Origin of the sequence: Pseudocoprococcus catus (assembly GCF_019734885.1) — a bacterium.
In the GTDB taxonomy this organism is placed as follows: Bacteria; Bacillota; Clostridia; order Lachnospirales; family Lachnospiraceae; genus Coprococcus_A; species Coprococcus_A catus.
On the sequence record NZ_JAAXCM010000065.1, the window covers coordinates 1 to 57,671 of the forward strand.

At 40.6% G+C, this 57,671-nt stretch carries 59 protein-coding genes and 2 riboswitches (1 of these 61 running past the window's edge); of the genes, 16 read left to right on the plus strand and 43 right to left on the minus strand.

Going from position 1 to position 57,671, the window contains the following annotated elements; genetic code table 11:
- Positions 1–274 precede the first annotated feature (274 nt).
- From HED67_RS16555 to HED67_RS16570, 4 genes are all read right to left on the minus strand, one after another.
- Positions 275–1,036 carry a DUF4160 domain-containing protein gene (locus HED67_RS16555; protein ID WP_221718939.1) on the minus strand — a complete coding sequence of 254 codons (762 nt, stop codon included), beginning with the start codon at positions 1,034–1,036 and terminating at the stop codon, positions 275–277.
- Positions 1,037–1,058: 22 nt separating this feature from the next.
- Positions 1,059–2,183, minus strand: a complete 1,125-nt coding sequence (locus HED67_RS16560; RefSeq protein WP_155205084.1) for an AAA family ATPase — start codon at positions 2,181–2,183, stop codon at positions 1,059–1,061.
- Positions 2,176–3,315, minus strand: coding sequence for a DUF262 domain-containing protein (locus HED67_RS16565; RefSeq protein WP_221718940.1), 1,140 nt, complete (start codon positions 3,313–3,315; stop codon positions 2,176–2,178). Before HED67_RS16565 ends, HED67_RS16560 begins: the two co-directional genes overlap by 8 nt.
- A 611-nt stretch (positions 3,316–3,926) precedes the next feature.
- The gene (locus HED67_RS16570) at positions 3,927–4,112 is read right to left on the minus strand and encodes a helix-turn-helix domain-containing protein (RefSeq protein WP_221718941.1); all 186 of its coding nucleotides are present in this window, start codon (positions 4,110–4,112) and stop codon (positions 3,927–3,929) included.
- A 299-nt stretch (positions 4,113–4,411) separates the two neighbouring features.
- Between HED67_RS16570 and HED67_RS16575 the strand changes: the two genes are divergently transcribed.
- Positions 4,412–4,912 carry a relaxase/mobilization nuclease domain-containing protein gene (locus HED67_RS16575; protein ID WP_221718942.1) on the plus strand — a complete coding sequence of 167 codons (501 nt, stop codon included), beginning with the start codon at positions 4,412–4,414 and terminating at the stop codon, positions 4,910–4,912.
- Between the two features lie 301 nt (positions 4,913–5,213).
- Here HED67_RS16575 and HED67_RS16580 read toward each other — a convergent pair whose 3' ends face one another.
- From HED67_RS16580 to HED67_RS16635, 12 genes are all read right to left on the minus strand, one after another.
- A complete protein-coding gene (locus tag HED67_RS16580) occupies positions 5,214–5,576 on the minus strand; it encodes a type II toxin-antitoxin system HicB family antitoxin (protein WP_221718984.1) in 363 nt (120 codons plus the stop codon).
- Positions 5,560–5,817: a type II toxin-antitoxin system HicA family toxin gene (locus tag HED67_RS16585; protein ID WP_221718943.1), complete on the minus strand. Its 258-nt coding sequence runs from the start codon at positions 5,815–5,817 to the stop codon at positions 5,560–5,562. The genes HED67_RS16580 and HED67_RS16585 overlap by 17 nt, the downstream gene beginning before the upstream one ends.
- 45 nt (positions 5,818–5,862) lie before the next feature.
- Positions 5,863–8,025, minus strand: a complete 2,163-nt coding sequence (locus HED67_RS16590) for a DUF2357 domain-containing protein (protein WP_221718944.1) — start codon at positions 8,023–8,025, stop codon at positions 5,863–5,865.
- 18 nt (positions 8,026–8,043) lie between these two features.
- On the minus strand, positions 8,044–10,497 hold the full coding sequence (locus tag HED67_RS16595; protein WP_221718945.1) for an AAA family ATPase: 2,454 nt from the start codon (positions 10,495–10,497) through the stop codon (positions 8,044–8,046).
- 198 nt (positions 10,498–10,695) lie between these two features.
- Complete coding sequence (locus HED67_RS16600) at positions 10,696–11,073, minus strand: TnpV protein (RefSeq protein ID WP_221718946.1); 378 nt, start codon at positions 11,071–11,073, stop codon at positions 10,696–10,698.
- 10 nt (positions 11,074–11,083) lie between these two features.
- On the minus strand, positions 11,084–12,580 hold the full coding sequence (locus HED67_RS16605) for a coiled-coil domain-containing protein (protein ID WP_221718985.1): 1,497 nt from the start codon (positions 12,578–12,580) through the stop codon (positions 11,084–11,086).
- A 341-nt stretch (positions 12,581–12,921) separates the two neighbouring features.
- Positions 12,922–13,149: a DUF5348 domain-containing protein gene (locus HED67_RS16610; protein WP_221718947.1), complete on the minus strand. Its 228-nt coding sequence runs from the start codon at positions 13,147–13,149 to the stop codon at positions 12,922–12,924.
- 174 nt (positions 13,150–13,323) lie between these two features.
- Positions 13,324–13,566 (minus strand): complexin-2, encoded by a 243-nt coding sequence (locus HED67_RS16615; RefSeq protein WP_117887968.1) that lies wholly within the window; start codon positions 13,564–13,566, stop codon positions 13,324–13,326.
- 91 nt (positions 13,567–13,657) lie between these two features.
- The gene (locus HED67_RS16620; RefSeq protein ID WP_221718948.1) at positions 13,658–14,812 is read right to left on the minus strand and encodes an AAA family ATPase; all 1,155 of its coding nucleotides are present in this window, start codon (positions 14,810–14,812) and stop codon (positions 13,658–13,660) included.
- Positions 14,809–15,132 carry a plasmid mobilization protein gene (locus HED67_RS16625; RefSeq protein ID WP_022250154.1) on the minus strand — a complete coding sequence of 108 codons (324 nt, stop codon included), beginning with the start codon at positions 15,130–15,132 and terminating at the stop codon, positions 14,809–14,811. Before HED67_RS16625 ends, HED67_RS16620 begins: the two co-directional genes overlap by 4 nt.
- Positions 15,110–16,210, minus strand: coding sequence for a site-specific integrase (locus HED67_RS16630; RefSeq protein ID WP_221718949.1), 1,101 nt, complete (start codon positions 16,208–16,210; stop codon positions 15,110–15,112). Before HED67_RS16630 ends, HED67_RS16625 begins: the two co-directional genes overlap by 23 nt.
- A gap of 21 nt (positions 16,211–16,231) precedes the next feature.
- Positions 16,232–16,414, minus strand: a complete 183-nt coding sequence (locus tag HED67_RS16635; protein ID WP_022250156.1) for a helix-turn-helix domain-containing protein — start codon at positions 16,412–16,414, stop codon at positions 16,232–16,234.
- Positions 16,415–16,647: 233 nt separating this feature from the next.
- Here HED67_RS16635 and HED67_RS16640 point away from each other — a divergent pair, with 233 nt between their 5' ends.
- On the plus strand, positions 16,648–17,169 hold the full coding sequence (locus HED67_RS16640; protein ID WP_221718950.1) for a helix-turn-helix domain-containing protein: 522 nt from the start codon (positions 16,648–16,650) through the stop codon (positions 17,167–17,169).
- A 194-nt stretch (positions 17,170–17,363) separates the two neighbouring features.
- On the opposite strand, the gene guaA is transcribed toward HED67_RS16640, so the two are convergent.
- The 3 genes from guaA to HED67_RS16655 form a co-directional block, all read right to left on the minus strand.
- Positions 17,364–18,905, minus strand: coding sequence for a glutamine-hydrolyzing GMP synthase (gene guaA / locus HED67_RS16645; protein ID WP_221718951.1), 1,542 nt, complete (start codon positions 18,903–18,905; stop codon positions 17,364–17,366).
- A 421-nt stretch (positions 18,906–19,326) separates the two neighbouring features.
- Entirely contained in the window at positions 19,327–19,689 is a 363-nt protein-coding gene (locus HED67_RS16650; RefSeq protein ID WP_221718952.1) for a hypothetical protein, read from the minus strand.
- Positions 19,690–19,806: 117 nt separating this feature from the next.
- Complete coding sequence (locus tag HED67_RS16655; RefSeq protein ID WP_221718953.1) at positions 19,807–21,540, minus strand: class I adenylate-forming enzyme family protein; 1,734 nt, start codon at positions 21,538–21,540, stop codon at positions 19,807–19,809.
- A gap of 205 nt (positions 21,541–21,745) precedes the next feature.
- Between HED67_RS16655 and HED67_RS16660 the strand changes: the two genes are divergently transcribed.
- Positions 21,746–21,919 (plus strand): hypothetical protein, encoded by a 174-nt coding sequence (locus HED67_RS16660; protein WP_221718954.1) that lies wholly within the window; start codon positions 21,746–21,748, stop codon positions 21,917–21,919.
- Positions 21,920–22,228: 309 nt separating this feature from the next.
- Here HED67_RS16660 and HED67_RS16665 read toward each other — a convergent pair whose 3' ends face one another.
- The 4 genes from HED67_RS16665 to HED67_RS16680 all read right to left on the minus strand — a co-directional run bounded on the left by HED67_RS16665 (position 22,229) and on the right by HED67_RS16680 (position 25,737).
- Positions 22,229–22,708: a flavodoxin gene (locus tag HED67_RS16665; protein WP_221718955.1), complete on the minus strand. Its 480-nt coding sequence runs from the start codon at positions 22,706–22,708 to the stop codon at positions 22,229–22,231.
- 127 nt (positions 22,709–22,835) lie between these two features.
- Complete coding sequence (locus HED67_RS16670; RefSeq protein WP_221718956.1) at positions 22,836–24,239, minus strand: hypothetical protein; 1,404 nt, start codon at positions 24,237–24,239, stop codon at positions 22,836–22,838.
- On the minus strand, positions 24,236–24,631 hold the full coding sequence (locus tag HED67_RS16675; protein ID WP_221718957.1) for a GntR family transcriptional regulator: 396 nt from the start codon (positions 24,629–24,631) through the stop codon (positions 24,236–24,238). The genes HED67_RS16670 and HED67_RS16675 overlap by 4 nt, the downstream gene beginning before the upstream one ends.
- A 110-nt stretch (positions 24,632–24,741) precedes the next feature.
- Positions 24,742–25,737, minus strand: coding sequence for a quinone oxidoreductase family protein (locus HED67_RS16680; protein WP_221718958.1), 996 nt, complete (start codon positions 25,735–25,737; stop codon positions 24,742–24,744).
- Between the two features lie 194 nt (positions 25,738–25,931).
- On the opposite strand from HED67_RS16680, the gene HED67_RS16685 reads away from it, so the two are divergent.
- Together HED67_RS16685 and HED67_RS16690 are read left to right on the plus strand one after the other, a co-directional pair.
- A complete protein-coding gene (locus HED67_RS16685) occupies positions 25,932–27,416 on the plus strand; it encodes a C69 family dipeptidase (RefSeq protein ID WP_221718959.1) in 1,485 nt (494 codons plus the stop codon).
- 72 nt (positions 27,417–27,488) lie between these two features.
- Positions 27,489–27,734, plus strand: coding sequence for a type II toxin-antitoxin system Phd/YefM family antitoxin (locus tag HED67_RS16690; RefSeq protein ID WP_221718960.1), 246 nt, complete (start codon positions 27,489–27,491; stop codon positions 27,732–27,734).
- A gap of 231 nt (positions 27,735–27,965) precedes the next feature.
- On the opposite strand, the gene HED67_RS16695 is transcribed toward HED67_RS16690, so the two are convergent.
- Positions 27,966–28,613: an SdpI family protein gene (locus HED67_RS16695; RefSeq protein WP_246612281.1), complete on the minus strand. Its 648-nt coding sequence runs from the start codon at positions 28,611–28,613 to the stop codon at positions 27,966–27,968.
- Positions 28,597–28,881 carry an autorepressor SdpR family transcription factor gene (locus HED67_RS16700; RefSeq protein ID WP_147322537.1) on the minus strand — a complete coding sequence of 95 codons (285 nt, stop codon included), beginning with the start codon at positions 28,879–28,881 and terminating at the stop codon, positions 28,597–28,599. The genes HED67_RS16695 and HED67_RS16700 overlap by 17 nt, the downstream gene beginning before the upstream one ends.
- A 267-nt stretch (positions 28,882–29,148) precedes the next feature.
- On the opposite strand from HED67_RS16700, the gene HED67_RS16705 reads away from it, so the two are divergent.
- Both HED67_RS16705 and HED67_RS16710 read left to right on the plus strand, forming a co-directional pair.
- Positions 29,149–29,904, plus strand: coding sequence for a nitroreductase family protein (locus tag HED67_RS16705; RefSeq protein ID WP_178441681.1), 756 nt, complete (start codon positions 29,149–29,151; stop codon positions 29,902–29,904).
- Between the two features lie 16 nt (positions 29,905–29,920).
- Positions 29,921–31,261 (plus strand): MATE family efflux transporter, encoded by a 1,341-nt coding sequence (locus tag HED67_RS16710; protein WP_221718987.1) that lies wholly within the window; start codon positions 29,921–29,923, stop codon positions 31,259–31,261.
- Positions 31,262–31,585: 324 nt separating this feature from the next.
- Here HED67_RS16710 and bsh read toward each other — a convergent pair whose 3' ends face one another.
- The 4 genes from bsh to HED67_RS16730 all read right to left on the minus strand — a co-directional run bounded on the left by bsh (position 31,586) and on the right by HED67_RS16730 (position 35,722).
- Positions 31,586–32,560, minus strand: coding sequence for a choloylglycine hydrolase (bsh, locus tag HED67_RS16715; protein WP_221718961.1), 975 nt, complete (start codon positions 32,558–32,560; stop codon positions 31,586–31,588).
- A gap of 13 nt (positions 32,561–32,573) precedes the next feature.
- Positions 32,574–33,209: a thiamine phosphate synthase gene (gene thiE, locus HED67_RS16720; RefSeq protein ID WP_221718962.1), complete on the minus strand. Its 636-nt coding sequence runs from the start codon at positions 33,207–33,209 to the stop codon at positions 32,574–32,576.
- The gene (gene thiM, locus HED67_RS16725) at positions 33,196–34,017 is read right to left on the minus strand and encodes a hydroxyethylthiazole kinase (protein ID WP_221718963.1); all 822 of its coding nucleotides are present in this window, start codon (positions 34,015–34,017) and stop codon (positions 33,196–33,198) included. The genes thiE and thiM overlap by 14 nt, the downstream gene beginning before the upstream one ends.
- Positions 34,018–34,150: 133 nt before the next feature.
- Positions 34,151–34,259: riboswitch (TPP riboswitch) on the minus strand.
- A 77-nt stretch (positions 34,260–34,336) separates the two neighbouring features.
- On the minus strand, positions 34,337–35,722 hold the full coding sequence (locus tag HED67_RS16730; RefSeq protein ID WP_221718964.1) for a sodium-dependent transporter: 1,386 nt from the start codon (positions 35,720–35,722) through the stop codon (positions 34,337–34,339).
- Positions 35,723–35,871: 149 nt separating this feature from the next.
- On the opposite strand from HED67_RS16730, the gene HED67_RS16735 reads away from it, so the two are divergent.
- Positions 35,872–36,852 (plus strand): D-2-hydroxyacid dehydrogenase, encoded by a 981-nt coding sequence (locus HED67_RS16735; protein WP_221718965.1) that lies wholly within the window; start codon positions 35,872–35,874, stop codon positions 36,850–36,852.
- 3 nt (positions 36,853–36,855) lie between these two features.
- Here HED67_RS16735 and HED67_RS16740 read toward each other — a convergent pair whose 3' ends face one another.
- On the minus strand, positions 36,856–38,238 hold the full coding sequence (locus HED67_RS16740; protein WP_221718966.1) for a transglutaminase-like domain-containing protein: 1,383 nt from the start codon (positions 38,236–38,238) through the stop codon (positions 36,856–36,858).
- Positions 38,239–38,257: 19 nt separating this feature from the next.
- Positions 38,258–38,539, minus strand: a complete 282-nt coding sequence (locus tag HED67_RS16745; RefSeq protein ID WP_117538781.1) for an enolase C-terminal domain-like protein — start codon at positions 38,537–38,539, stop codon at positions 38,258–38,260.
- A gap of 334 nt (positions 38,540–38,873) precedes the next feature.
- Between HED67_RS16745 and HED67_RS16750 the strand changes: the two genes are divergently transcribed.
- From HED67_RS16750 to HED67_RS16765, 4 genes are all read left to right on the plus strand, one after another.
- The gene (locus HED67_RS16750; RefSeq protein ID WP_246612282.1) at positions 38,874–39,767 is read left to right on the plus strand and encodes an FAD binding domain-containing protein; all 894 of its coding nucleotides are present in this window, start codon (positions 38,874–38,876) and stop codon (positions 39,765–39,767) included.
- Between the two features lie 36 nt (positions 39,768–39,803).
- Positions 39,804–40,277 carry a (2Fe-2S)-binding protein gene (locus HED67_RS16755; RefSeq protein ID WP_117538783.1) on the plus strand — a complete coding sequence of 158 codons (474 nt, stop codon included), beginning with the start codon at positions 39,804–39,806 and terminating at the stop codon, positions 40,275–40,277.
- A 5-nt stretch (positions 40,278–40,282) separates the two neighbouring features.
- Positions 40,283–42,586 (plus strand): xanthine dehydrogenase family protein molybdopterin-binding subunit, encoded by a 2,304-nt coding sequence (locus HED67_RS16760; protein ID WP_221718967.1) that lies wholly within the window; start codon positions 40,283–40,285, stop codon positions 42,584–42,586.
- Positions 42,587–42,815: 229 nt separating this feature from the next.
- Entirely contained in the window at positions 42,816–43,664 is an 849-nt protein-coding gene (locus tag HED67_RS16765; protein ID WP_221718968.1) for a hypothetical protein, read from the plus strand.
- A gap of 45 nt (positions 43,665–43,709) precedes the next feature.
- Here the strand turns inward: HED67_RS16765 and HED67_RS16770 are convergent, their stop codons facing one another.
- Together HED67_RS16770 and HED67_RS16775 are read right to left on the minus strand one after the other, a co-directional pair.
- Positions 43,710–44,888 carry a sensor histidine kinase gene (locus tag HED67_RS16770; protein ID WP_221718969.1) on the minus strand — a complete coding sequence of 393 codons (1,179 nt, stop codon included), beginning with the start codon at positions 44,886–44,888 and terminating at the stop codon, positions 43,710–43,712.
- Positions 44,885–45,625, minus strand: coding sequence for a response regulator transcription factor (locus tag HED67_RS16775; RefSeq protein ID WP_015515155.1), 741 nt, complete (start codon positions 45,623–45,625; stop codon positions 44,885–44,887). The genes HED67_RS16770 and HED67_RS16775 overlap by 4 nt, the downstream gene beginning before the upstream one ends.
- A 78-nt stretch (positions 45,626–45,703) precedes the next feature.
- Here HED67_RS16775 and HED67_RS16780 point away from each other — a divergent pair, with 78 nt between their 5' ends.
- The 3 genes from HED67_RS16780 to HED67_RS16790 are packed head-to-tail and all read left to right on the plus strand — an operon-like array spanning position 45,704 to position 47,699.
- A complete protein-coding gene (locus HED67_RS16780) occupies positions 45,704–45,844 on the plus strand; it encodes a CD1871A family CXXC motif-containing protein (RefSeq protein WP_015515154.1) in 141 nt (46 codons plus the stop codon).
- Entirely contained in the window at positions 45,837–46,727 is an 891-nt protein-coding gene (locus tag HED67_RS16785; RefSeq protein ID WP_221718970.1) for a 4Fe-4S binding protein, read from the plus strand. The genes HED67_RS16780 and HED67_RS16785 overlap by 8 nt, the downstream gene beginning before the upstream one ends.
- 30 nt (positions 46,728–46,757) lie before the next feature.
- Positions 46,758–47,699 carry a TlpA disulfide reductase family protein gene (locus HED67_RS16790; RefSeq protein WP_015515153.1) on the plus strand — a complete coding sequence of 314 codons (942 nt, stop codon included), beginning with the start codon at positions 46,758–46,760 and terminating at the stop codon, positions 47,697–47,699.
- Between the two features lie 72 nt (positions 47,700–47,771).
- Here the strand turns inward: HED67_RS16790 and HED67_RS16795 are convergent, their stop codons facing one another.
- The 7 genes from HED67_RS16795 to HED67_RS16815 form a co-directional block, all read right to left on the minus strand.
- Positions 47,772–47,906, minus strand: a complete 135-nt coding sequence (locus tag HED67_RS16795) for a response regulator (protein WP_181967395.1) — start codon at positions 47,904–47,906, stop codon at positions 47,772–47,774.
- A riboswitch (cyclic di-GMP riboswitch) is annotated at positions 47,889–47,963 on the minus strand. It overlaps the preceding gene by 18 nt.
- Positions 47,964–48,005: 42 nt before the next feature.
- Positions 48,006–48,977 (minus strand): hybrid sensor histidine kinase/response regulator, encoded by a 972-nt coding sequence (locus HED67_RS17160; protein ID WP_246612283.1) that lies wholly within the window; start codon positions 48,975–48,977, stop codon positions 48,006–48,008.
- A 39-nt stretch (positions 48,978–49,016) separates the two neighbouring features.
- On the minus strand, positions 49,017–49,424 hold the full coding sequence (locus HED67_RS17470; protein WP_330656622.1) for a sensor histidine kinase: 408 nt from the start codon (positions 49,422–49,424) through the stop codon (positions 49,017–49,019).
- Between the two features lie 15 nt (positions 49,425–49,439).
- On the minus strand, positions 49,440–50,024 hold the full coding sequence (locus HED67_RS17170) for a nuclear transport factor 2 family protein (RefSeq protein ID WP_246612284.1): 585 nt from the start codon (positions 50,022–50,024) through the stop codon (positions 49,440–49,442).
- 823 nt (positions 50,025–50,847) lie between these two features.
- On the minus strand, positions 50,848–51,858 hold the full coding sequence (locus tag HED67_RS16805; RefSeq protein WP_221718971.1) for a helix-turn-helix domain-containing protein: 1,011 nt from the start codon (positions 51,856–51,858) through the stop codon (positions 50,848–50,850).
- A 149-nt stretch (positions 51,859–52,007) separates the two neighbouring features.
- Positions 52,008–52,352 (minus strand): DUF3848 domain-containing protein, encoded by a 345-nt coding sequence (locus HED67_RS16810; protein WP_117528088.1) that lies wholly within the window; start codon positions 52,350–52,352, stop codon positions 52,008–52,010.
- A 65-nt stretch (positions 52,353–52,417) separates the two neighbouring features.
- Positions 52,418–53,833: an ATP-binding protein gene (locus HED67_RS16815; RefSeq protein WP_221718972.1), complete on the minus strand. Its 1,416-nt coding sequence runs from the start codon at positions 53,831–53,833 to the stop codon at positions 52,418–52,420.
- A gap of 194 nt (positions 53,834–54,027) precedes the next feature.
- Between HED67_RS16815 and HED67_RS16820 the strand changes: the two genes are divergently transcribed.
- Positions 54,028–54,276: a DUF6061 family protein gene (locus HED67_RS16820; RefSeq protein WP_221718973.1), complete on the plus strand. Its 249-nt coding sequence runs from the start codon at positions 54,028–54,030 to the stop codon at positions 54,274–54,276.
- 49 nt (positions 54,277–54,325) lie between these two features.
- On the opposite strand, the gene HED67_RS16825 is transcribed toward HED67_RS16820, so the two are convergent.
- The 3 genes in view from HED67_RS16825 to HED67_RS16835 are tightly spaced (at most 19 nt apart) and all read right to left on the minus strand, a layout consistent with a single transcriptional unit that may run on beyond the window.
- On the minus strand, positions 54,326–55,351 hold the full coding sequence (locus tag HED67_RS16825) for a sensor histidine kinase (protein ID WP_221718974.1): 1,026 nt from the start codon (positions 55,349–55,351) through the stop codon (positions 54,326–54,328).
- Positions 55,348–56,025: a response regulator transcription factor gene (locus HED67_RS16830; RefSeq protein ID WP_221718975.1), complete on the minus strand. Its 678-nt coding sequence runs from the start codon at positions 56,023–56,025 to the stop codon at positions 55,348–55,350. Before HED67_RS16830 ends, HED67_RS16825 begins: the two co-directional genes overlap by 4 nt.
- Positions 56,026–56,044: 19 nt before the next feature.
- Positions 56,045–57,671: the 3' portion of an ABC transporter permease gene (locus HED67_RS16835; RefSeq protein ID WP_221718976.1), read on the minus strand. Its footprint extends 446 nt past the window's final position; only the last 1,627 of its 2,073 coding nucleotides appear in the window; its start codon lies off the right edge, out of view — the gene reads right to left on this strand; its stop codon occupies positions 56,045–56,047.

Consider the following 57,671-nt stretch of genomic DNA (forward strand, 5'->3'; position numbering starts at 1 on the left):
ATATCAAAAGTAAAAAAGCAGGAATCATAATTTATAATAATTACGATTTCTGCTTTTTGCTAAAGTTAATGACATTGTTTATTTATGGGCTTTTCCGCAATTTTTCATGCTACTCAAACTCGGCAAATTCGAAGATGTTACTAAATTTATTTGTTTAGTTTCTATTCCTTTTCTGCTGTTATTTTATCTCAATTACACATATTATTCTGGCTTACTGATTTTCTGTTGCCAATGTGTTGCCACGGACATATTATAATAAAACTTGCTCTTAAAATCAACTATTATGTAAATTGTTCCAAGTTTCCTGCAACTCACACTTATTTTCTTCATACCACTCTTTTATTTCATTAATCATATGCAATGTCCATTTTTTCTTGCCTTCCCTATACAATTCGCCATTATTCAACTTAAATACTGCCGCAAACTCATTTTTACTTACATGGAAATGCGGTGGATGATAATCAAATTCTTTCGCTCTTACTTCGATTAAATATTTTTGACATGTTCTCCATGTTTTAATCTCCGGTTCACAATTCCACCACTCCGGAGTATATATATTCTCTATACAATACTCATACTCCGAATTTTCAAAATTAACATTAACAGGAAGTTGCGTACATTCATACGCAGGATGTAGAAAAGATATTACCCTTCCTTCATTTTCTATGGCATTGGTAAAACAATTTCTTGTATCAAATTTCTCTCTATACTCCGTGTCGAATTTATATTCTTTTATTTCTATATTTGATACTCCTTCATTACTATAAAAAGGAGGTTCATAAGTTAATTTTATTAATTGTATTTTTAACCTTACCAGCTCTCCAGATCTTTCATTCTTCTTTTGTGGTATTTTAGTTAATGAAACTCCTTTACATATCTCTGATTGCCAAAGTGTATCTTTTTTCCAAATAATATTTTCTTTTCTTTCGTTCACTTTCTTCAAAACTGGAAACGTATAAGACCTAAGTGACTCAAAAAAATCTTCCACACTTTCAAATTGACCCCTTAGTGAATATTCATTTAAATAATAATCCATTTTCTTTTGTAGGCTCCATTTCCTATAATCCTAACATTCTATCTAAATCAATTTCAAATTGATCAAATAAATCATTTATATCCATGTCATCATTAGTTCCTATAATTTTCCCATATTCTTTAAAAATAATAGGATTACATTGTGTTTCATACTGTTCGTTCATCGCTAAAAAATTAACGGTAATATCTTCTTGTTTCATCTTTCCTGTCGCTATCCCCACACGTAATCCATTAAAGATATGATCACTATGAGTTTCCACAAATAACTGACGTCTTGATTTACTAACAAAATATAAAAATTCACATAATCTCGATTGTGCCTTAGGATGTAAATGAATTTCAGGATTTTCTATAATAACAATCGAGCCTTCTTCTGCACCTAAACATGAAATTATCACACTTATCAAGTAACTAATTCCAGAACCAACATTTACGGGTCTACAGTACAATGCCTCTGAAGCCATATTAGCTGGATTATTGTTATATTTTACCTGCAAATAATTTGTTTTTTTTAAATCTTTAATAGATAAAGTAGTACCCACGATATAATTCAACCAGTAATTTACTTGATCCAATAAACTATTAGTACAATCTACATCTTGTACAACGAGGTCCTCACTCACTGCTTTACTTTCATTTTGTAATAAATACGCCAAAGCATATTCTCCATCTATTCCAAAATCACTTTCATTTAACATGTTTTTGGCATAAATATCATTTGCCCCCATACGATGACATGATAAATAATGAAAACCATACTCTTCCATTATTAAAGTAGATTGCTCTATATCTTCATGTTCTTCATCCATCATAACATCAGCAACAGTTAGTTCCTCCAATGAGGTATGAATATTATATGTCTCATTTTCCTTATCTTCATCAAATTCTATCCATGCTGGTTTTCTTTTTCCTTTTTCTAATATTTCTATTCTAATAGGGGAATTTGACATATAATAATTTCTAACTTCACGAAAATCACCTATAGAAATATACTTCCCATTAAGTCCTCTTTGTGCCAATAATAACAAAGCATGCAGAAGTGTTGATTTACCTGATGAATTTGTTCCTACTAGTAAATTTAGATTTGAACATTCAACATTCAAATCTTTAATAGATTTTAATGCCAACACACGAATTTTATTAATCATTTTTTATCTCCTCAAATACCTTTTCCATTAATTGAAATCTTCCATATACTTTTACAGTATTGTCTCTACTATTTCCAATATAATCTAAAAATTCATCGCTATTTATTGTTCTTTTTAACGCTTCATATACCACTTTCTGTGGTACTACGACATTATTCTTCTGCATTAATGCCATAAAATATAAAGTAGTTTCAAAAATATTCATATTAATTGGTTTTGATTCATTTACTTCTTTCCGAAATGCACCTTTCCCCAAAATATCATTTGCCCTTTCTAAGCATTTTATTGTAAATTTCCCAATCTGTTCTAATTCTTCAAGCAATGTTTGATTCAATTTTGTCAAAGTAACTTCAATCAAATCATCTAAATCACCTGTGTATTCATATTGTTTCCCATCTTTATCTAATAAACCGTTAAACAACAAATAAAATGCTAAAAATCTTGTTACCAAATAGGAACCTTTCATTCTACTATCTTTTTTATGTTCAATACGTGTAGCTTTCACAAATTCTTCTGATTTAGTCACAGTAGTTATCATTTTTAGTCCCCTGCCATGATACAATGCATTTCTAATCTCTTGTTTGTTTAATTTTGTTCCACCTCGATTAACCCTATCAAATATATCAAATAATATTTTATCTGGTGTTGGTGGCAGAATGACATGCGAATACACTTGGTAATCCTCTAATTGAGATTGATATATTCCTAATTCATCTGTTAAATCTTTAAACTTCTTTCCATTTAAAAATTTTAATATTTTCAAAGATTTCAATGTAAAACCATTATTCAAAAATTCAAACAATGTTGACAGTCGCTGCTTCCCATCAACTACTACATACGTAGAATTATTTTGTTGTTTGAAATAGAATATAGGTAATGGTAATCCCATTAAAATACTTTCAATTAATTCACATTTTTGTTTGGGTCCCCAAACTGTATTCCTCTGAAAATCGACTTCTAATACTAATTGTTGTTTCTTATATTTTCTATAGAGCTCGTATATAGAAAAATCTTTTTTAGTAACCCTTACAGATGCAAAAAGAGGTTTTTCTTCGCTTCCAGAATATTCTAAATTATTTAATTCTTCTTCATTTTCCAATGAAATTTCATTTTCTAACAATATCTCATCCATTTTAGCCTCCTACTTTATTGGCAAACAATATCTATATCCATTTTATCATACATTTTTTGTATTGTCATTTCACATAATTGTAACATGTATACCTTTTAATAATTATATGTCTTATACACATATAAAGCAATTTTTTTACAAATATCCTTTCTTTCATCAAAAAAACACCGGATTTCTCCGATGGTCTTGTCTGAATTACTTTTATTTTCTATTTTATCAATATCATATTTATCTGCTAAGCACAGCTTGCAAAGAGCCAGATAGACTATTATATTCATCAGATTCAAAGAAAGCATCAGAAAAAAGCCGGACACATGGTACTTTATATTGCACTGTTGTTTTATCTGCTTTTTATTCTGTACCGAACTTATCTGTACTTGCATCCAGAGACTTACACAATTACATCTATTCTTGGTACAACAGCGGAACAATCTGTATATGGTATCTTTCTTTTTCCTGTAATTCTCTTGAGTTATTATGTACTGAGCTTTTTGTTAAGAAAGCGAAAATAGCAAAAACTCTCCAAGTAATAAGCATGGCTGAACCCCTCCGGATTCAGCCTTTATTGTCTGCTATCTCATATGCAATTACATCTCTATGTATTTTCTCTTCTAATCAGCACACTTTCTTTTAATATAATCATTTACACTTTTAACAGGTATCTTCCATGTTCCAACTTTAAAGGCTTTTATCTCTCCTGACTGTAATAATTTATAAGCTGTTGTTGCTGATATAAATAAACGGTCACAAAGCTGCTCGATTGACAGCAATTCATTTTCATCTACAAGTGTATTCATATGCTCGTCTCCTTTATCTGTATTTTTTTATACCTTTATGTTCCATCAGAAATATTTTTATCAGTAAAAAATAAAAGAAACAGATAAAAGACAACAAAAATCAATCTTTGCCAGTCATAAATAACGTTTGTAAAAAATAACCAACGAACACTATGGTAAAGGTCTGGAGAGATTCCTACCTTGCAGGGTTTTTCATTATATATACTATATATTCTATTACATTATTTATTATATGCTATATATAGATATTATTACTATATATACCTAATATTATGATAAACATAAGGAGAACTACCATTATGAAAAAAGGAACTTTACTTGTAGTCCGTAAACCATATCAGAGAGACACTGTTATTCAGAACACTTTAAATTATGCCATTGGATCACTGTTTGCAGACGAAGAAGATATATTGACATCACATATTGATAATGAAGATGACTCCGATCAGATTATTCAAGAATATTACCGCCTACAGGCACCTTATAATATGACAGACCATAGAAGAATGTTTCATTTCATTCTCACAACCCGAACCTCCAAATCCATGTGTACGATACTGGAAGAAGCCGCATATGCTTTGCAGGACTATTTTACTGCCATTGGATATCAGGCTGTCATGGTTCTTCATTCCGGCAGTTATAATGATGTATTAAACTATCACTATCATATATTGCTTAACCCCATTTCTGTCTCAGGACTTCGCATACCGGATAAATACCAGACATATCAAGACATTGTGAATTATCTGAATCAATATACTCATACATTATGGAATTGGAAATATCGTTCAGCTCACTAATATTTATATTCAAAAACACGAAAACTCATTATTCCCGCTGATAACAGAACCAGAATAGAACCAGAACATAAGTAAAGAGACCGGAAATGCCCTGTTTTCAAGGCTTTCCAGTCTCTTAATGTACCGAATTTTTTATTCGAACTCGGCAAATCCGAAGATGGTTTTAAACATATTTGTTTAGTTTTTATCTCTTTTCTGCCGTTATTTTATTTCTGTTACATATATTATTTTGGCTCGCTGATTTTCTGTTGCCAATTTGTTGCCACTTCATTATAACCATAGCATAAATGTTTCGCAATCGTTATTTTGAAAAGACTGCATCATTTCTGGAAAGAAGGTATACGCAATATTGGTTCATGCTGATTCCCTCTCTTTGCGAATGTTCTGCCAGTGATCTATGCAGACTCCGAGGAATTCTCAGCTTAAACTGACCAGAATAGTCTTCCAGACTGTCTGGTTCATGAATCTCCACACCATCTTCCAATGCAGCTGCCAACCATGCCTTTTTCGCATCCAGTGCATTCGCTACTGCACTTTCCACAGTCTCTCCACAAGTAATACAACCAGGCAAATCCGGATAAGAAACCACAAATCCGCCTTCATCTTTGTCTTCTACAATTTCCATACGATAGGACATTGCCATGTAATCATTCAGCGTCTTCATCATTCTTCGCCTCGCTTTCTACAATCTGCCTTACCATTTCCACATATACTTTCTTAATCGATTCGTGCTTTGGTATAGTAATCGGCATGCATCCCTGCTTTCTGAATGTATAATGACTGCTTCCACTTCTCGGTGCATTCATTTCATATCCATAGCTTTCCAATACTTTCCGCAGCTCATCAAACCGGAGGTCTTTCGATAAATTGCATATACGTGTTATCAGTTTATCCCATTTTGACATCTGTTATACCTCCTACTTATATTATATGTGGTATCGTATTTGGTGTCAATCGTTTTGTTTTTGTATGTTCTTTTTTAAATAAAATTTACATTGTTCAGCACCAATGCACCCCGGAAGACCTGAAATTGAACATTCTACCTTACCACTTAATTTGTTCCGTTTCACATATTGAATTAAATTTCTACAGCTATCTTCTTTTAGCAACTCTCTAGATCTTTTAGGAATAAATCGTTCACAAGAAGCGTTAATGATTGTACACGGCTTCTTTTGACAGAGACAAATATTTTTAGCATAATAAAAACAATTTTTTCCACTCACCTTAATATTAGAGCTATCATTTTTTCTGTCTTCCTCGTTTGTCTCTACAAGTATCTTCGGCTCACGCTCCATCTTCTCCGAACCACTTTCAAAATCTTCTTTTAAATATTCGATATTTTCACGTTCTTCCTCAAGTATATCAACAACTTTAAACAATTTTTCTATCTGTTCTTTAAGGATTTGTGTTCCCATATCTCCATCAACAATTGTCAAAGAAAAGTATTGTGGTAATGCATGTTTTTGTGAGTTAATCGCATTTCTCTTAAAATAATATATTTTATCTTCCTTACTAGGATATATTGCTTCAATTCCTATTACATCTGAAAAGAACTTGTCTTTAGATGCTATTTGTGCTCCATATTTCAAGACTAATGCCGGAATATATCTTTTTTTTACGTTATAAAAATTTGAATACTTAGCATCTAATATATAATAGTAATCTTTATAATTACCCGATATTTTCAATACAAAATCTGGTGTCCATCTATCGCTCCACTTACTTTTTATAAAATTGTAACCTGTTGAGTACAAATTAGTATAGGTATTACTTCTATCTGTCCATATAGATGGTTCATATAGTAATGTTATTTCATACCCGTTACCTTCAAATATATATTGATTATTGATATTTTCAGAGTCATCCTCTACATCGTATATGACTCTGTCCGAATCTTGTAAAATAAATCCACACAAAGCGATTGCATTCTGAATCTTTATCAAACAATAATATTCAAAAATACGGCTTAATGTTTTGAGTTTAAATAAATAATTCAAATGATCAAACGTATAGTCTCCTGTTTCAAACCACTTCACCATACATTCATAACAAATTCGATAATGATAAATTTGTTTAAATGTATTCGTAAGCTTAGGTAATCCATATATGTCCTCTGGTATGCACTTTAGAATTTTTTCATATCTATAATATATTTCTTCTAGAATATCTTTTCTTTCAGAAAATCTATCCACTACACCTTTATAATAAACATAAACACATTTTCCTGTAAGTGCATGTGTATTTGGCAATTGTGCAACTATTAATTCAGGTACGTTTTCTACCTCTACAATTTCTCTCGTAAATCCTATAATTTGATTTTCTAGATAATCAATAACATTTTTTAAAAATCCTAATATAACTCTATTTTCATACACATTATAGGAATATTTAGAAATATATGTTTTTATTTTTGATGGCATATAATTTTGACCATTAAAATCTATTCCCGTTTTTTTATCAGTTTTCACAAGATTATCTGGATTGCACGCAATCCATCTTAAACTTTCCTGATTTACTACTCTCATTGATCTTACGTCTTCTACACTAGCTACAGGTTCTACAAATGATTTCTTATGATTAAAAAAGGAATCATAATTTTCTTCATAAGTTTTTATAATTTCATCTACCAATTTCAGCGTATTCCAAATAGACCTTGTACTATCATTCTTAAGCCCTGAATTCTTTTTACTACGGCTAAAACACACCTCCAAAAAATTAGGAATATTCTTTTCTATTTCGTCTAACATTTGTTCAACTTGTGTTGATGTTTGTTTCGTAGTAGCAATTCGAAGAAAATCCGAATAAAAATAATCTTCAGTCCCTTCTTTTTCACTTACCCACACACTTATATATGCCAAATCAAAACAGCCACCAAAAACTAAATCTTGATCCGTTTCATACCAATCCATAGATGCTTTATAATGTATAGGTACTGAATAGTCTCCCACAAATATCTCTACATTTTCATACTCTTCTATTTCACGCAAAATAAATTTGTATTGATAATTTTCAAAAAATAGTTGCTCATTATTAAATGCTTCAAAAGATGGTTGGCGATCACGCAACAAGATTTCTGCAACAGTACCATCTGGCTTAACTATGCATAACTTCATGTTGATCTCCCCTTTATTTTATAAACTAAAGAAACTATAAAATTCATGTTCTGATTTTTCTATGATTTTAGAAACAATACTTGCACTTTTATTTAATTGGTTTTCTTTACAAATAGCCATTAACCCATTCAAAAATTCCCTATACTGTTTTCCGTTTCCGTTAATACACGGAAGTATTTTCTGAGATATAGCATAATCAAGTGCAACTTCTTTTGATGACATAAACGTTTCAGCAACTAAATAATAATGGCTCATCAAATGAATGCTTCTTGCACTTATGGTATGTCCGCCCTCTTTCATCTTATCGATGATTCTATCTAATCGATTTTTGGTAATCTGGTTCATCTTTTTATCCTTTACGTTATGCCAATCAAAGATATTATTTAATACTTCTAATGAAATCACTTCGCTATTATTCTTAACAACTGAATCATCTACTAAACCTGAAACAATAGCATCTACAGACACCGGATTCATAGATATAACCCATGCCCGATCAAGAAATCTTGGTGAAAGATCTGCAGTTGTTTGATCATAATTAATAGTTGCAAGAAATTTTAGTTCTGAACCAAATTCATATTTTTCTCCATTTGAATATGAAACAACCTGATGTGCAGGATCATCACAATAATAATTAAAATTAGACCAATAAAATTCTATTGGACTTAAGTTAGCTTCATCAAGCAAAACAAAATAAGGTGCTTCAACTATCTTATTTACATTTTCCTCATTTAATTTCTTCATGCATTCTGAAAATCTAGGTTGAGTACTTTCTATTTCTTTCGTTAGTGGATTGTAATACCCTATTAAATCTTTTGAAGAAGTCCATCCTCTTTCAACAAGAATTTCTGCGAATCTAGAATCATACAAGCCAAGTGCTTTAGCCAACAACTTACATAATGAAGTTTTTCCTGTTCCTGGTTCACCTGCAAAAACGGTTATATAATTTTGCACTATACTTATCAAATAATTGTAAGCATCATCTTTACTAATTATGCGACCTGCTTCTTCAAATTTTTCACAAAGAATAGATACTATTTTATCAGCATCCACATTTTTTTTCAGATTAGATATTCTACCTAAAACATTTTTTTCCACCGTTTCTTCTGGCATTTCTAATTGTGAAACCAGCAATTTAGTTATTTCTGAAGTTCGATTATTTGCTGCCCATTCAATAATCTTAGTATTTAAATCATTTGACACAGTTCTATATTCATCTTTTATAGAATCGCAAGCCCTTTTCCAAGTATCTCTATCTGCTTCAAACTGTTTCGCTTCTTTTTTTGCCTTTTCAATTGCATTTTTTACATCTTCCAATTCTTTTCTATTTTCTAAAACTAAATTTTCTATTTCTTGTTTTTTCTGCTCAACTGCCTGTTCTCCAAGTTTTTCCAATTCCGCCTGCTTATCACTTAATTTTTGATTTCCTGCCGCAATTTCTGTTGCAAGATCTTCCTTTTCCTTTTCTAAAACATTTAACTCATCTAAAATTTCCTTTTTCTTTTCTTCGTAATGAACATCTTCACGAACAACATTGGTCAATAATTCTTCATGAGTCTTTAAATATTCCTCTTTATCTAATTTTGCATTCGGATTGTTTTTAAAGTATTCCTCCGTTAAACGTACTTTATAATCACTCAAATCTACAGCAGTTTGCAATAGCTCACATATTCTTTTAATTCTATTATCCGTCAATTGTCCCTCTTCCGAAAAAGAATCCGCCAATTCCAAAAATTGCTCTCGCACACCAGCTAAATTATCAATTTCTTCCGATTTATTCAATAGAGTTTTAAAAAAATCCGCAAGTTCTTCATTATCAATATATTCTATTTTTTCTTCAGGCTCAATAGCTTTTAAATCACTAATATTATAGATGAATTCTATGCGATCATTTCGTCTGATCGAAAAGTATCCATCCATAATAATTTTTTCTATATCCGAATTTTTGTATTTGTTTATAGTTCCACTATTTATAAATACTTTAATAGTATAGTAGGACTCATCACTATATGAATCTTCAATATCAGAAATCATAAATTCAAATGGGCCATAACAATCCTGTGCATATCTCAAAAGAATCTGTTTATTAGGCCGATGTTTAATTCTAATAGTCCGTTTTGTTTTATCATTTATAAAGTCCTCAATTGCATAATCAATATCAATAATTTCTATAACATCATCTTTGTCAAAATCATCAATTGCATTGAAAGAAATTTGATATTTATTACTATTATCAGTATACGGGGCATAGCCTGGATGCAAATCTTTATTAAAATCAATTTTAAATTGTAATAATCTGTTTTTTATACTTTCTGTATCACTATCAGATATACCAGTAAGTGAAACTGTTCCACCATTCGGAAATTCTCCCCACCTATCTTCAATTCCTCTTAATTTGCCATCTTCCATAATCTCGTATTGAGGACGAATAAAACTCTTATTACCAAATGCTCCCAAAAAATATCTATACATCTTTTGTCCCTCCAAATTAATTATCTTATTTTCATTTCAAAACTCACTCAATGAATTTTCACGATTATACAATTCTATTAAATAGGCCTTTATAATAATATGATTTTATCTAAATTTTATCACATTTAGCTTAATTACTCCATCGAATTATTACAAATGCCCAAGAAAAAGAGTGGTAAATATTACCACCCAAATTCTTTATTCATACACGATTTTTTCCAACACAATCTCCTCCGCACAAGCCCGGATATTATTCATTCTCCCAACCCACACCATCTGATCCTGCATCTTCAGTTCTTCCGTCACTCCATGCGCTCCTTTCATCTGCTCCACCAGTCTGTCCATCATCTGATCACACTCCTCGTCAATCTGATGCAGATGCTCATTTAACTTCCCAGCAAGTACCAGCTCCAGATATAATCCCTTCCGATGCTCCTGCAAATATGTCTTTCTCAGCATTCCATACTTTCCAATCGGATACTCTGTCTCTTCCGGGAGATACAGGTCAGGATAGTACAGACCGTCCTCTCCTAAAGTATAACTGATTCCATTTTCTCCCATAATGTGTTTCTTCATGATTGTCCTCCTATCTTGCTCCCCGATCTTTGTTCTGACTACGGATATGCTGTTTATTTTTCTGTTCATTCTGTATTTCTTGTTTCTTTTCTGCCAGCTTCGCCCTAATACCATGTGCTACTGGCTCTTTGCCAGTTTCTTTCTTCCATTTTGCTATTGCAGTTCGATACTGGCTATACTCAGTTTGAGAAGCCTTAAAATCTTTTAAAAATTCCTGTACACTTCTATATCCGATTTTCTGCACAATCCTTGGAAGATAATCTTTCATATCTCTAATCTGACTTTTCAATTCATCAATTTCATTCTGCAATTCTTTTTTCTTTCTTCCTTTAAACCATCCCTTTACCTCTGACAGTTCTTTCTTCTTTGCAGAAAGCTGTTTTTGTTTCTGTTGAATTGCACCGTTTTGATCTTCCAGTTCTTTATTCACTTTAAATAGTTTCGGATACTTTGATGCAAGCCTCGTCATTTTAGGTTGTTCCGGTTCTACCTTTTCTTCTTTTGTTGTCTCGACTGCTGCCGTGCTATTTTCAGCAACATGCTCTGGGTGTTCTGTTTCCGTTTGCTCTGTCTGTTTTGGCACTTCCCTGGGTTTCTTAAACAGCACACTTGCTATCAAAAACTCCAATGCCTCAACAGCCACTGTCACAACTCTGGAAAATAATCGTGGTCTGTTTCCACGCCGGGCAATTGATTTCCTGATCGGCTCCGTGATTTCTTTCCGCTTCACTTCCATTATTTTCGGTTCCGGCACTCCACTAATCAATGCCATATCAACAGCTCTGTTCCATTCCCGGCGTTTTTGGTTATCCGCTTCTATTTCCTGTGCCTTTGGATTATTTTTTCCAATTTTCTTTGTTGCAAGATAAACACTGCCACGTTCAAACACTTGTAACTTCTGATTCTCATCTTTCACGTAAATATTAATTAAGTCTGTATAAGAATGCTTTACCTCATCCAGAAATGAATTACTTTTGAAGCGTTCCTCTTTCACTGTAAACAATTTTTTCTCATATACTTCACCTTTTTTTACGATACTGCAGCCTTCCCGAATCTCGCCATCTTCTCCTAATATCTCTTTCTTGGTTCGGACATGTTTTCCATTTTCATCATAAAACATATTTCTGCTGGCAATCTTAATGATTGGTTCATCCAGTAGTTTCCGTTCTGCAAATATCAAATGAATGTGATAATTGGTCTTTCTTTTATTGTGGTGCAAAGCAGCAATACACTCTGTTCCATAATTCTGTTTAAAATGATTTGTTAAAAGTTGCAACAATCTGTCCGGCTGATATTCTGTAAAGCTCTCTGGTAATGCAATGATTAATTCTCTTGCTTCAATACATTTTCCTTCTGTTCCGCTTTTTGCAAATTCTTCCTGATTACATTTTGCAAGTTCCCGCCAGAATTTCCGTTCTGTGGTTTCATAAACTGCATAGAGGTTTTCCTGTTTTGCATGACTGGATATATAAGTGATCCTGCCTTTTACATTGCTTAGTTTTGTCATTTGAATAAATGAATTTCTTCCGATAGGCACTCCCTCCTTGTCTTCGGCAAAATAAATTCTGCCATATCATTTGTGAGTGGATGCATCGGCATCCGTTTACGAACTATCCGCCTGTCGGCGGAACAGCTCCCGGCAGGGCGAAATATCCTGAGTACAAATCTTTAATTTGTGCGATGGGTGTATTTCGCTCTCAAACGCCGAGGGCTTTGTGAGATGCTTCTTACATCTACCACAACTTGGCTTTCGCTTTTCATTTTGGGCGTATTCGCCCTCTTTTTCTGCCCGTATCCGGGCTTATTTTTTCACTAACAACAAACCGACTATTACTCTTCCTGTCTGCTTTATTCCGGTATCCTTGCCCGTACATACTCCAGATCTCCACAATATGGTGTTCCAACCAAATACCATTCTCTCGCCAGATTCATTTCCATTCGTGTCTTTACCCACTGATCATCAACTAGAACTTCCAGACATTCTCCGCAATGAAATCTCGTATCAATCCATAAGTCTGATGATAATAAGCCATATCTCTTGTTATAACTGTTGTAACCTAATCTTCCTTCTCTCATGGTGTCATTCTCCCTTCATTTATCATTTCCTCAGGGACGCCCTGAATCAGGGCCCCCTTTTAAAAAGTTTTTTCTTCGCCAATCAACTACCAGCTACACCTTACAGACCTTCTCTTTGTCTGCTATCTACAGGTGCGTGCCACGCTCCTGTCATAAGGTAATCAAACAGAATCTTTACCAACGAAAGTCCTCATGCATTCCACACTTATCCAAATACTCTTGTCTTGCCTTTTCCCGTTCTTCCTCAGTTGGTGCTGTTTTAAATGTTGTATATAACTGATGTTTTACCACACTATCTAATTTTTCCATCAATGCTTTTTCTATCTCTGGCTGATATTCCTCGTTCCCGGCAAGATGATACTGGAACAATGCCAGCAATAAATCTTTTGGTATCTGTACCTGTGATTTTCTTTCCATGTTTCTCCTTTCCGTGACGGTCGTGACGATAGTGACGATATTTTCACTACCGTCACGCTATATAAAATACCGTCACAACCGTCACATATCGTCACGCTTGTTTTCCGACAAAGGTTAATCTAATTTTTCTTCCATCGTGTCCTCGTTCTGTTTTATACTGGATTCCATATTCCAGAATCAGACGTTCCAGGCTGACATTTAATTTTCGTGATAATGCGTTCGGCTGCATTTCCACCTGCAATACTTCCACAAGCTCTGTTGCTGTTCCTACCCACTCTGGCATAGTTTCTGTTACAAGTTCTTTGATTTTTTCCAACACTGGATCTTCTAGTTCTTTCCAAAGTTCTGTTTCTGTCTTGGTAAGTTCCCAGACACATCTCTCCCGATTAAAGTTCAACCACAGTTTCTGATCCTGCTGGTCACGCCCTGCCACTTCCAGAACTGCCTTATTATCTGTCCGTTTTTCTTTCTGCATGACGAATGCTCCATCCGCAGCTCCAAGCAATCCATTCGTGCCAGAAATCATATCAAAACTATCGGAAGATTCCATTTTCCTTGTATGATGCACAACCAGAAAACAGATGCTATATTTATCACTGAATGCTTTCAACTTTGTTACAATCTCGTAATCGCTGGCATAACTGAATTTATCTCCACCGACTTCCCGGACTTTCTGAAGCGTATCAATAATAATGAGCCTTGCGTCCTTATGATCTGTTACAAACTGCACAAGCTGTTGTTCCAATCCAGCATTTAATGATTTGGACTTTGTAGCAAAATAAAAGTTTTCACTGCCTTCCATTCCGAACATCTGTGATAATCGTTTCTGCAACCTTGCATAATCGTCTTCCAATGCCAGATACAGAACCGTTCCCTGTCTGACTGAAAAGCCCCACAATGGAAGTCCTTTACTGATGTGATACCCGATCTGTGCCATGAAAAATGATTTTCCAATTTTCGGTGAACCAACAAACAGGTAAGTTCCGTTATACAGAAGTCCATCTATAATCGGCAATTTTGGTGGATATGCAGTATCATATAATTCCATCATGGAAACTGTTTCCAAATCATCTGGATTCTTTTTATTTGCTGATTTTGCTGTATTTTCCGCATTATTTGTGGCTTGCAGATTGCCCTTACCGGGCAAATCTGCTATACTTTGGTTGGTTTTTAAATTTTCTAATGGCTGTTCCACATCTGCGCCAACAGATGCAATCGGAGCAGTCATTTTTTCTTTTGCTGTCATTCATTTTCCCCTTTCAATCCATACAATGTCTCTGCGACCAATCTCAGGGTACTCAACAACTCTTCGTTTTCCTCACTGCATTTTTCCAGATGTTTCAATTCTTCATAAATCTCTGCCATCTGATTTCGCAATGCTTTATACACTCTTGGATTTCCCTGTACCACAATTTCCCGATCAGTTAATCGTTTTGTGATATAGTCCTGCTTGCTAAGTCCTGACAATCGGACACATGCATCAATCTGCTCTGCTTCTTCCGGTGATACCCGGAATGCTACGATTTTGTTTCTCCATCTTCCTTTACTGTCCAGATTCTTCTCCATTTGATTTTTCCATCCTTTCAATATCCAACTGTTCTGCCATCTGTGTCTGCTCACTTGGAAACAGATGCGCATATCGGTAAGTGATATCAATGCTCTCATGTCCCATTCGATCTGCGATTGCCAATACCGTAAATCCCATATTGATCAATAACGATACATGGGAATGTCTCAAATCATGTACACGGATTCGCTTCACCCCAGACACTTTTGATCCTCTGTTCATTTCATGATGCAGATAAGATTTGGAAATCGTGAAAATCCGTTCGTCCTCTTTCGGCTCATACAGCATTTTCAGATAATCCTGCATCTCATCACACAAAAACTGCGGCATCTTAATGGTTCGATTACTTTTTAATGTCTTTGGTGGTGTAATCACATCTTCCCGGTGCAACCTCTGGTAGGACTTGTTAATCCGTAGTGTATGCGTTTCAAAATTGAAATCTACCGGTGTAAGTGCTAATAATTCGCCCATGCGAAGCCCACACCAGTAAAGTATTTCAAACGCATAATAGGAAACAGGCTTGTCCATCATGGCATCTGCAAATTTCAAATATTCTTCTTTTGTCCAGAACAGCATTTCCCGGTGTTCCTCTTTTCCCATATTTCCTGCTTTCTGTGCCGGATTAGATGGAAGATGGTAAAAATTAACTGCATGGTTGAAAATAGCACTTAACTGACTATGAATTTTCTGCAGATAAGAGGCGGAATACGGCTTTCCATTCGGCTGCCGGATCGCAAGCAATTCATTCTGCCATGCAATAATGTCCCTTGGCTCAATTTCTCCTATTTTACGCTTTCCGAAATAAGGAAGAATTTTAGTTCTGGCAATATTTGTCTTCGTTCCCCAGGTATTATCACGAATTCGATTTTGCATATCCTCCACATAAATCTCATAAAAGCTTTCGAAAGTCATATCCAATTTGGCTTCTTTCTTCAGCAATAGCTCTCGTTCCCACATCTGCGCTTCTCGTTTTGTAGGAAATCCTCTTTTGGATGACTGGTGCGTTTCTCCTGTCCAATCGGTATAACGATAGACTACTCGCCACTTTCCAGTGGCATTATCTTTATGAATACTCATACAAATTCTCCTCTCTTTCTCTTACATTTCGCTGTAACATACTTTTTTGCGGAAATAATTGGTGTTTACTCTGCCAGCTACCGTAAGATAACCCAGCTTCTGCAATTCTTCATTTAGCTGTTTGACAATCTTATAAGCATAAGACTTGGAAACTCCCAGTTCCGCTGCAACTTCTTCTACTGTCATAAAAGTTCTGTTCGTCACATCGCATCTCTCCTTTCTATCTTAACGTAATTTGTTTAGGTTTCTACATTTGCATGATACTAAACATTTTAATTTAAGTCAAGTGATTTCATGCGAATATTAAATTCTTTTGTTTAAGTTCTTCTTGCCATCCAAAATTGCTCATGCTATACTGAACCTAAACAGAATTGTTTTATTTTCTATCATAATTAATTATGGCAACACGAATGACCACTATAAGGAGGCAAACAAAAATGGCAATCGGACAACGTATCAAATTTTTTCGCAACCGCAAAGGCATGACACAAAAACAACTCGGAGAACAACTGGGATTCAAAGGAAAAACCTCAGATGTCCGCATGGCTCAGTATGAATCTGAAGCCAGAGTTCCTAAAATCGATCTTGTAAAACAAATGTCTCAGATCTTCGATGTCAATACTCATGCTTTAACAGTGCCGGATATTGATACTCACATAGGTCTGATGCATACACTATTTGCACTGGAAGATATGTATGGGCTGAAGGTAAAAAATGTAGATGGACAGCCTCATCTTTGCCTTGACTCTTCCATATCGGCTCCCGGCTCATCTGTCGATGAAATGCTTCGTGCATGGATGGAACAAGCTGACAAATTGGAAAACGGTGAAATCAGCAAGGAAGAATATGATAAATGGAGATATAAGTACCCGGAACTGGATACTTACCAGAAACATGCCAAGGTACCATCTCAGGAATTGAGTGATTACCTCGTAAAAGAATTGACTAAAAAAGAATAATAAAAGAAGAAAATAGAAAAACCTTACCGATATTCAGTTTTTTACTTCTGAAAATCAGTAAGGTTTCTTTATATACGTTATGAAATAAAATTTTTATTCGCTGAATAACCACAAAATGTTGCCATTTTGTTGCCAGATACTAAGCAAATTTGTTTGAAACCCGCATAAATACTGGCTTTGTAAAATCGTGTGGATTATTCAAACTCAATAGTTGCCGGCGGTTTTCCTGTACAATCGTACATAACTCTGTTAACACCTTTTACTTCATTAACAATACGATTTGTAACCTTTGCAAGTACTTCCCATGGGAGCTGTGTAGCTTCTGCTGTCATGAAGTCACTTGTGTTGACCGCACGAAGTGCAATCGCATAATCATAGGTTCTGAAGTCGCCCATGACACCAACGGAACGCATATTAGTCAGTGCAGCAAAGTACTGGCCAAGGCCCTTGTCTACGCCTGCTTTGGCAATTTCTTCGCGATAGATGTAATCTGCTTCCTGTACGATCTTAACTTTCTCTTCGGTAACTTCGCCGATGATACGGATACCAAGACCAGGGCCAGGGAATGGCTGACGGTATACAAGGTACTCAGGAATACCGAGTTCCAGACCTGCTTTGCGGACTTCATCCTTAAAAAGCATTCTTAATGGTTCAATGATCTCCTTGAAATCGACAACATCTGGAAGACCTCCCACATTGTGGTGGGACTTGATAACAGCAGACTTACCGAGACCACTTTCGATCACGTCCGGATAGATTGTGCCCTGTACAAGGAAATCAACGGAACCGATCTTCTTCGCTTCTTCTTCGAAGACACGGATAAATTCTTCACCGATAATCTTACGTTTCGCTTCCGGTTCTGTAACACCCTTCAGTTTGTCATAATATCTCTGCTGTGCATTGACACGGATAAAGTTCAGTTCATAAGGACCGTCAGGGCCGAAAACGGCTTCTACTTCATCACCTTCGTTCTTACGAAGAAGACCGTGATCAACGAATACACATGTCAGCTGTTTGCCGATCGCTTTGGACAGAAGAACTGCTGCAACGGAGGAATCAACACCGCCGGATAATGCGCAAAGAACCTTGCCATCGCCGATTTTCTCACGGAGAGACTTGATGGTTGTCTCAACGAAAGAATCCATCTTCCAGTCACCAACGCATCCACAGACGTCATAGACGAAATTGTGGAGCATTTTCATACCTTCCTTGGTATGCATAACTTCCGGATGGAACTGGGTAGCGTATAACTTCTTCTCAGCACATTCCATAGCTGCAACAGGGCAGACAGGTGTATGGGCTGTAATATGGAAGCCTTCCGGTACTTCCTTGATATAATCGGTATGACTCATCCAGCAGACGGTTGTATCTGCAACGTCGTGGAAGAGGACAGAAGTTGTATCAACTTCAACATCTGTATGGCCATATTCGCTGACAGGTGCAGTTGCTACTTCACCGCCCAGTGTGTAAGCCATCAGCTGAGAACCATAGCAGATACCCAGGATCGGAATGCCAAGTTCAAAAATAGCCTTTTCATAATGAGGAGAAGTCTCATCATAAACACTGTTCGGACCGCCTGTAAAAATAATGCCCTTTGGATTTAAGGCCTTAATCTCGTCCAGTGTCTTCGTATATGGAAGGACTTCACAATATACATTACATTCTCTGACTCTTCGTGCAATTAACTGATTGTACTGACCGCCAAAATCGAGTACAATAACCATTTCTTTTGCCATGGTGTTCCCCCTGTATCTATAATTGAAATTTTAATAGTTGTGCATGCTTCATAATCATTCGCATAAATAAAAAATAATATAATATGAAGTGCGTTTTGACTAGATTTTACACTATTTAAGGTTAAAATACAAGAGTTCGGCAAGGCTTTTTCCAAAAACGGAAGAATTGACTGCTATATCATGAAAAAGACTGCTGCTCCATAGATGATCACTCATCCATTAGCCTGGTAAGATTCATCATGGCTCCCTTTCCAAAGTCTATTTCCCGCATACTATTTTACATTGAATCTATCTTTCTGGAAAGATAAGGGTTGATATAATTTCTCCTATTATCAAAGTCTGCTACCACCCAATTTATATGTGGGTATTCCGCATTATAGGTGTTGGACTAACTGCCCTGGCATACAGTGCCTTTATTTTCCTAGAAAAGAGTCTTCTCCTGTGGTACTTCATAGGCTGCACGATTGCCTCTTTCTATTCTGATAAAATCATCATCTACCTGTTCTGTATACCCCTTATCAGATTCGTTCTTTTTCCGATAAAGCATATACTGCAAATTCTCCCTGCATACCATACCGTTCAAATCCGCCGCAATCGGCAGAAATGCCCACAATCTAATATCATATTTCTCACCATCTACATCCAAAAAAATATGTTTCTCTTCTTCAATCTTCTCAATCAAAATCTGTTCGCAATCTATTTTAGCATTATCTAACACGTCCTCAACAAAACTTTCTATCCACTGATTTGGATTATCTACCTGTGTATTATTCACAATCTTCATGTGTTTTCCCCTTTTCATATGCTATTTTTTCTCCCCTCTATTATAACTGAATTTTCAAAAAAATAAAACGATTAAACTGCTTTATCTCAGTCTAATCGTTTTATCCGTTATTCTTCATTATTTATTAAATTTTCCTGCTTCAATATCCCGTGTCAGGCCAATACGGTTTGTCTTAAAGTGGAAAAACGGTCTCTCCGGAAGAGCAATAATATCAACAGGCTGCATGTACGCCTCAAGACTTTCCTTTACCTTTTCCCTGATATCATCTACCGTATAACCTTTATTCAAGACCACAAACAGGTACGGAACAAAACATCTGTGATGCTCCGGATCCGGGACGATCACAAAAAATTCATCATCTATCCCCTCTACCTCCGCATCTGCAAGAAGATTCTCCATAGGCAGTGTCGCCAGGGAACCTCCGCCGTATCTCGGTGCTTCACCTCTGGTTAATGCATAAATTGTTCCATCCTCTGTCATATAACCAATATCACCTGTGTGAAGCCAGCGGCTGCCATCTGAATGTATTTTGATTGTTCTTGCCGTCGCTGCCGGATCATCATACCCTACCATTGTTCCCGGTCCGCATTGGCAGATTTCACCCATCGTATTGTATGTCAATTCTTCATCTGTTCCCGGCTTAAAAATAGAAATGGTTGTAAACGGCATCGGTATCCCCACATTGCCGTCTTTGATCGGATGTGCTGTTAAAGGCAATGACATATTCGATCCCGCTTCACTGCATCCGTAGCCAGTCGTAAAACGTGCCTTACATTGATGATCCTCCAGGAATTTCTGTGCACGCTTCAGCTGATTATTGTTATAAGCCTCGCAGCCTGCACCTGCTGAAAATAAATGAGACATATCATAATCATCCGGGACACGGCCATTTCTCATCACAGTTTCAATAAACATCGGAATCAGCGGCCAGCAATTCGGACGATAATGCATCATTTCCAGATCTACATCTTCTGCCGCCACAAAAGGACTAAGTATCAGCAATTTATCTGATGCCAACGGCATCAGCAGCATCGCAACAACTACCGCCACCAAAGAAGGGGGCAGCTGTGTAACCATCCATGTCGGTCGGAATTCCGAAGATGCACCATAAAAATTCATCTGATGCATATTGCCGATCATCGTATGCGCGGAATGAATGACCTGCTTTGACGGACCCGTGGAGCCGCTTGTATAAGCCCTGAATAACGGTCTGTCAATGTCTTTCGGTGCCTCCACTTTCCCTGTAAACTGATCCCCGATTGCCATAAAAGCCTCCCAGGACATCGTATACGGACCGTATGCCGGATAATCTGTATAAAGAGATTCCAGATAATTCCAACAATAGTCCGGAAGCCCCGTTCTCATGGCGCTGCGGATCGAGCTTAACAAAACAGCACCTCTGATGCCGGCTTCCTTTCTGTAACGATTAAGTTCTTCATGAGAAAGGAAGTCGTGGGCAATGATCATCTTTGCACCTGATTTCTTAACAGCCTCTATATTCTCTTCAAGCGTATTGTCTCTGCACAAAACAGAGGCTCCTATTTTCTCCGCAGCAAGTAGCAGGTAAATAAATTCCGGAACTGCCCGCAAAAATATCGGTATCTGATCTCCCTCGACAAATCCGATGGCACGCAGCGATCTGGCAGCCAGATCCACCTGCTCTTTCAATTCTCTCCATCTGATGTCTCTGCCATAATAATGGATGGCCACAACATCATCTCCCGGACACCTTTCCATTAAATACTCATAAACTGTCTGTGCAGGAATTGTAAGTCCCTGAATCAGCTGCGGCGGATAGTACTTCATCCATGGTTTATCAATACTCGGTTTTCCTGTCACTTGTTGATTCATAACATTTTCCCTCATCTTTCTATAAGATGAAGTCAGTTTAACACGAAAATAAATGAATAGGATTGAATCATCTTCAACAAATATTTTTATGCATCTAACTCAGATTTTAATTTCAAAATTATCGAATTAATATGGCAAATACTGATAATATCTGATAGAATACTTAAATGTACGTTAAGATTAATTTAATTTTCGGAGGCCGCAAATGAACCTTATTATTTTGCTCTTGATCATATTTCTCCTGATGATCTTTCTGACCAGTTTTTTCCTGACCATGAAAAAGCGCCTGATCGGATGTCTCATGCTCCTTATTATGATGGCCGGCAGTGCAGCGCTTTCCTATCTTTTGATCATCGGTGGAATTACATTACCGATTTAATAGCTTTTCATATGAACCATACACAACAAGATGAAACACGCTTTGCGAGTTTCACTCGTTATCGCAATATTCGGCTAGGCTTCATGCAAGCATGAGCTTTGCCTCATTATCCGCGTAAACTATGAGAAACACGCTCCGCGAGTTTCTCAAGTTATCGCGGCCTCTACACTCCGTTTGGCTCGTTGCTCGCGTAAATAAAAGGGGGATATCGTATACTTCTGTACGATATCCCCTGCTTTTTATTCACTCTGGCCTTTTCTTATCCCCTACAAAAATTCATGGATAATAATAAGCTTCTCTAAAATTGTTCTACAAATTCAGGCTCTGTACCCAAGCTTTGACATCAGCCTCAGATACCTTGCCGTTGAGCATCCGCCCATTTTCAACCTTTGCTCCAGGTACGATTTTCTTCACCCCTTCAGCTGTCTTACCAAGACCGCTGCCTCCGGATGTTGCGAAGAGAATAATTCTCTTGCCTGTGAAATCATAGCTCTCCAAAAATGTATCAATGATGCTCGGTTCACGATACCACCATACCGGGAACCCGACGAAAATATTCTGATACTGTTCCATATGTTCAACTTTGCCGTTGATGGCCGGTCTTGATGACGGGTCATTCATCTCAACGGTACTTCTGCTTTTCTTGTCCATCCAGTTCAAATCAGCTCTTGTATAAGGAACTTCCGGTTTGATCTCATACAGATCAGCCCCTGCTGCCTGTGCCAGAATCTTTGCCGCATTGGCGGTTACACCACTTGCTGAAAAATAAGCCACTAATGTCTGACTCATATTGATGCCTCCCATTCTTTTCTATTCTTGACTTTAATCAATATTTCTATTCAGTATTATAGTCCTTTTTAACTGCAATATCAATGATCTGACCTTCATTCTATTACAAAAGGCACTTCACTCCCGGCTATTGTTTCAATTCCTGATACCATTTCTCTGCTTTTCCCTCTTCCTGACTGTTAATAAAAACCGTATACTCCGGCATCTTAATCTCAAGTATCGGCGTCACATCCAACGTCACATACATCTGACATTTGCCGGCCTCTTTGCCTTTAAATTTACCCAGATACTGCTTACCGTCGGCTGATCCGTTAACTTTATAGAAATTATCATCCGGCAGGGCATCCAAAAGCTGTACCTCTTCTATCTCATCTCTGTCAAATGAAATATTCGAGTACCCGGATGTAACGGTCACTGTAGTATCCGTCATCTGCATGCGCACAGGTGTAAAATCAATCTTCAAAAGCCACAGACAAAATCCTGCCATCATGACGATCAGCAGCCCATAAGTAATGCCTGTTATGACTTTCCCTGCCGTCCTGCCTAAATTCACGGTATAATTCATACTGCTGTAGCGGTCCTGTATAAACAGCCGTCTGTCATCCGGATTGCTGTACCAGCCATTTCGCCAGTAATAATCGTCATCAATATACATCGGTGCTGTATCCTGCTTCAAAAGTGCCTCTTTCCGGCGCCTGATGATAAAAAAGAGTACAATTATCACGATTCCCGCCGCCGATTCAAAAAGCGCATACAACCCCAGCCAGCTCCAGTCCATCCATTTGCCTGATAGCAGCGTCCCGGCAATTGGCCAGAAAGCCAGTGAATTACAAATACTGCTGGCCAGAAAGCCAACGGACGTCATACGTTTCTCTAAACAATTTACCTGAAAATTGATATCCGAATGTTCACTGTAAATCTTATTGCCCATTTTGTCGTAAAACAAAGCTGCTCCCAACAGGCAGCCACAGACAAGTAAACAGCACACAAAGATAATCCAGCTCTCTGAATTGATAGCCATGGCATGCCAAAGCCCCGGTATCACCAACGGCCCACAGAGCACAATCAACGGCAGCGCATGACAAATCATCGGCACTGCCATTTGGGCTGTTCTGGCGGCTGTCTTTGTATCCACGGCACTTGTCACCTGCTCTTCTTCTGATGTCGCCTCATACCAGCCCTTTTGCATCTTCAATTCATACATATGCCGGTGTGTCTGCCAGACTTTGCCCATAACACCGATGAAAAAGGCCGTCATCCACACAGTCCATGCAATAAAAAAGATGGACATATACCACATTCCCAGAAAACAAATCACCGTTCCAATGGCAAAATGCCAGCGATAAAAAGCCTTCATCCATGACTGATATTTTTCAATCATCGTCTTCACTTCCGGCAGTTCCGCTGCATCACCCGGCACATGAACACCAAATAGCATTCCCTGACGATAGGCCACTTTGCAGCTGTAAACCATCTTCGTAACCCCCACCATCAGCCAATCCGTCAATATCATAATGATCGTTACTATCATTCCGGCACCATCTCCATTTCCTCAAAAATGTGCTGGCAGAACTGTATAAACTGTCCCTTATCCATTCCGCGGATTTTGGCTTCCGCAGTCAGAAGCTCCAACTCATCCTCCAATTTTTCCTCAAAAGCAGCCTGCTGCGTGGGATATTCTTCCTCCGGTATACAGACGACGCTGCCCTTTCTCCGGTCCGTCTCTATAAATCCTTCTGCTTTCAACAGCTGATAGGCTTTGCTCACTGTCATGGCATTCACTCCCAGGTCCGCCGCCATCTGACGCACTGTAGGTAGTATCTCTCCCTGTTCAAGTTCTCCCTTGCCAATGCCTTTAACAATCTGATTGCGCAACTGCAGATAAATCGGTATCTCTGACCTGGAATTTATTTTGATAATCATATTCCTTCTCCTCCTTCTATTTGTATTATACACCGCAATACAAATAATACAAGAAAAAGATTATCAAAATCTTTCCGACTCTGATAATCTTTTCAAATTCTTTATTATTTTCATTCCTCTACATGCAGAATGAGTTTGCCCATAATCTTCAAACCATCCATCAGTTCATGAGCCTTCCTTGCCTCTGACAACGGCAGATCCATATAAAAATGTGGTTTTATTTCACCCGAGATAATCCGATCCATACAGATCTTCCGAATCTTTGCCAGACGTTCCGGCTTATCATCATATATATGGAAAGAGAATGAACGAACGGCCGATGCATGACTGGACTGTTTGATAATTGTATCGAGCTGATCCAGTTCTGGACTGCCATCCAGCCAGTTATAAATGACAATCATACCAAAATCCGCCAGATATTCGAACTGACTTGCAAAACGTCTGCCCACCAGCTGATCAAAAATCAGATCCACCCCACGGTCTCTGGTGTAATCCATAATAACTTCTTTGGCATCCTGTTCCTTATGATTAAACACACACTGTGCTCCCAGAGACTTAATGTAGTCGCATTTTTCCTGGCTGCTGGCAGAAGCAATCACTTCAATTCCCTGCAAAAGAGCTGTCTGGATAACCGCTGTGCCGACACCGCCTGCAGCCCCATAAATATAAATAGACTTGCCATCCGTGCCTTTTCCGATTTCATTCAGCAGCGCATAGGCCACCATATAATTCAGAAATCCCGGTGCATACTTCAACGGAAACTGATCCGGAAATACCGTCACAAACTTCTGCGGTACAGCAATATACTCCGCATAAGCGCCATATCCAAGACCGCTGTTGACACAGACTTGCATGCCGGGTTCAATCCCCTTTACATCTGAACCCACTGCCTCCACAATACCGGCACATTCATTGCCCACAACCAGCTTCGGCGGCTTTGCCTCAAGAAACGGACAGATACCGCTTCTCATAATATAATCCGGCTTTCCCACGCCAATATAAACATTCCTTACAAGAACTTCATCCGGCCCCGGCACCGGCTTCTCAATGTCGGTGTAATAAATCTCCTCCGGTCCTCCGAATCTGTCAATCACTGCTGCTTTCATCAAATTCCTCCTTTGAAAATCCCCATATTCCATCGTGACTACGGGCTTATCACAACTTAATAAAAGTATACATTAAATCTTCCCTGCCATGCAACGCTTTTACTATTCCGATTCCTTATAATGACTGTACGAACCATTCTAAAAGTGGTATCATTCTTATAGTTGCAATAACCTAACACAAGGAGGAATTATAAATGGCTTGTACTACAATTCTTGTCGGCAAAAAAGCGTCCTATGACGGCTCTACCATGATTGCCCGCAACGACGACTCACCATCCGGCAGATTTACCCCAAAGAAATACGTGGTGGTTCACCCTGATGAACAGCCCCGCAAATACATATCTGTCCTTTCCCATGTGGAAATCGACCTTCCGGACAATCCGATGCGTTATACCGCTGTACCCAACGCCCTTGAAGGCGATGGTATCTGGGCGGCCAGCGGCGTCAATGAAGCCAATGTGGCCATGACAGCCACAGAAACTATTACTTCCAATCCGAGAGTTCTGGGTGCTGATCCACTGGTTGTCTATCAGCCGGCCAAAGATGAACAGGAAGAGGTTAAAGGCGGTATCGGCGAGGAAGATATTGTATGCCTGGTTCTGCCTTATATTCGCAGTGCCCGTGAAGGTGTCAAACGCCTCGGCAGCCTGCTTGAACAGTACGGCACTTATGAAATGAACGGCATTGCTTTTCAGGATGCGGAGGAGATCTGGTGGCTTGAGACTATCGGCGGTCATCACTGGATGGCCCGCAAAGTGCCGGATGATGTCTATGTAATCATGCCAAATCAGCTTGGTATTGACCAGTTCAATCTGGAAGATGCTTTTTCCGAGCAGAAAGAATATATGTGTTCTGCCGATTTGAAAGATTTTATTGAAAAATACCATCTGAATCTGGCTATGGACGGCGTTCTCAATCCGAGAGATGCTTTCGGCAGTCATGACGATTCTGATCATGTTTACAATACCCCACGTGCATGGTATATGGGTCGCTGCCTGAATCCGCACACATGGCGCTGGGACGGTCCGGCTGCAGATTTCACACCATATTCCGACAATATTCCATGGTGCATGGTGCCTGAAAAGAAAGTCACCGTTGAGGATGTGAAATATGTCCTCTCCTCCCACTTCCAGGGAACACCATACGACCCTTATGCCGGATACGGGGAAAGCAATATGCGGGGTGCCTACCGTTCCATCGGCATCAACCGCAATGACTTTATGTCCCTGATTCAGATTAACGATAACCGTCCTGATGACATCAAAGCTATTCAGTGGCTTGCATTTGCTTCCAACGCTTTCAACGTGATGGTGCCGTTTTATGCCGATATCGAGACAACTCCGGATTATCTCTCCAACACCACCGGTGAAGTCTCCACAGACAACTTCTACTGGTCCAGCCGAATGATCGCTGCTATGGCCGACGCTTCCTATAAGAAATCTGTCTTCCATATTGAGCGTTATCAGGAACATGTCCTGTCCAAAGGACACGAAATCATCAACCGTTATGACGATATGATCCAGAACGAGGCAGATACGGATAAACATCTTGCATTAAAACATGAAGCGAATCAGGCTGTCGCTGATATGCTGAAAGCAGCCACTTCTGATACATTGGGTAAGGTGCTCTATGAACTCAGCAATGAGATGAAGAATGCTTATTCCAGGTCGGATGCTTAATTTCGTACGATTTAATTGATATTTTCGTTCGTTTTTGTTGTAATAATATATATCAATCAAAGGAGGAGTATCATGACTATTACTGCTACCGAATTAAAAAATAGCCTTGGAAAGTATTTAACTCTTGCCGCCACTGAAGATATTTTTATTACCAAAAACGGTAAAACAATTGCCAAACTCACATCTCCCTATCAAAACAAATTAGATACGGTAGATGCTCTTTTTGGTTCTATCCCAGATACAATTACATTTGAAGAAGCACGAAAGGAGCAATTCTGGAATCTATTGAAAAATGATGATGTCAATGATATCTATTAATTCTCTGCTCAGTATATCTTGAATAATTTTGGAATGTTCAATCTGGCACGCAAAAAGCTGCACCTGCAGATACATTCATTCTTTAAAAGAATTTTCTGTCTGCAGACGCAGCCTTTTTATAATTTACCCCGATAGTTTTCAAACTGATGAAATACGCCAAGTATATTGACACAATCATCATTGATATCAAAAACTATAATATTTTTGTCTGTCCATTTTCAATCTGATTCTCTATCCCATCTTTTTCCTGTAAAGCAGATACGAATACACCGCAACTGGAATCGTTGCCAGAAGGATCAGAGCTATCGTTACAATTTCAAACTGAGCAATCGGCAAAAATCCAACTATGATCTCCAAAACACCGCACAGCATCCAAATCTTTCCTGCAAACCGGTGCGTTCTATCCCAGTTCTCCGTATCACTCAGTGTCCATGGCAGCTTGATACCAATTGTATAATTCTGGCGGCATTTCGGCAGATAGTTACCGATGACAATGAATATCACACCGAGCAGCAGATTGGCCATAAAATTGATATTCACCCATGGCCAGTTCAGAGCCGTACCATAAATCGTAACCCCCACAAAAACAGAAACAACAGGGCAAATCCAAAGCACCAGTCGATAAATCTTACTGCTGATATTTTTCCGTCGTGGATCAACGCTTGTAATAATGGCAGCGAACCAATGGCAGGCGAATATAACAAGATAAATAAATGTCACGCCCCACAATTTGCTCTGGTAAGAATCAGCTACGCCTTCACTATTAAAATGCACCGGTATCTGTTCCGGCAACTGATGCCACAGAAGCAGCCCCACCAGTACAGGCAGTAAAATAATCAGACTTGTAATCATTAAAATACGCTTATTCTCCTTGATCATCAGAAGAACCTCCCTTCAATTCCGAAAGCCACAGCATTACTTCCTCTACGACAGAAGTGTTCAGCGTGTAATAAATATAATTCTTCTCCTTCGTCTCAAAAATAAGCCCGGCTTTCTTCAAAATATTCAAATGATAGGAAATCGTCGCTCCCGTCATATCAAAATGCGAACCGATCTCTCCGGCAGACATCCGTCCTTCCCGAAGCAGCATCAGGATATCCCTTCGCACAGAATCAGACAATGCCTTGAATGTCTCAGCAAATCCCATAACCACCATCCTTTTTACCATTTAAAGCTATTTAGAAATATTTCTAAATACAGTATATATCCGTCGCCCTTCCCTGTCAATAGCTATTTAGATATTTTTCTAAATACTAGTCTTATTCTTCTTTTCTATGGAGAAGTTACAAATAACTGTTGTAGATTCAATAATAGATGTGCGATAATAGATTTTAGAGTCCAATTGATGCTTATCTGATCATTCGGGCTCAGACTTATTATAACTATATTTATCATAAAAGAGGTTTTTGGAAATATGAATGAAATCATTAATGCGCTTTATCAAAGGAAATCCGTCCGGGTTTTCACAGATGACCCTATCACAGATGAAGATAAGAAACTGATCCTGACATCCGCCATCCAGGCGCCATCCGCCGGATGCCAGCTGCTCTACACCATTCTGGATATCACCGATCAGATTAAAAAAGATCGTTTAGCTGACCTTTGCGATCATCAGTCTTTCATTGCCGCAGGGCAGATGGTACTGATTTTCTGTGCCGACTGTCAGAAATGGGATGCTTTCTATAAGGAGGCCGGGATCTCACCGCGCCGTCCCGGTGCCGGTGATCTGCTCCTTGCTGTGGAAGATGCCATGATTGCTGCGCAGAATGCAGTTGTTGCAGCTGAAAGTCTCGGCATCGGCTCCTGCTATATCGGCGACATTATGGAGAATGTCGAAGAAATCCGGACACTGCTGGCACTCCCGGAATATGTCTATCCAGCCTGTATGCTTGTATTCGGACATCCCACAGCGCAGCAACAAAACCGTACGAAACCATCCCGTTTTGATCTGAGTGATATTGTCTGCGAAAATGCTTATCAGGCAAAAGAAAGCAGCGATATCCGCCGGATGTTTGCAGGCCGCACCGGTCTTCAAGGCTATGATGCCTGGATGCAGGCATTCTGCAATCGCAAATATGAATCTGCTTTTTCAAGAGAAATGAACCGTTCCATGGAGATTTATCTGAAACCATTTTTAGAAAAGGAAGGAGTCTCCGACCTTGAAAAATAATAAATTTGAAATTGATATGTGCAATGGCTCCATCATGGACAAATTGATTTCTTTTGCCCTGCCGCTGATGGTATCCAGCATCCTGCAGCTGATGTTCAATGCTGTTGATATTATTGTCATCGGCCGTTTCAGCGGCAGCCAGTCATTGGCCGCTGTGGGTTCCACAACCGCACTGATTGCCGTATTTACCAATCTGTTTATCGGTATTTCCCTTGGGGCCAATGTTCTGGCAGCACGCTTTTATGCTGCCGGAAGGCACAAGGAAATGTCCGAAACTGTTCATACAGCCATCACCCTGGCTTTGATCAGTGGTATCCTGATGGCGGTAATCGGCCAGCTTTTTGCCCGAGGTGCCCTTGAACTGATGGCAACCCCGGATGATGTCATCAATCTGTCATCCCTGTATCTGCGTATTTATTTCCTGGGCATGCCGTTTTTCATGCTATACAACTATGGCGCAGCAATATTGCGTGCCGTCGGTGATACCAAAAGGCCTTTATTTTTCCTGATCATATCCGGATCCGTCAATGCCATCCTGAATCTGCTCCTTGTCATTGTTTTTCATCTGGATGTGGCCGGTGTCGCTATTTCGACAGTTATTGCACAGATGATCTCATGTACCCTTGTCCTGACCTGTCTTTACCGTTCCGACAGCAGTTACCAGCTTCGCTTTTCAAAGCTGAAAATCCAACCCCTGTATATGAAACAGATTTTTCAGGTGGGTGTTCCTGCAGGTATCCAGAGTACCGTCATTAACTTTTCTAATGTACTGCTGCAGTCCTCTGTCAACTCTTTCGGTTCGACAGCCATGGCCGGTTACACCGCCGCCAACAATATTTTCGGATTTATGTACGTTTCCGTCAATGCCGTCACACAGGCCTGCATGAGTTTTACCAGTCAGAATTACGGTGTCGGCAAGTGTAAGCGAATGGACCTGGTACTCCGGGACTGTATGATTCTGTCCGTTTCCGTATCGCTCATCATGGGCATCCTTGTCTATGTTTTCGGACCGGAACTGCTGCACATTTACACTTCTGAAGAAGATGTTATCCAATGCGGTATGGAAATTCTTACCTACACCACCCTGACTTACTTCTTCTGCGGACTGATGGATCTGTTCCCGGGTGCCCTGCGCGGTATGGGCCATTCCACTGTGCCAATGATCCTGTCCATTGTAGGAACCGTGGGCTTAAGAATCGTATGGATTTTCCTGCTGTTCCCGCACAACCGATCACTGGATTTCCTGTTTATTTCCTACCCGGCTTCATGGATTCTGACATTTATCATGCAGATCATCTGCTTCTACTTCGTAAGGAAAAAAGTTCATCGGGAATTAAAAGCACATTTTGCCGTTTAAAATAAATGTAACTGTTCAGAGCTAACCTCCAAAATGCTACGCATTTCGTCGGTGTGGCGTATCCGCCAAATAAAATTTCAAAAACAGTCTTAAAAATGCAAGCATTTTATACCTGTTTTTTGAAATTTTGCTTGGCTCTGAACAGTTACAAATAAATACATATATCCTCTCTTCACCATACTTTCGGTAAAGAGGGGATACACTCTTTCATCATTTTTTTATCGTATTATTTTTTATTATAGCTTATATGGTACTTATTGATTTTACGGGATATCGAAGACTGATCAACTTTTTCTAATCTTTAAAACGACAGCTCCCTGTTTTTTAGTTCTGAATCAAAATTTTTTCTTCCTGCAGCATCGGATAGCGCACCAGCATCTCTCCATTCAGATTTTCTTTCTGCATATCCACAGCTGTAATCTGATGATTCGTATAAGTTGTATAATAATAAATACCTTTGCTGACATTCATGCAAGCCGTGTAAATCGTTATTTCATAATGACCTTCGGACACTTCGCAGCAGCCTCTCTGCTGCTCCACCGATCCCATAATATGAAAGACCTGATTGACACTTTCTACTTCAGAGTTCCCGGATAAAGCATTCATTTTCACAAAAGCCGCACGGACAAAACGTGAAGAGGAAGACAAGTCACCCGGCAATCCAAGAGCACCCATGCCCCTGCTGTAACTGCCAAGATCCAATTTGTCCGAAAAGTTGTTGGATGGCTGTTTCGGTGACAGTGCCATATAATCATTCAGCCTGAAAAGCTGCTTGTCAAAGGGCGGATTATTCGTCATCACACCCACCGGATTATCATAAATATGCAGGCCGTCTTTCATACACTCCATGGTAATAGCCTCATTGGCATCCGCGATCAGCCAGTGAAGCTGGGCATTTGGAAACTGCGGACTGAAAACCGTATCCACAATATTCAACGTCTCAACCAGATTTCTCACATCCGCCACACTGGCACACTGCCCCAACAGCCATGGAATCAGCTCAAATACTGCAATATTATCCTTGTCATCCATCGGCTGACCATAAGCAGCATTCCCCACAAAATTCAAACCCGCCATAGCAAGTCCCTTTTCATTGACACCTTCATAATAAAGGGGATAATTCTCTGCCACGTGGGCCATACCGATCATCGCATAATGATCCTCAAGCACCGCACCATGTTTGAAATGGAAGGGATAGTATCTCGGTGTAATGGTGATTTCTTCACCATAGGAAAACTCGTAATCCAAAGTTCTTCCCATGTAAAAATCTTTTGTTTGATAAGTTGCCGCTGTACACATGCAACTGCCTCCTTTATACGATTGCTTCAACAGCTGCCTTCAAAGCAGCTGTTGCTTTCTTAATATCTTTCTGTGCATAAATGGCACTGATGACTGCCACACCGTCAATGCCGCTGCCCGCCAGTTTGACAACATTCTCCTGTGTAATGCCTCCGATGGCTACAACAGGAATGGATACAGCCTCACAGATGGCTTTTAATGTGTCATAGGAAACTTCTGCTGCATCATCCTTGGAAGTTGTCGGAAAGACTGCACCGACACCAAGATAATCGGCTCCGTGCTTCTCAGCCAGAATAGCCTGCTCCACAGTCTGTGTTGAAACACCGATGATCTTGTCCGGGCCTAATTTGGCACGTACATCTCCGGCTTCCATATCACTCTGCCCCACATGAACACCGTCTGCATTCATGGCAACGGCGATATCCACATTGTCATTAATGATAAATGGTACTTTATATTCCTTACAGAGTTTCTGCAGTTCTTTGGCTTCTTCAAGGAAATGAGCCTCATCCAGTGTCTTCTCTCTCAGCTGAAGAAATGTCACACCGCCATCCAGACTTTCTTTGACCACTTCATATAATGTCCGCCCATTTAACCAATGGCGGTCTGTAACTGCATACAATAACAAATCTTCTTTAGCGCACTTCATATTTTGCCCCCTTATCTAAAGTTGATACATCCATATTGTAAACTGCATCGATAATACGGTTACGGTAAGTAGAGTTACCGTCGCCTTCCTGCATTCTGCTCCATCCAATCTCACCTGCAAGACCCATGGTGCATACAGCAGCAGCTGCTGCTTCCAGATGATTGTCCGGATTCGCCACCAGAAATGCTGTCATCATGCCGGACAGCTGACAGCCTGTACCTGTAATCTTACCCATCTCCGGTCTGCCGTTGCGAATCACATAGCATTTCTCACCATCGGACACAAGATCAATAGCACCTGTAATGGCGACAATGGAACCGGATTTTGCGGCAAACTGCTTGACGAACTGAACTGCCTGATCCAGTGTTTCCTCAGTTACAACATCTGCTACATCCGCGTCCACACCCTTTGTGGTACCGCTTCCCAGGGCCAGTGTCTTAATCTCGGAAATATTGCCTCTGATCACCGTCAGTTTCAGCTGTTCCATCAGCTGAACCGCTGTATTCGTACGAAGGGCCGATGCACCGGCACCTACAGGATCCAGAAGGATTGGATGATTCAATTCATTCGCTTTCCTTCCTGCACGGAACATACCTTCAATACTGCTCTTTGTTAACGTGCCGATATTGATATTCAGGCCGCCGCAGATGGATGTGATATCTTCCACATCTTCCGGCTCCGCAGACATAATCGGGCTGCCGCCGCAGGCCAGCAGTATATTAGCTACATCATTGACTGTTACATAATTCGTAATATTATGAACAAGCGGAACATTCTTTCTCACATTCTCAATACAATTTCCAAGCATTTTCTTACGCTCCTTTTAATCTTTGCTTCATTTTCCGAAATTATTCACAAGTTTTCTACCTGAATATCCGGAAAACAAATAACGGATATGCCCCGAAAGACATATCCGCATCAAAATTCTCATTCGCTTTATGCGACGGTGTGCATACATATCCCTACGTTGGCATGATCCAAATCAGGTTATGGGTCCAGGCGGCTCAGCCTGTTCTCAGCCTGCTCCGGCAGACTCCCCGCTGTCACACTCTATTATAGCGTTATCACACTGTATTTGCAAGGATAACACAATAAAACTCCATCTCCGGATGGGCATTCAGTTTTTTCTACATGCTGATAATACCTAAAACGTTGGCAATAGAGCTGAGCAGGATAACAATCAGACAAATCGGTGCCAGATATTTCAGAAAGAAATTATACAATTTCTTTCTGCCAAACTTGGATGACTGTTCGATTTCCTTCGCAATCCTGTCAAAGCCAACCACTTTGATCACAAGGAAACATGTAGTCAGCGCTGCCAGCGGCATCATAACTGAATTCGTCATAAAATCAAAGAAATCAAGGAAATTCATGCCGAATATCCTGATGAAATCAAGGACACCGTATCCAAGAGATGATGCACTGCCGAATACGATCATCACAATTGCCATCAAGAAACTGGCCTTACCGCGGCTCCAGTGCAGCTCATCCATGAATGTGGAAACGCTTGTCTCCATCAGCGAAACAGCACTTGTCAGTGCCGCCAGTAATACAAGCACAAAGAACAGAATACCGGCACCCGTTCCGATGCCCATGCTGGCAAAAACCTTCGGCAATGTAATAAACATCAGAGAAGGACCTGCCTGCAGCGTCTCCGGATTACCGCCTGAGAAGGCAAAAACCGCAGGAATGATCATCAGACCTGCAAGAATCGCAATACCTGTATCAAAAATCTCAATCTGTGTGGTAGTCTGTTCAAGGTCGATATCTTTACTGATATAAGAACCATACGTATATAAAATACCCATGGCAATGGAAAGCGAATAAAACATCTGTCCCATGGCAGCTACAACTGTCATCCATGAGAAATGTTCAAAATTCGGAATCAGGAAATACTTCACACCCTCAATGGCCCCGGGACGGGTTACAGAGTAAATCGCCACAATGATCGCCAGCACCACAAGAACCGGCATCATAATTCTTGACATCAATTCAACACCGTTCTTGACACCTCCGAGAATAATGATAAACACCAATGCTGCAAACACAATGAACCAGAGTTCTGCCTGCCAGGAATCTGCAATAAATGCTGAAAAATAACCGTCTTCCGCTACAACCTGCACCTTACCGCTGAGATACGCCACCAGATACTTAATGACCCAACCTCCAATGGTGCTGTAATAAGGCACGATCAACATCGGAATGACTGCATTCAGCCAGCCACCGATCTTAAATGGTGCCGTTTTGCCAAAGAAGGAAAAGGCTCCCACCGGGCTCTTCTTCGTCATACGTCCGATCGCCGTTTCCGACATGATCAATACATACCCAAAAGATACTGTCAAAAGAATATACACCAGCAGAAAAATTCCGCCGCCATACTTTGCCGCCAGATAAGGGAAACGCCAGATATTACCAAGGCCGACCGCTGAACCGGCAACTGCCAGAACATAACCGATCTTGCCCGAAAAGCGCCCTCTATGGCCACCCTGTTTTGTTTTTTTGTCGTGATCCATGATACACCTCATTAATGTTTCTTTCTTTAATATTTATAGATAGCATTTTATTTTAACATGTTTAGTCAAGAGTCGCAACTCATCGGTCAGATTCTTTTTATTTTTTCGACATTCTATGTTATGATTAGAGTCAGAAAGGAAATATCACAATGAACACATACTATCCCATCCATATTTTAGTGGCTGTCCCTTGTCCACCATCAATCCGTGATCGTTTCAGTACACAGTTTGGCTCACAATGTCATTTTACCTTTATCAATTCCAGTCAGACCATCCCTGAATCTCTGCTTCGCCACACAGATGTTATCATCGGCGAACCTGACGAACCGGATCTTCTGAAAGCGCCTCGTCTGAAATGGCTGCAGCTGACATGGGCCGGCGCAGACAAATACGCACGTATGAAACGGTTGCCTTCCCATCTGACGATCACCAATGCTTCCGGTGCTTTTGGTATCATTATATCCGAATATGTGATTGGCACTATTATTGCACTGTATCGATCATTTTCAGTTTATTCACATCATCAGGCAGCTCACACTTGGCTTCCATCTGACAATTGTGGCACGATTTACAAAAAAACAGTCCTGATTCTCGGCACCGGAGACATCGGTTCTTCCCTTGCCCATCGTTTAAAAGCTTTTGATACATCCATCATTGGCTTCCGCCGCCATCCGAACCATAGAGCACTTCCGGACTTTGATGAAGTCATCGGATCAGACCAGTTAGATCTCAAACTTAAAACAGCAGACATCGTTGTCGGATGTCTGCCAAATACATCAGAAACCATCGGCCTCTTTGATGAAAAACGTCTGCGTCTGATGAAAAAAGAGGCATTGCTGATCAATGTCGGCCGCGGCAGTCTGATTAAAAATGATGCTTTATTGCATGTTTTAAAAGAAGGGCACTTAAAAGGGGTTGCTCTGGATGTATCAGAAATTGAACCGCTGCCAAAGGCCTCTCCGTTATGGGATCTGCCAAACGTCTTCATCACCCCTCATATCGCCGGTCCAAGTTTTGGTGGCAACGCAGATGTTGAACAGGCCATCTGGAACCTGTGTTTTGAAAATATTGAACGCTTTCTTGCCGGTCAGGTGCTGAACCATATCGTCGATTTAAGGCAAGGCTATTAATTGTTATTTCTCAATATCTTCCATAGAGATGAGTTTCTGTGACACTTCCACCTGAGAAAAACGAAGGCCATGATCCTCATATTCAAATTCGCCCCGCTGGTTATCAATCGGGTCGATGCGAAGCCATTTTTTCTCCGGTACAAAAGCTTTCTGAATTTCCGAGTTCGCAGGCATTCGAAAAACATCCAGATTACCGAAATAATAATTCCAGCGTTCAATTTCACCTGCGCGCCATGCACTTCCGCCAAAAGAGAGGTCTGCAAATACCCATCCGTAAGGCGCAACATAGAACTGCGCCCAATCATGACAGCCTGTATAGTAGTCTGTCGCATACAGCCCAGACTGCCAGCGTGCCGGGATACCGGACATTCGGCAAAGTGTGATAAAGAGAAGAGCCTGTACACCGCAGTCTCCTTTCAAATTGACTGCACAGTATTCCGGAATGCACTCAATTGTAAAATATTCTCTCACAAAAGAATACATGACCTTTGTCGTCACAAAATCGTAAAATCGGCGTGCCAGAATGACCGGATTCGTCTCATCACCGGCCAGTTCATCCCTCAGTTCCCTTAAATAAGGTGTAAACATGATATGCGGTGACTGTTCTTCAAGACAGAAATCCGGCTGTTCACCGGCGACACGCTTCGGATCCAGTTCCACATAATTAATATGATAATCAAATGAATACTCCACCATAAATTCCTGATTCGGCTGCAGTTCTGTCTCAAAGTAAACTGTTCTCTGCGCTGCATCTTCCGGTGCAATAAAAGTAATCTCCGGATTCGCAGCATGAATCTGTACATTTGAAACCTGCTCATACACCTTCGGAATCGGCAAATGTACAGAAACTTTTCGTCCGACTTCCTCGAATTCCTTTTTGGCCTTAATGTTTGCACGGATGCGTGTATGAACTGTTCTGCCTCCGTGTTCCTTCATATAATGAACATTCCCATTAAGCAGCTTCTGTTTCATTGCATTCTCTTTTTCAAGTTCCTCATTCTGTACAATCACACGAGCGGCCAGATCGGGACGCGTCTGTGTCAGATTATCATAGAAAAGGCGCTGAAAATGAACTTCTCCATCAATATAAATCCAGTCCGCCGCACCAATCTCTTTCAGATACTGCAATTCTTCTTCTTTGAAATCACGCAGATGACTGGTCATCATCTCCAATGCTTCGGCATAAGTGTAAGGATACTCATCTGCTCCCATCACCCCGATAATTTCCTGCTCAATTTCCAAGCGCTTACGCAGCGCCTTCGGTATCTCCTTGTGTTCCAGAAAATAACGGATCATTTTCTGGGCACCGGCATAATCACCATAATTTTTTAGCTTTAAAACATCCTCCGGCAAAGGAATTTTCATAAATGATAAATCCTGATACATGCTTCACATCTCCCATCAACTATTCGTTATCAAAACCAATAAATCCAAAGCCCGGAACATCCGGAAGCACAAGTTTCTTCGTGTCTTCCACATAAATGCCTCCCTTAAACGGCCTCTCTGTCATGTTAAAAGTCGCATCGAGATCCGCGCGTGTGATATTTCTTGTGGCTGCACCGAGACTGGCTGCTGCTGTAATACCCAGATTGCTCTCTTCTACCATGCATCCAAGCATCACTTCAATGCCTGCTGCCTCGCAGATGGCATTAAATTTGTCTCTTCCCCCATAAAATGTAATTATCAATATGCTTCTATTATACAAAAACTTTAGAAAATATCAACAAAAACACATGCGAAAACTGATAGATACTTCCAATCAGCGCAAGCTGACCCATTCTTCCAGGAATGGTTGCCTATACTTTTTTTGTGATGGGATAAAAGTTTTTATATTGTCTGAAAATTATTATTTTTTTTAAATTTAAAAATTAAAGTCAGAAAACGCTGCAAACGCTTGATTAAATTCTGTTTATATAGTATCCTATCTATATATACTTTTATTTATTTGTTTTTCTATAATTATTCCTATCAACATCCTGTATCACCTGAAATTCAATTTTTCCCACAAAATGTCGCGCACAATGAAAGGAGGTTACCAAATGAAATATATCCTTGCAAAATCAGCAGCCGAAGCCCTGGAAGCCTTGCTGGCCGAAGAAGGAAAGGCACGGATTATTGCCGGTGGTTCTGATGTCATGGTTGATATGGAGGCCGGTAAACTTGCACCCCAGACGCTGGTCGATATCACTACTGCCGATGATATGAAGGGCATTCGTATTCAGGATGACCAGCTCATCATCGGCGCAGCCGTCACGCTGACGGAAATAGCCAGAAGTCCTCTCATCAGACAGTACTTTCCATCCCTGTGCAAGGGTGCCGGCAGCGTTGGTTCTCTTCAGATACGAAACTCTGCCACTTTAGTTGGCAACGTTGTCACCGCCCAGCCGGCCGCCGATGCCGCCATGGCTGTTGCGCCTCTTGATCCAAGATTTGTCGTACTGTCTAAGGATGGCATTCGGGAGCTGGCAATGGGCGAGATGTATGCCGGTTTCGGCAAAAGCACTCTGAATTCCACCGCCGAAGTGGTAAAGGAAATCCATATTCCTCTGCCGGCTGACGATGAGAAAGCATCCTTTGTCCGATTGGAACTGAGAAAATCTCTGTCCCTCCCTATGCTCAATGTCGCCGCCATGGCCAAAGTAACCGATGGCTTCTTCCAGTGGGTTCGCATCACGATGGGACCTGTCGGCGTCGGCCCAACGAGAGCTTTTGAGGCAGAAGAATGGCTCAAAGGCAAAGCCCTGACACCTGAAAACATGGCAGAGGCAGGCAGACTGGCTCTGCACAATGCGAAACCTAGAAGCAACCCGCTTCGCGGCAGCAAAAAATACCGCGAGCACGCCCTGCCGATTCTTGTGCGCCGTGCTTTAGAAGGCATCGCCAAACAGATGGGGCTGCTGCATTTTGATAATTAACTATACACTCTGATGATGATAGACAGGAGGGAGTTCATGGAAAAACTTAATATGACAATCAATGGAAAAGCGATATCCGTAGATGTAGATCCCGGCATTCGTCTGGTTGATTTTCTGAGAGATAACCTCTTTCTCACCGGTACAAAAATCGGTTGCGGAAAAGGCGAGTGCGGTGCATGCACGGTCATTATGAACGGAAAAGCAGTCACCAGCTGCATTATCCCTGTGATGCGCGCCCAAGGCGCAGTGATTGAGACGATTGAAGGTCTTGGCAAGAATGGAAAACTTCACCCGATCCAGGAGGAATTCATCAACAAGGGCGCCATCCAGTGTGGCTTCTGTACCCCGGGCATGATTATGTCCTCTAAGGCTCTGCTGGATGAAAATAACGCCCCTACCTCTGATGAAGTCCGTGAAGCACTGGGCGGCAACATCTGTCGCTGTACCGGCTATGTGAAAATTGAAGAAGCTGTCATGGCCGCTGCAGACAGAATGAGGAAGGGAGAGTGACTTCTATGAAATATGTTGGCAAAAACATCCCCCGCAACGATGGATTTGATAAAGCCACCGGTCTTGGACAGTTCACGATGGACGTCTCCATGCCGCATATGCTCTACGCCAGAGTTCTGCGCAGTCCTTATGCGCATGCGAAGGTTGTGAAGATTGACACCTCTGCCGCTGAAGCTTTGCCAGGCGTAGTAACTGTCTGCACTTTTGAGAACACAACCAATAAACCATTCAACACATCTGCCACTATGGTGACAACACCGCGTCCAGCAGAACCGGTTCGCGATCAGACAATTTTTACCGATGAACCGAAGTATATTGGTGACGAAGTTGCTGCTGTCGCAGCCGAAACCGAGGCAATCGCAGCTGAAGCCATCAAGCGAATTAAAGTAGAATACGAAGTGCTTCCTGCTGTTTACGACCCTGTTGAAGCACTCAAACCTGATTCCCCAGAGGTTCAGCCCCTTTATGGCAATAAGGAACATCACAACGTCTGTGGGGAGATTGTAAGAGTTACCTTCTGCGAACATGAGCCGTACAGTGACGAAGCATTGGAACGCGGCTTTGCCCAGGCTGATGTGATTGTTGACGCAGATATCAAGCTGCCGCGTGTCAAACAGTGCCAGATGGAAGTGCATGCCGCAGTTGCTTCTTATAAAGCCAATGGCACCTTAGAAATCATCTCCACGACTCAGACGCCAACGCCAACCAAGATGATTGTTGCCTATGCCTTCGATCTGCCGGAAAGCAAGGTGCGTGTTCGAAATCCGCCTTATCTTGGCGGCGGTTTCGGTGTGCGCATCGGCATCAGCGGCAAAGCGGAGCTTTTAGCAGCGGCTCTGTCAATGAAAGCGCTTCGCCCTGTCAAGATAGTCTACTCGCGTGAGGAAGATTTTATTGCCTCCGACACGCGCCACGGTGGCTATATGCATGCACGACTGGGTGCAAAGAAGGATGGCACTTTTTTGGCGCTGGATACAACAGCCAAACTCAACACCGGTGCCTACTGCACCTTCGGTGTGGAACTGCTGGCTGTCTGCGGTGTCTGCGGAACAGCTGGTACCTATCATATTCCTTACCTGCGCTATATGGGTTATCCAGTCTACACCAATCAGCAGACCGCCGGCGCTTTTCGCGGTTTCGGCACACCGCAGGGTACGGCCGTCGTCGAAGCCTGCGTAGACAAGCTGGCCAAGGTGCTTGACATGGATCCAATCAGACTGCGCAAGATGAACACGATGAAACCTGATGACAAAAACTTTTTCCCATTCTCTGTCGGCTCTGTCGGAACAAACGAATGTCTGGACAAGGCCGCCGCAGAGATTGGTTGGTACGAAAAACGCGGTAAAGTCCAGACCGGAAACAAGCGCCGTGGCGTGGGCATTGCCTGCAATACACATGTCAGCAACGCTGCACCGTTCTGTGTTGATTACAACGCCGTGAATATGATCATTGAGCAGGATGGTTCTCTGCGCATCAACACTGCCATCCCTGAAATTGGTCCTGGTTCCACGACCGCTCTCATTCAAGTTGCCTGTGATCTGCTTGGTGTTCCTTTTGAGACAACGACCATAATCTTCGGTGATTCTGCTGCCGCACCTTTTGACATCGGCAGCCACGCAACCCGAACCCTTTACTCTGTGAGCCAGGTCATGGAAGATGCTGCTGCAGAACTGAAAGCTGATATCCTCTCCTATGCCGCCGGCAAAGACTTTTTGGATACAGATGCCTCAGCTCTGACGCTGGAAAATGGCATCATCAGTGGCAACGGCAAAGAAATGACACTGAAGGCCCTTGCCTACGAGGCGCACCTCAAAGGCAAACAATTCCTCGTCAGCAAGTGCAAAGTACCTGACAACTCCCTGCCTTTCGCCGCTCAGGCCGCAGAAGTCGAAGTGGATATGGAACTTGGTCTTGTCAAAGTTCTCAAAATTGCTGCCGCCCATGATGTCGGCAAGGTTATTAATCCACGCCTGTGCGAAGGTCAGGTAGAAGGGGGCGTCCTTCAGGGTGTCGGCTGGGCTGTCCGTGAGGAAATGACCTACGAAGAAGGCAAAGGCTTCTATAATACCGGCTTCCACAAGTATATGCTCCCAACCGCTGATGACCATCCGGAGATTATTTCTATTCTCGTAGAAAGCAACGACCCGAAAGGCACATTTGGTATGAAAGGTATTGGCGAAGTCGGCTGCATCCCGACACTTCCGGCCATCTTCTCTGCTGTGGAAGACGCTACCGGCGTCCGTTTCGAGGAAGCACCACTGACACCAGATCGTGTTCTGGCAGGTTTGAAAGCCGCCGGAAAAATCTGATTCATTCACACGCGCACTATCCAAATTTTTGTTGCAATAAACTAACATATTCCCCAAATAGCCCCCAATAGAAATATCCTGGCAGGTACAAAGCATAAAGCTTTGTACCTGCCAGGATCAAATTATCTACCTGTTTTGAGTTAGGGCAACAGAAAATCAACTTCAGCAGGTTATCTTATTTTAGAACATGTTGTTAACTTGAAGTACGAATAGTAGGAGAATTTCACTTATGAAACCATTTTTAGGTATTGATATAACTACCAACCGCAAAAACGAACGCTTAAACGGCAATGAATTTTTAATACTGAAACCATCTGAAATATTATCCCAGACTTTGGCCAAAACCACCGAGCAAAAAGATGTTATTATCCAAAAGTCCAAAATGCCTTTACTTCTGCGCATTATTAAATCCATATGTCTCTTTCTCGCTTTTATCTGCGTCAGCGGCCTATTGAGAGCACGGGTTTCCCTTGCCGAAGCATATCACAACGCACCCTGGATTTTTTGGCTTCTTCCTATTTGCGTTATTCTATTCGTCCTATTAACAATTTGTGAAAAAGTAAAATCCCATCAGGTCTTAGATACGGATGAAAATCAACACGCGCTGGCTACCCATGATCGTGTCATGAAAGACATATTAGCAGAGCTTGCTGTACCCGATAATGCTAAAAATGTGGATGTGCTGTCTTGCTACTACACTGAGCGTAACGGCAAAATAAAAGCGATAGAAAAAGGGCTTCAGGTTCATCAGTTTTCCAATCTGATATTTAAAGCTTACCGTGATAATGAAAACCTGTATTTAACCAACTGTAACGGAAAATATGCTTTCCCGCTGTCTTCTCTTTCATCTATTCGTACAGTAAAAAAGCATACAGTTATTAAGGAATGGCATAAAGATGATCCTTATAATAAGGGAATATATAAACCGTATAATATGTCAATTGACAAGTTTGGCTGTCTCAATTGTAATTCCTATTATATTCTTGAGGTTGTACATAATACAGAAACTTATGGAATCTATATTCCTTGTTATGAATTACCGGTTTTCGAAGAGCTTACCGGATTACGTGCAGAATAAATGAGATAAAACACACGATAACGAGTGAAACACGCTCTGCGAGTTTCACTCGTTATCGCGATATTCGGCAAGACCGCATACTTCAAATGTCGTCCCACCATGCTCATTTGTATAAACTTTAATCGTCCCGTCATGAACCCTCACAACTTCTCGCACCATCGCAAGTCCAAGACCCACACCTCCAAGCTCCCGGCTTCTTGACTTATCTATCCGGAAGAACGGTTCAAAGATCTGCTCCCTGAATGCCTCATCAATTCCATTTCCTGTATCCGAAACCGTCAGAACAACTTCGTTCTTCTCCCTCTTTGCTGATACCGTAACGGTTCCATCGGTCCGATTGTATTTAATCGCATTTTCCACAAGATTATATAGCATTCTGTAAATCAGAATATCACTTCCTGTCAAAAATAATTCTTCATCTTCCTTTTCTCCTGCTCCCTGTGACTTCTGTATCAGTTCAACCTTCTTTTCCTGTGCCAACGGTTCCAAATCTGTCAGCACTTCCTCAATCAGACTATGAATCTCAATTCTGTCATTTCGCGCTACTGTCTGTAATTCGCTCATATCCAAAAGCGTTCTGACCAACTTGCTAAGACGTTCATTCTGTTCCGTTACCATCTGAATAGTCTCTTCTGCCGCTGCTGTACTCTCTGGATGTTCTGTTGTATGGTATAGATCCAGTTGTGCCTGGATTAAAGCCAGTGGTGTACGCAACTCATGTGCTGCATTTCCCGTAAACTGACGCTGCGTCTCAAATGATTCTGAAAGCCGCATAAGCATTTTATTGTAAGATATGCGAAGTCTGTCCAACTCTGCAATCTTATTCTCTTCGATTGTATAATCTGTCAGATTCTGTGCCTGAACTTTTTCCACTGTCTCTGAAAATTCCCTGAGTGGTTTCAATGCCTGTCCACTGATAAAATACGTCACTGCGCCGCCAAACAGCGCTACAATAGCAGTAATCAGAAGGCTTCTGCTTCTATAGTCTGATTTAGAGTTATAAACCTTCATGGAAAACTGTGCTACAAAGTCATCCCACTCATCCTCCGGAATATCAATGTACAGCGCTTCCGGCGCTGTGCCCTGATCCGTGATAGACTCCTGAAGCGTATCAAAATAATAGACTCCGTTTTTATATAAGAAAAAGGTAAGACATCCACATAATATGGTGATCAACACTGTTGTAAGAAATGTTAATTTCCACTGAAGTGATATTTTTTTCATGCTCTGCTATCTCCCCCTATTTTATAGCCCTCACCGATTTTGTTCACGATCGGATCATATCCCAGTCCTGCTTTCAGTTTTTTTCTCAAAGAAGACATATGCACTCGGATTGATCCGCTGAAACTGTCTACAGAAGAATCCCATACATGCTCAATCAGTTCTTCCTGACTGACCGGTCTTCCCTGATTCAAAAGAAGATACTCTAGAATTCCATTTTCTTTTCTCGTCAACGCAACAGGGTTATCTTCTGCATATGCAACCCTTTCTCTCGTATCAAATCGAAGTTTTCCACATTCCAGACAAATATTTTTTTGTACAAATTTTCTTCTTGTCAGGCTTCTCACGCGAGCTTCCAGTTCCTGCAGATGAAATGGTTTTTCCATATAATCATTTGCACCTGAATCCAATCCCTCAACCTTATCTGCAATCTGACTTCTCGCAGACAGAATTAATACTTTTGTCTCTTCATTTTCTTTGCGAAGCTCCCGAAGAATCTCCATCCCATCCATCCCGGGCAGATTAAGATCAAGCACAATCAGATCATACAGTTCCGCATAGATCATATCCAATGCCTGTTCTCCGTCATTACACGTATCCACCTCATAACCTGCCTGATGCAGACTTTTCGCAATCATATCACATAATTTCTTCTCATCTTCAACAACTAATAATTTCAATTTACTTTTCTCCATTTTCTTAACAGGAAATTTACATTCTATATTATATAATGTAACCATAGAACGGTCAATAAGACACCTAGAGAACAATAACATTGAAAGGAACAGTTACTACTTACAGTAACAAGAGGTATTTGAATGAAATCAGAAAAAGCAACACAAGTTTTTTTACTTGCAGCCGGTATGGTATTTTTTCTTGTTGGAATTTTCCGTGGAGAAGCTGCAGTTGTACTCAGTAAAGCAATAAAATTATGTATGGAGTGTGTCGGAATTGGATAAGAAAATGAAATCAAACAAAAACTCTCTGGCCCGCTTCCGCGGATGGATTCAGGCAGCTGCTACACTGCTGACCAACATTCACATCCCGAATCTGTTTAAAGGGAAAATTTATCAGGGAAATGTAAAAACGATGTGCGTCCCGGGACTAAACTGTTACTCTTGTCCTGCCGCCACAGGTGCCTGTCCGATTGGAGCTTTTCAAGCCGTGGTTGGTTCTTCAAAATTCAAATTTACCTACTACATCACCGGATTTTTCATCCTGTTAGGTGTTCTGTTAGGACGGTTTATCTGTGGATTCCTCTGTCCGTTTGGATGGTTCCAGGATCTGCTGCATAAGATTCCGGGCAAGAAACTTTCCACCGCAAAACTGAAGCCTCTGCGGTATCTGAAATATGTGATTCTGGTCGTCTTTGTTATACTACTTCCGGCATTTGTAACCAATTCACTTGGTATGGGAGATCCTTTCTTCTGCAAATACATTTGCCCACAGGGCGTACTTGAAGGCGCAATTCCGCTGTCACTTGCCAACTCAGGAATCCGTGCCGCACTCGGACATTTATTTACATTTAAGTTCACAATCCTTGCGCTTTTCATCATCCTGAGCATCTTGTTTTACCGTCCATTTTGTAAATGGATCTGCCCGCTGGGTGCTATTTACTCACTGTTTAACAAGGTATCTTTTCTTAAGATTCAGGTTGATCATGAGAAATGTGTTGGCTGCCAGAAATGTAGTCGTGTCTGTAAGATGGATGTCAATGTAGTAGACACACCAAACCATCCGGAGTGTATCCGATGCGGAGAATGTATGAAAGCCTGTCCGACTGATGCAATCTGCTATCATTACGGATTTTCAACTAAGAAACAGGCTGAAAATAAAAACTAATAAAACGTAATTTAAAGGAGATTTAAAATCATGAAAAACAAAACACTTAGAACAAACTCAATGAAATTAAAAAAGGTAATTGCTGCATTCCTTGCCATTTCTGTACTTTTTGCGTTTACAGGCTGCGGAAATTCCTCCACAACAGACAATACAAACACAAAACAGGAATCTTCTTCCACAACAGAAATGGGCAGCGCAGACGAGCTGAACGAAAAACGGGATGACCTTTACCAGCAGGAAAACCAGCTTTTTGCTGATCACAAAGATGCATGGGACAAAGCCTTTGGTCTTATGAACAAGAACGCTGCCGGTGATGCCATGAGCGAAAACTATGCTGATTCCCTCGCAAGCACAGTGGAATCTAACAAAGACTCTTTCTCTGAAGAAGAATATAAAACTCTGTGCAAAGACATCGAGACAATCCGCGGAATTGAAGAAGAAATTGCCAAGCTTGAGAAAGAGATTGCTGCATCCGATTCCTCTGACAGCTCTTCCTCCAAATCAGACGAATCCACAGCTGTATTCAAAGGTTTCAAAGGAAAAGATCTGGATGGAAACGATGTAGATGACAGTCTTTTCGCTAAAAATAAAGTTACAGTTGTAAACTTCTGGTTCAGTGGATGCAAGCCATGTGTCGGAGAGCTCTCTAAGCTGAATGAATTAAATGAGAAACTCAAAGAAATGGGTGGCGAAGTTGTTGGTATCAATACAGATACATTAGATGATAATCAGGATGGAATCAAAGAAGCGAAAGAAATCCTGAAGGCCCAGGGAGCTTCCTACAAAAACCTGACTTTCGATTCCGATTCAACCGTCGGAAAATATGCAGGAAACATTATGGCATTCCCGACAACAGTTCTTGTAGATAAAGACGGAAATATCGTTGGGGAACCTTTCATGGGTGGCATTGACGATCAGTCAAACTACGATCAGCTGATGAAGCAGATTCAGTCCGTACTGGACCAGAAATAATTCATTTACTGAAAATGTATGCTAATAGCGAGGGCTTTCAAGCCCTCGCTATTACTATGATGGTCAGCTCATTTACTTTTCTTGTTGCCTTATGATTTCCGATAATATCGACAGCATGTTATCAACCTGGATTGGCTTTGCGATATGACCATTCATTCCAGCTGCAACAGCATCTCTCTTATCTTCTTCAAATGCATTTGCTGTCATTTTACAGACCCTATAGCTTTGCGTCTCAGCCTTTCGACTGATTTGCCGACGAATCTTTTCATTGTATTATATTGTGCTTTTTTTCATTGAAGCTGTCTATTATAAATATTTCATCATTGTTGCCACAAGAATGTTCATATCAACAGGCTTTGCAACATGCGCATTCATTCCAACAGAAAGAACCTTTTGTATATCTTCTGCGAAAGCATTGGCAGTCATCGCAATAATTGGGATACTGGCTTTTTTCCTATCCTTCATCTTTCGGATAGTTAATGTAGCGTCATATCCATTCATAACCGGCATCTGGATATCCATAAGGATCATCTTGTAATAATCAGCATCAGCCCTTTCAATCATATCAATGCATGCAACACCATCATTGGCAGACTCAACAATACATCCTTCTTCTGTCAATAGTTCCGTTGCGATTTCTGTATTGATCTCATTATCTTCGACTAATAAGATTCGAACACCGTTCAAACAATTCTTATTGATCAGACTACTATTTTCCTTCACCAGAGAATCTTCTTTTGACGCTTTCCTGCAAGGAATAGTCACCGTAAATGTGGAACCCTTACCCTGCTTACTTTTCACTTCTATTGTCCCATCCATGAGTTCTACAAGCTTTTTCGTAATACCCATTCCGATGCCGCTGCCTTCAATATGACTGGATGTAGTGTTACGTTCTCTTTCGAAAGTTTCAAAAATACGCTTTTGGAATTCTTCAGACATACCAATTCCATTATCGGTAATGCTAATGATCATATTGCACCAGTCTTCTTTTTCACGGGATTTCTGTACAACATTACAGGATATCCTACCTCCTGTATTTGTATACTTTATTGCATTGCTTATAATATTAAGACAGACTTCTGACAGATGCGGTGCATCCATATATACATACGGATACATGATTTGTTCTGTCAAAGAGAGGGTCTGATTTTTACTTTCTGCCTGTTGTTGGAACATAATGACACAATTTTCAAAGCACTCATGGACATTTGAAACAGTGCATTCCATTTCAACCTTATTATTTTCAATTCTTGCAAGATCCAAAACGTTACCAAGCATCGACAAAAGTTCTTTTCCGCATATTTGAATTTCTTCAAGTTATCTGCCAAGTTTATCTGTTTCCTGCAAATGTCTGGACGCCAGTTCTGTATAACCAATGATTGCATTCATTGGAGTTCTGATATCATGAGACATATTATACAGAAATGACGATTTTGCTTTATTGGCACAGTCTGCTTTTAATTTTGCTTCCCGCAATTCTTCCTCTTGTTTTAATTCCCGCAGTTTTTCATCTGTCACATCTCGATTTGCAAAAAGCACAGATGTGACATTTCCATTTTTATCATAGCTCTGAGGAACAACCATGGAAAGAAACCATGATCCATTCTTCTTTTTAAATTCGGAAGACATAGATTCTTTATTATGAAGACGTGCCGCCATGGTTTCTATATCAAAAAATTCTATATACTTCTGCACAAATGGCTCTGCTATAATATCTTCGATAATCTTGAACTGAGGATCCTAATCTGCAGTATTATCTTTAATACCCTTATCCATTTCTCGAGATCTTTTGACAAGTTCAATCTTCTTTGTTTTTAAGTTAAGCCTTGAAATATGATAATAAGCAGTGCCTAAGGCATGAAGAGCCTGCCGAGTTTTTTGAACCTGCTTCCCCAATGTGAGAGGAAACTCTTCACCGTCCATCTGTTCCAGATCCGGTGTTGACTGATGCAGATGCTGAACCAGCCATTTCCCATGCGTCCACTTATAGATAATCGTAAATCTTGTCTCCATTTTAAAACAAATAGAACCATCTTTAAACAGACCAATAAAATCTACTGTTCCGAGTGCAAGAACATGAGCATCATCAAGCCGTTCTTCTTCCTGATGTAAATTCCTTACTTCAATTCTGATTTTACCTCTTCGTTTTACATCAAATTTAAATGATTCTAAAAACTCATGCAGATTCGTGAATAACTCATGTTTCCCAGTTCCAATCAGACTAATATTTTCATCAAAATAATTCTCTATACCAAAATTATCTACTGATTCGGCATTAATATATACTTTCAAAAGTTGCTCTGTGAGTTTTTTGAAATCATCCATACGCTTCCCTCGTGCTTAAAAAGTCTTAAATGACTTTAAGTTTTCTGTTTTATTTCTAAAGTTTATCCACTTTTCATTCTCTTCCAAATATTCCGAATGTAAATGTCAAATTGTTTTCTTTATTATATCACAGCGACATATTATTCTGCCATCTTTTTTTCAAAACATGTGTCCATGCTAATATTTCAATAGCACGCCTTCCTTATGACGTTTTTGCACCACAGGTTGAACTTTTTCACAGTTCCTTAGATCAGGCGATTCCCCATTTTAACAGCAGACCAATTCAGCTTTCTTTCTGCTGTGCACCCTTAATTTTCAGATGTCCTGATTTCGATATGCTTTTTGATTTTCAAGATGAGAATTCGAATATCACTCTGGAGCAGTTAGAACTTTCAGATACAGACTGCGATGCTTATGTAGAAGAGAGTCCGGAGCATTTCGGACTGCTTACAAAGAAATTTATGCAGTTTATCATTTCGCACACATAAGATATTACGGCTAAAAAGGCAGCCACAAATGTGACTGCCTTTCGTTAATAATCGTATCTATACTCATAAATATTTTGTAACTGTTCAGAGCCAAGCGGATTTATGTTCAAAAGTGCGAAGCATGCTTGCATGAATGAACACTCTTGAACATAAATCCATTTGGCGGATACGCCACACCGACAAAATGCGAAGCATTTGGAGGTTAGCTCTGAACAGTTACAATATTTTAGTTTATTCATGAACGCAAATTCTGTAATACTTCTGCAATATCAGCATCCAGACAAATTGGATTTTCTGGATGAGTATAATATGCGGAAAATAAACTTAACTCCATCTTAAATATAGTGCTGAGTTTCACTGCCATTCTTTAACACCATTTTCACCACACCAAGCAATGCTGCAAACAAAACACCAGCAACCGGCCATACAATCCATGTAATATCCCAGCTCATCGTCCAGAAGCTCCATGCAAGGTAAATCGCTGTAACCAAGCACCAATATACACCAGAAAACGTGTCAGTCTTTTTCTTAAACAGTTTTTCTTCTTTTGTATATTCGCCTTCCTGAAGAAGGGTATCGTAACTGCTTTTTACCATCCCAACACGAACCAACAGATTCACTCCTATTGCAAGTATGAATAGCAGCAATCCAACGGAAAGGCCACAACAATAGTCAGACGTTTCCATGGCTCCAGCAATAATTGTCGGAATCACTGCCAGTATACAAAGCACTACCCCAACAGCTGTTCCTCTGATAAAAATCGGTTCATAGGAATCTTTTTTTTCTCGTACCATTCCAGATACACCATACTCTGTTTCAAAGCATTCTTTTTCAAAATGTTCCATATGTGATTCACGCATTCCATATGTAATAAACAAAAAGACGGCTGCCGCAACCATTCCAAGCAAAAAAACACATCCAAATACTGTTGCCAGAGATTCCGAAACATGAAATACGCCATCTTCTGCCATTGTCACAAGAACAATCAATAATATTGGGCTTGAGATACACATACTTGTTGCGTTTGCCACTACTTTGGATCCATTTCTTTTCATGTCAAGAAATTCATTTGCATTCTCCATAGTTACTTTTTTCAACGGTTCTGCATAGCTTTCAGAACTTTCGTGATAGGTGATATTTTCTGCTTTCATTTCATCTTTTAATAGGTAATCTGTACTAACACAAAATAGCTCCGACATCTGTAAAATTCTTTGCAAATCTGGAACAGCTCCTGCACTTTCCCACTTAGATACTGCCTGTCTGGATACGCCCAACTGATTGGCTAGTTCTTCCTGTGACCATCCATTCTTTTTTCTTTCCTCTGTAATCTTATCAGCTAAAATCATTTTTTTCTCCTTTTGCAAATTTTATGAGCTAAATATAACAGTTTTGCTGTTTGCATTCCACCATTTCAGGCTGTAAATCTGTCAACTAGCAGTTGCAAATCACAAAAGAACTCTATGAATCCCGATTTTCCAGCAATACAAGCAGGAAATTATTTATCATCTGTATTGTTTTTCTTTTTCTTCTTTTGTTTTTGCACTTCGGACTTGGCCCGATCCGCTACGGTCTGCCAGATGTCCTCCATATAGCCCGTTTCTTTGTGCTCCCAATCCTTAAATACGTCGGCGAGGGAACTGGGAGATTTCAGAAGCGCTTTGACCTGCGCATCCGGCAAATCATTGTATTCCATCGAAAGAAGAATGTCCTCCCGAACCGTGTACTCATAGGTGTGGTTCAGAATTTCTTCCGAAGGCTGGGAAAGCAGCCATTCCCGATAGGTTTCCTGCTCGGCAAACATCTTTTGATATAATGCTTTGTTCAGCTCTGCATTGGTCATGAAGAGATAACGTTAAAACAGCAGTAGAAACGCTTAACGATGTACGCTTTGCCTGGAGCAAATAATTACACCAAATGCTCCTCATTAATCAGGAAGATACTGGTGTTTTCTTTGGCAATATCAAGCATACGCTGCGTAAAACCGCTTTTGCTGAACAGGCCGAAGATAACATCATACCCAGGATATGCCTTACGAATTTCAGCTGCACCATCAACTTTCTCTTTCAGTGAGAAATATACGGGAGCATCCACTGGTTTGACATGATACTTACACTCTCCGGCAAATATCCTCTTGTTTTGATTGTCTATTGCCATTACATCGATCTCTGTATCACCGTCATAATCATTCAACCAATAAGAACCGATACGGGACGGAACAAACGGAATTTCCCCTTGTTTGCATACACTCGCAAATATATCTTTACAGATGTCCTCATATGCAAATGCCACGAATTTTTCAATAAAGTCTTTTCGAATCTCATCCAAAACAATTTGCATATTGTCCAGTTCCAACTCACCTTTATAGGGGTAAACATACCGAAACCAGAAACGGATGAAATTGTCTGCGATAAAATACAAGCCTTTTCTGGATTTTTTCGGATTTTTCTCTGTTACCGGAGTTCTCTTTTCAATGAACCCCAAATCCGCAAGTGTCGATAAATATGGTGTTAATGCCTGCGTTTCCTGCCCTAGTGCACCAGCAATTTTGCCTAATTTGTGGTTTCCGTCTGCTATCGCTTTTATGATAGAAAAATAGTTTACTGCGGTCATGGATTCGCTTTTTAACAAGAAAAATGGTTCCTCATACAAAAAGCCACTTTTCGATAAAACAACATCCTTTAATTGATCGACCAAATCACGCCCGTCTTCAAAAAACTCAAGATACTTTGGAACCCCACCTGTCACAGCGTATTGTTCTACTACTTTATCAAAAGGCAGTGCAAACGCATCATAAACATCTGTAAATGGCAATGGAGCCAATCGCATCTGCGCTGTTCTACGCCCATATAAAGGACTATCATACGACAGTGCATGTTTCTGCATCATACCAATGAGAGATCCGGACAAAATCAGCATCACATTGCTGTCCTTCAGAATCTCATCCCATGCATTCTGCAAAATAGATGGGAACGCTGAGTTGATCTTTACAAGATACGGAAACTCGTCAATGACCAGCACTTTTTTCTTGTCAGGCTCATAATCAGCAATAACCTGAAACAAATCAAGCCAATCTGTAAATACAGCTTTCTGTAAAAGGCTGTTTTTCGTCATACGAGCAACAACGCCCGCTAAACGTTTCATGCTTTGAGATTCCAATTCTTCTGTTGCAAGGAAGTAGAAGGCTGTTTTCTTTTTCAAGAACTCTTTGATCAATGTTGTCTTTCCTACTCGACGTCGACCGTAAATAACAACGAAGCCGCCATCGCGCTCGTATTCTGCATTCAACTTTTCCAGCTCCATTTTTCGACCTATGAATTTCATGTCTAAGCCTCCTTATGATAAATTAGTTTATGATAAACTTGTTTATATTATATATTCATTTATCAGGAAGTCAAGGGCGTTCATGGAAATCTGTTTATAATCCAGCTATTTTACAGAACCTCTAAGAAGCGCACAAAGTTATTCTAAGTCGCCACTGTCAAATCGCTTTGATTTTCTTGAATGGAGGACATACCATGAAACCCTTAATATCTTGTGCCTACAATATGGATAACTGCTGTGTAGAACTGAAATTCGCCGATGGCAGCATGATTGCGATTGATACCATTGCAGTGGAGAACGAGGTTGCCGACAATATGTATCAACGGTCAGAGCTTGGCTATCTGATTTACAATGACCCGATTGGATATGCAGACCTTATCTTGAACGGCGATCCCGAAACCTATTTGAAAACTGTAACAGAATACAAGCCTTTGGATAGCTGACAACATGCTGCCCGCAGGAGAAAATCCTGCGGGCGTTTTTCTGTTTATATTATTTTCCACCGTTGGATCCCAGTTTTGGAAAGAAAATGACTATCTTAAAGCCCTTTCCCCACTGGGAAGTAGCTTCCAAACGAAGGTTTAGATCGTCAGCCATCTTCTTAACCAGGTAAAGCCCTATACCAGTAGCTTTCTTTCGGCTGTCAGTAGAATCCCCGGTAAAGCCCTTTTGAAAAATATACGGCAGATCATATTTTTTTACACCAATGCCGTTATCCTCAACAGAAAGTACATCTGCGGTCTCCGAATGTATCATGGAAATCGTTAGCATGGGACTATCGCTGCTATATTTGATGGAATTGCTCACGATTTGTCCCAACATAAACTGAAGCCCTCTACGGTCTGTATAAACTGTTTCAGATTGCAGTTTGTTGAGAATTACAAACTGCTTTTCTTCCAGAAGTGGGGCATAGTCCTCCAGAACTTCCCCCAAGCAGTCATTCAAATTGACATCTTCAAACCGATAATCCTTTGTACTGCTCTTTAACCGGGCATAGTAAAGCATCTGCGTGACATTCTCCTGAAGTTGACTACGGACATAATCCAACTTAGCTTGCAGGGAAGGCGATATTTCGTCGATTCGGTTATCCAAAAGCATGGTCAGCAACGACAGGGGCGTTTTTGCTTCATGTGCCCAGCCTTCCACATATTCTTCATAGTCCCGTAAGGCATCTGCCATACTGCTGCTCTCATTTTTGTGTTCCTGTAAAACTGAGGCCAAAAGCCGGATAGATTCTCCTTCTTCCCGGCTGATGACACTGAGCAGCCTTTCCTCGTTGCAGATGGTAGGATCACTGAGGAAATCCCGGAACAGCTCCCGGCGGGTGGTCTCCCGCTTGTTTAGTACAAACAGGATCGCTGAAAACAGAAGGATGCTTGTCAGAACCACTAACCCAATCAAGGTCTGAAATGCCTGAATGTCAGAAATCCAAAGAATGATAGAACAAAAGCAATCCACACCCAGCAGCAACAGCAGCCAAGGGTAGTACCGTTCTATTATGCGCCAAAACTGCTTCATGGAGATACCTCCGCTTCCAAACGATAGCCCATCCCACGAACCGCAACGATTCGTTGCTTCATCTCCAGACCGGACATCGTCTTTTTCAACCGGGTCAGGTTAACCTGCAAGGCATTTTCGTCTATGTATTCTGTGGTTCCCCATAGTGCTAAGCAAAGCTGCTCCGTCGTGACCAGAGCATCACCACTGGCCAAAAGAGCAACCAACAGTTTTCCCTGATTTTTTGGAAGCACCACAGAGGTGTTATGAATATAAAGTGTGTAAGTCTGCTGGTCCAACAAGAAATCCAATCCCTCTATGAGGTTGGTACGGCCTTCATACCTTTTGAGAATATTGGATACCCTGGCAAGAAGCCGGTCTTTTCTGCACGGCTTCGTCAAATATTCATCTGCACCCAACCGGAACGCTTGCAGTTCATCCTTTACCTGGTCTCTGGAAGTCAGCACCAGGACGGGGATAGCGGTTTTATTCTTTAGCTCCTGGCAGATTTGAAAGCCACTAATCTCCGGCAAATTCAGGTCTAAGATCACAAGGTCAGGACGGAGGGCTGCCAAGAGCCGAGCGGCATCTTCAAACTCGGTGATTGCCTCCACAAGATACCCGTCCTTTTGGAGCATATTGCAGAGTTCTTCCCGCATATAGACTTCATCTTCCACAACAGCAACTCTTTTCACGACAGCACCTCCTTCCCAATTATTCTTCTCTCTGCGGCTGCATCAGTGTCAGCAAATACCGATCACTGGAGTGCTTGACCACTCTCATATAAATATATTCTATCACGCAAAGCAGCAAAATCATAGCAGCAGATACAAGCAGCATTTCAGACACTGTCCCACGGGTTCGAGACGAGAGTATCCCTGTAAACAACGCTCTGACTCCAAACAGACTGCTGACAGCTGCAACCAATACAGGAAGTCCCATAAACCACGCAATCTGCTTTCCGGCAGACTGGCAAAGGCTTTCGTAAGTGGCTCCCAGGCGGATCAGGGTCTGATATCTACGCCCGGCTTTCTGCTGGCTCATCAGGAACTGAACACCCACAATGGTGTTGGCAACCACCAGGAACACAATCGCCAGATAGAGGGTAATATAGCTGGATGCTACGGTATAGAAAAGTTGGCGTCCCATGTTCTGAAGATAGCTTTCATATTCGATACCTGTTTCGTCCAGCTCCTCGTTCAGATCAGAATAGGCAGTCATAAGGCTATTTCCTTCCATAGCCTGCTCACTGAGTATCGCATTCACATACGTATCATACATTCCTTGGGTATGATAGAGGAAGGCTTCATCTGGAAGAATCAATGCAAAGGACAAAGTAATAGAACGATCCGTAATCAAATTTACAGACTGAACCTCTCCAGTAAGATAAATCGGACTGCCAACCAGTTCCGTTTCAGGCTGTTCAGTAAGTATGCCGTTCAGCATTGCGGTACGATTTACAGTAGTAAAGTCGGAACCTATATAAACAGCGGCTTCATCTTCACTTAATTTAATGACAGGCCTGCCGGACAATTCCAGTAAACGATTATAGTCCGACAGACAAATCAAATACGGGTATGTGGCATAATCAAGATTGTTCAAAAGGACATCCCGGTCTTCCGACTGGGGCAGGCTCCGAAGAGAGTCCATAACAGCGTCCATGCTGTAGGCATTATCATAATCTTCTGTGGTGCGAATACGCCCAACCCTCATTTCAAAAAGCTCTGAAAATTGATTTTCCAAACTGTTTTCTTTCAGGACTGCCTTTATATTCGGAAGAACCTGCGATGAATCTTCTGCAGTATGATCTTCAAAAGTATAGTCGATTACATGGCCAGAAGACAGGTTATTCGTTCCTGCAATTCCTACGCCCGCACCAAAACAACACAGCGCCGCCAGAATCAGCAGGGAGCTGATGGCCATGGAGTTTGACTGATGAATGACATTCTCCTGAATCTGCCGGAAGGTAAATACATGAAGCTGCTTATTTCCTTTTCCTTTCTTAACAATCAAAGCAATCAGCGCACGCATCCCATAGAAAAGCAGCATCGTACCAACTATGCCCAACAGCAAAGTCAGTACCATCATACTTACCTTTTTCCATGCAATTCCCTGAATCGCCATGTAGTAAGCCACTGCCAACATCACACTTCCGCATATAGCAGCCAATCCATAGATAACAGATGGCATTTGCTTTTTGGGGCGGTTCGTTGGCTGGGATATCAAAGTACCGATCTCCTGGCGGCTGATTCGTCCACTCAAAATCAGAAGTGCCGTCAGCTTAATTGCCAGAAATCCTGCCAGCGTCCATTCAATCGCAGACCAGGATAAAGAAAACTGA

Excerpts from the sequence above, each read along its gene's own strand:
- HED67_RS16555 (WP_221718939.1), bottom strand. The coding sequence starts at position 1,036 with ATGGATTATTATTTAAATGAATATTCACTAAGGGGTCAATTTGAAAGT.
- HED67_RS16560 (WP_155205084.1), bottom strand. The coding sequence starts at position 2,183 with ATGATTAATAAAATTCGTGTGTTGGCATTAAAATCTATTAAAGATTTG.
- HED67_RS16565 (WP_221718940.1), bottom strand. The coding sequence starts at position 3,315 with ATGGATGAGATATTGTTAGAAAATGAAATTTCATTGGAAAATGAAGAA.
- HED67_RS16570 (WP_221718941.1), bottom strand. The coding sequence starts at position 4,112 with ATGAATACACTTGTAGATGAAAATGAATTGCTGTCAATCGAGCAGCTT.
- HED67_RS16575 (WP_221718942.1), top strand. The coding sequence starts at position 4,412 with ATGAAAAAAGGAACTTTACTTGTAGTCCGTAAACCATATCAGAGAGAC.
- HED67_RS16580 (WP_221718984.1), bottom strand. The coding sequence starts at position 5,576 with ATGAAGACGCTGAATGATTACATGGCAATGTCCTATCGTATGGAAATT.
- HED67_RS16585 (WP_221718943.1), bottom strand. The coding sequence starts at position 5,817 with ATGTCAAAATGGGATAAACTGATAACACGTATATGCAATTTATCGAAA.
- HED67_RS16590 (WP_221718944.1), bottom strand. The coding sequence starts at position 8,025 with ATGAAGTTATGCATAGTTAAGCCAGATGGTACTGTTGCAGAAATCTTG.
- HED67_RS16595 (WP_221718945.1), bottom strand. The coding sequence starts at position 10,497 with ATGTATAGATATTTTTTGGGAGCATTTGGTAATAAGAGTTTTATTCGT.
- HED67_RS16600 (WP_221718946.1), bottom strand. The coding sequence starts at position 11,073 with ATGAAGAAACACATTATGGGAGAAAATGGAATCAGTTATACTTTAGGA.
- HED67_RS16605 (WP_221718985.1), bottom strand. The coding sequence starts at position 12,580 with ATGACAAAACTAAGCAATGTAAAAGGCAGGATCACTTATATATCCAGT.
- HED67_RS16610 (WP_221718947.1), bottom strand. The coding sequence starts at position 13,149 with ATGAGAGAAGGAAGATTAGGTTACAACAGTTATAACAAGAGATATGGC.
- HED67_RS16615 (WP_117887968.1), bottom strand. The coding sequence starts at position 13,566 with ATGGAAAGAAAATCACAGGTACAGATACCAAAAGATTTATTGCTGGCA.
- HED67_RS16620 (WP_221718948.1), bottom strand. The coding sequence starts at position 14,812 with ATGACAGCAAAAGAAAAAATGACTGCTCCGATTGCATCTGTTGGCGCA.
- HED67_RS16625 (WP_022250154.1), bottom strand. The coding sequence starts at position 15,132 with ATGGAGAAGAATCTGGACAGTAAAGGAAGATGGAGAAACAAAATCGTA.
- HED67_RS16630 (WP_221718949.1), bottom strand. The coding sequence starts at position 16,210 with ATGAGTATTCATAAAGATAATGCCACTGGAAAGTGGCGAGTAGTCTAT.
- HED67_RS16640 (WP_221718950.1), top strand. The coding sequence starts at position 16,648 with ATGGCAATCGGACAACGTATCAAATTTTTTCGCAACCGCAAAGGCATG.
- guaA (WP_221718951.1), bottom strand. The coding sequence starts at position 18,905 with ATGGCAAAAGAAATGGTTATTGTACTCGATTTTGGCGGTCAGTACAAT.
- HED67_RS16650 (WP_221718952.1), bottom strand. The coding sequence starts at position 19,689 with ATGAAGATTGTGAATAATACACAGGTAGATAATCCAAATCAGTGGATA.
- HED67_RS16655 (WP_221718953.1), bottom strand. The coding sequence starts at position 21,540 with ATGAATCAACAAGTGACAGGAAAACCGAGTATTGATAAACCATGGATG.
- HED67_RS16660 (WP_221718954.1), top strand. The coding sequence starts at position 21,746 with ATGAACCTTATTATTTTGCTCTTGATCATATTTCTCCTGATGATCTTT.
- HED67_RS16665 (WP_221718955.1), bottom strand. The coding sequence starts at position 22,708 with ATGAGTCAGACATTAGTGGCTTATTTTTCAGCAAGTGGTGTAACCGCC.
- HED67_RS16670 (WP_221718956.1), bottom strand. The coding sequence starts at position 24,239 with ATGATAGTAACGATCATTATGATATTGACGGATTGGCTGATGGTGGGG.
- HED67_RS16675 (WP_221718957.1), bottom strand. The coding sequence starts at position 24,631 with ATGATTATCAAAATAAATTCCAGGTCAGAGATACCGATTTATCTGCAG.
- HED67_RS16680 (WP_221718958.1), bottom strand. The coding sequence starts at position 25,737 with ATGAAAGCAGCAGTGATTGACAGATTCGGAGGACCGGAGGAGATTTAT.
- HED67_RS16685 (WP_221718959.1), top strand. The coding sequence starts at position 25,932 with ATGGCTTGTACTACAATTCTTGTCGGCAAAAAAGCGTCCTATGACGGC.
- HED67_RS16690 (WP_221718960.1), top strand. The coding sequence starts at position 27,489 with ATGACTATTACTGCTACCGAATTAAAAAATAGCCTTGGAAAGTATTTA.
- HED67_RS16695 (WP_246612281.1), bottom strand. The coding sequence starts at position 28,613 with ATGATCAAGGAGAATAAGCGTATTTTAATGATTACAAGTCTGATTATT.
- HED67_RS16700 (WP_147322537.1), bottom strand. The coding sequence starts at position 28,881 with ATGGGATTTGCTGAGACATTCAAGGCATTGTCTGATTCTGTGCGAAGG.
- HED67_RS16705 (WP_178441681.1), top strand. The coding sequence starts at position 29,149 with ATGAATGAAATCATTAATGCGCTTTATCAAAGGAAATCCGTCCGGGTT.
- HED67_RS16710 (WP_221718987.1), top strand. The coding sequence starts at position 29,921 with ATGTGCAATGGCTCCATCATGGACAAATTGATTTCTTTTGCCCTGCCG.
- bsh (WP_221718961.1), bottom strand. The coding sequence starts at position 32,560 with ATGTGTACAGCGGCAACTTATCAAACAAAAGATTTTTACATGGGAAGA.
- thiE (WP_221718962.1), bottom strand. The coding sequence starts at position 33,209 with ATGAAGTGCGCTAAAGAAGATTTGTTATTGTATGCAGTTACAGACCGC.
- thiM (WP_221718963.1), bottom strand. The coding sequence starts at position 34,017 with ATGCTTGGAAATTGTATTGAGAATGTGAGAAAGAATGTTCCGCTTGTT.
- HED67_RS16730 (WP_221718964.1), bottom strand. The coding sequence starts at position 35,722 with ATGGATCACGACAAAAAAACAAAACAGGGTGGCCATAGAGGGCGCTTT.
- HED67_RS16735 (WP_221718965.1), top strand. The coding sequence starts at position 35,872 with ATGAACACATACTATCCCATCCATATTTTAGTGGCTGTCCCTTGTCCA.
- HED67_RS16740 (WP_221718966.1), bottom strand. The coding sequence starts at position 38,238 with ATGTATCAGGATTTATCATTTATGAAAATTCCTTTGCCGGAGGATGTT.
- HED67_RS16750 (WP_246612282.1), top strand. The coding sequence starts at position 38,874 with ATGAAAGGAGGTTACCAAATGAAATATATCCTTGCAAAATCAGCAGCC.
- HED67_RS16755 (WP_117538783.1), top strand. The coding sequence starts at position 39,804 with ATGGAAAAACTTAATATGACAATCAATGGAAAAGCGATATCCGTAGAT.
- HED67_RS16760 (WP_221718967.1), top strand. The coding sequence starts at position 40,283 with ATGAAATATGTTGGCAAAAACATCCCCCGCAACGATGGATTTGATAAA.
- HED67_RS16765 (WP_221718968.1), top strand. The coding sequence starts at position 42,816 with ATGAAACCATTTTTAGGTATTGATATAACTACCAACCGCAAAAACGAA.
- HED67_RS16770 (WP_221718969.1), bottom strand. The coding sequence starts at position 44,888 with ATGAAAAAAATATCACTTCAGTGGAAATTAACATTTCTTACAACAGTG.
- HED67_RS16775 (WP_015515155.1), bottom strand. The coding sequence starts at position 45,625 with ATGGTTACATTATATAATATAGAATGTAAATTTCCTGTTAAGAAAATG.
- HED67_RS16780 (WP_015515154.1), top strand. The coding sequence starts at position 45,704 with ATGAAATCAGAAAAAGCAACACAAGTTTTTTTACTTGCAGCCGGTATG.
- HED67_RS16790 (WP_015515153.1), top strand. The coding sequence starts at position 46,758 with ATGAAAAACAAAACACTTAGAACAAACTCAATGAAATTAAAAAAGGTA.
- HED67_RS16795 (WP_181967395.1), bottom strand. The coding sequence starts at position 47,906 with ATGACAGCAAATGCATTTGAAGAAGATAAGAGAGATGCTGTTGCAGCT.
- HED67_RS17160 (WP_246612283.1), bottom strand. The coding sequence starts at position 48,977 with ATGCTTGGTAACGTTTTGGATCTTGCAAGAATTGAAAATAATAAGGTT.
- HED67_RS17170 (WP_246612284.1), bottom strand. The coding sequence starts at position 50,024 with ATGGATGATTTCAAAAAACTCACAGAGCAACTTTTGAAAGTATATATT.
- HED67_RS16805 (WP_221718971.1), bottom strand. The coding sequence starts at position 51,858 with ATGATTTTAGCTGATAAGATTACAGAGGAAAGAAAAAAGAATGGATGG.
- HED67_RS16810 (WP_117528088.1), bottom strand. The coding sequence starts at position 52,352 with ATGACCAATGCAGAGCTGAACAAAGCATTATATCAAAAGATGTTTGCC.
- HED67_RS16815 (WP_221718972.1), bottom strand. The coding sequence starts at position 53,833 with ATGAAATTCATAGGTCGAAAAATGGAGCTGGAAAAGTTGAATGCAGAA.
- HED67_RS16820 (WP_221718973.1), top strand. The coding sequence starts at position 54,028 with ATGAAACCCTTAATATCTTGTGCCTACAATATGGATAACTGCTGTGTA.
- HED67_RS16825 (WP_221718974.1), bottom strand. The coding sequence starts at position 55,351 with ATGAAGCAGTTTTGGCGCATAATAGAACGGTACTACCCTTGGCTGCTG.